The sequence below is a fragment of the Myxococcus sp. CA051A genome (genome assembly GCF_013336705.1).
In the GTDB taxonomy this organism is placed as follows: domain Bacteria; phylum Myxococcota; class Myxococcia; order Myxococcales; family Myxococcaceae; genus Myxococcus; species Myxococcus llanfairpwllgwyngyllgogerychwyrndrobwllllantysiliogogogochensis.
The window spans coordinates 484461-528315 of record NZ_JABUMS010000008.1 but is presented as its reverse complement, the minus strand read 5'-3'; the positions used below and the strand labels follow the sequence as shown (position 1 = coordinate 528315).

Genomic DNA, 43855 nt, shown 5'->3' with positions numbered 1-43855 from the left:
ATCGTCCACGGCGGGAACTCCTCGGCTCCCCTGCCAGGGGGAGACCGTCTCGGTTGGTTTCACCGAGGAGCTTCCCTCTTTCACGCTCATCCCTGCTCGCCGACTACACACTTATAGGGACACGACCGGGCCGCCGGGGACGAAGCGCAGGAGTGCCCAGGCCGGCCTCCGGCAGGAGCCCCGTAACCGCCTTGCGACTCCCTTCGGAAGCCTGCAAAGCATGTAGGGGACGAAACCGGAAAGCAGAGAGAGCGGCCGTCCTGGAAACCCTAGAGCGGAGAACTAGGGGTCTCGGGGAATTGTGTTAACCGCTGCCCCAACGGTTAACAGCGCCTGTTAACCGCTCTCGGTTCCTCTCTCCCCAGATTGGGCGCAAGAGAGCCCCAGACAGCCCAATCTGCGGCCGAATGGATGGGCAATCGCGTTCTGAGTCGCAGAGCGTAGAGAGTGTCCTCTGAAACGCCGTGGGGCAAAATCCCTTGTAATTCAGGGGCTTAAGCACGAGTGACTGATGCAGTCCATCGAGCGACTCGTGTTAACCGAAAAGGCCCTGCCAGTTTGCAGGCCCTTTCAATCAGCTCCCCAGGAGGGACTCGAACCCTCAACTTCGCGGTTAACAGCCGCGCGCTCTGCCATTGAGCTACCGGGGAATGTGCTGCGTGAAGAGAGAACCGGAGGCAGGAATTGCACCTGCACCTGCGGAGTCAGAATCCGCCATCCTCGCTCATTAGACGACTCCGGTATGAAAGTGACACATGTGAAGCGGGCGACGGGATTCGAACCCGTGTCGACGGTATGGGAAACCGCCATCCTACCGCTGGACGACACCCGCGTTGTTATCGCTGCTTCGAGTACCTCCGGAGGGATTCGAACCCTCGCCGTCCGCTTAAGAGGCGGATGCTCTTCCAATGAGCTACGGAGGCATATTGCCGCCACCCCCATGCGAGCAGGCGGCGTGCATTCACCACGACGATTCAGTTGTCAGGGAGCTGGAACTGTCAGGTTGACCGGAGGGATTCGAACCCTCTTCCCCGGGGTCACATCCCGGTGGCTCACCATTCGCCTTCGGCCAACATGGAGTCGGGGTACCCGGAGTCGAACCGGGATCACCCGCTTATCAAGCGAGTGCTCTGCCTTTGAGCTATACCCCTGAAAGATGTCTGGGTTTGGGTGAGGCGGACCCTGCTCGTGTGGCGCATGGGGACGCTGGGAGTTGAACCCAGCAGGCCCTGTCGGGCTCGGGCTCTACAGGCCCGCGCGTCTGCCGTAACGCTCTACGTCCCCTGGAGGAGCGGAGGCCCGAAAGCCGAAAGGCCGGGTCCCCTGGATGGGAGCCCGGCCTCTGCGTGGCTTGGCGCGTCGATGACGAAGCGCGAGCGTCAGCAGGGTACGGGCGGATGGCCGTGAAGGTGGCCGAATCCCACGTTGCGAATCGAGCCGGTGCTCGAGAAGGAGCAGGAGGCGGCGTCGAACTGGGGCCAGGGGTTGTTTCGATAGCTGTGCTTCGCCTTGCTCGACTGCATCGTCACCGTCTTCATGGTCACCGCTCCTTTCTGGGGGAATCTACGGCGGTTGATTTTCATCTCTGACAAGCGCCGCGATTGTTTCTTGTCGCGGCGTCGATTCCCACGAACGTCTGGAAGAAGCGCTCGGAGTCCAGGGCCACCGAGATGAACGTCTGCGTACCCTGCGCAAGCTCGGCTCCCCACTCTCCGCGCTGGCGCACCATCTCCACTTCCGCCCAGGTGATGATTTCGGGGTCGATGGCCGCGCATGCGGCGATGGGGTCGTGCAGGAGTTTGCCTTCGGGGCGCTGCGCCAGGTAGCGCTCCATGGCCTCGAAGATGAGCCCGAGCCCCGGTGTCGTCGAGGCATAAGGCCGCATGCGCTCGTGAAAGGGGCCGTCGTAGGCCAGGCCATGGGTGACGTTCTTGGACACGAGTTCGCGTCGGCCCACGCGGTCCGAGGACAGGGCCAGCAGTGCGCCCTTGGGGTCTCCGTTGAAGTTGAAGGTCGGACAGGTTCGCCGGCCCTCGAACTTGGGCAGCCGGTGCTCGGGTGGAACCACGTTGTCGCCAGCGAAGCCGCCCTGCGCCACCCACCGGTGCAGCTTGATGTCCGGGTGAAGCTCCAGCAGCAATCGCAGATTCTGGAGCGGCGCACCCGTGAGCAGTGTTGCCTCGGGGAACCGCCCGAGCACGAGCGCCAGCACCTCGTGCGCCAGGGCATCCGGAGTGGAGGGAGGTAGTTGCCCCAGCCATTGGGTGTGGAAGGCCGAAAGGCTCTCCTTCTCCGCCGCCGGATTGCGCGCGCCCACGGGCACATCACTCCTGCCGGCACGTGCGAGCAGGTGTCGCACCATCCCCACCTGTGCCAGCGTGCCGGGTGTCACGGTCACCGCGCGCAGCGCGACGGCGGGATGTGTGGCCAACAGGCAGAGCGTGAGCGCGTCGTCCGGATCGCTCGTTTCCATGTCGAAGAGAATGTCCTGGGCCATTGGCGTCCCTGAGTAGAGAGAGGCGGGGTGTCCCCGTCAAATCGGGGTCAGTGGTGGGTGGTGGGGACGACGGAGGAGAGATTCACCAACGCGTCCCGCTTCACTCCTTGCTTGATGAAGTCCTGCACGGAGCGGGCGAGCGTGGCGGCCAGCAAGCCCAGGAGGGGCAGGTGCGCGCCCCCCTCGCAGGTGGCCTGGCCCGCGGTGTCCTCCGCGTCCGGGACGAAGCGCTCGTCCCAGCGGACCAGACCGAACGTCCCGTCAGCGCTCACCGCGCCGTGCACCAGGGGCTTGCCTGCTCCTCGGGCGAAGTCGCTGAGGAGCTGGCGGCTGTCCTGGTTGTCGAAGCAGTCCACCAGCAGGTCCGCGCCACCACACAACGCCGCCACGTTGTCGCGGGTGACGCGCACGCCGAAGGACTCCGTCTTCACGCCGTGCAGGTTGAGGAGTTGGAGCTTGAGGGCCTCGGCCTTGTTCTTTCCCAGGGAGGGCTTCACGTGGGCCTGGGCGAGCAGGTTCTTGGACTCCACGCGGTCGAAGTCGACGAAGACCAGGGTGGCCTCCAGGTTGCGGCACAGGAGGGCCGCCTGGGAGCCGATGGCGCCCACGCCGCAGAAGAGGATGCGCATGGCGGCTCCTCAGCGGGCCCCGAAGGGCACCTTGGGGCGCAGGTAGATGCGCTCGTCGCCGCGCGCACCCCGGAACCGGTCCACGACGAAGTGCTGGAACGCGTCGTCGCGCAGGTGGGCCAGATGGAGGCCCGGCACTCCGCCCGCGCGAATCAGCTCCGCGGCGATGCGGCGCACGTCGGAGTCCGACACCGGCCGGTCCAGCTCCACCGGCACATCCGCGGACATGCCGTCATAGGTGATGTTCAGGGTCGCCATGGTCGTCTCGCGCCTCCTCGCGCGTGCCAGGGGCCGCGAAAAGGGCGGCCGGCCAGGCACCTCGCGGGACGGAGGCGCGCCAGGCGTCCTGACTCGGGACAGGCGCTGCGTGAAAAGACGAGGGCCGGGCTCCGTCGTGATGACGGAGTCCGGCCCTCGGGGGCCGCGAGGGGGAGGGGTCCTCGCGGCCGGACGCTTACTTCGAGGTTTCGCCGCTCACGGGTGCCGGCGTCGTCGCGGGCTCCGTGCTCACGGTGGGCAGCACCGGCACGGCGCCGATGAAGCCCGAGTAGGCCATGCGGTTGGGCGTGCACTCGCCGGGGCTACGCACCTTGTCGAGCGTGGCGTTGTCGAACAGCGCGCTGGCGACGGTATCGGGCGTGGCATTGGGGTTCAGCTCCAGCCAGAGCGCGGCCACCCCCGTCACGTGGGGTGCGGACATGGAGGTGCCGCTCATCTCTCGCGACTCCCTGTCGCCGTAGTGCCAGGCGGAGGTGATTTTGTTGCCGGGGGCGAAGACGTCCACGCAGTCGCCGTAGTTGGAGAAGGACGTGCGCTTGTCGCTGGTGTCGGTGGCGGCGACGGTGATGGCCTCCGCCGTCCGCGCCGGGGAGTGCTTGCAGGCATCGCCGGACTCATTGCCCGCGGCGAGCACGTAGGTGACGCCCGAGGCGATGGAGCGGCGGACCGCTTCGTCGATGGCCGGGTCCGAGTCTCCGCCCAGGCTCATGTTCGCCACGGCCGGGGCCTGGTGGTTCTTCGTCACCCAGTCAATGCCCGCGATGACCTGGGCCGTGGAGCCCGAGCCGTTGCACGCGAGCACCCGGACGGAGTGCACGGTGGCGTTCTTGGCGAGCCCATACGTGCTGCCCGCCGCCGTGCCCGCTACGTGGGTTCCGTGGCCATGACAATCATTGCCCTTCATGCTGTCGCCAATGGCGTCGAACCCGACAGACGCCCTGCCACCGAACTCGCGGTGCGAGAACCGCACGCCGGTGTCGAGGATGTACACGTGCACCCCCAGCCCCGTGGCGTTGTACATGTAGAGCTTGTCCAGCGGCAGCGTGCGCTGGTCCACGCGGTCGATGCCCCAGGTGGGGCTCGGCTGGCTCTCCCGGATGGACAGCACCCCGTTCTCCTGGACGTAGGCGACCGAGGGGTCCTCGGCGAGGGCGCGCGCCTGGTCCTCGCTCATCCGGCTGGCGAAGCCGCGCAGCGCGTGCTCGTACACCGCGAAAGCGGTGCCGCCGTACTTCTGCGTGAGGTTCAGAGTGGCCTGGGTGACGGCGAGCGCCTGCAGTCCCGGCTCGGGCGCCTTGAGCACCACCACGTACTCACCCGGCACGTTCTTGCGAACCGTGAGGAACTTCTCCGTCGGTGGCGCGAGGAGCGCGGCGGTGGCCGACGGGTCCTTGCATGCCGGCCGGCTGCTCGAGCAGGCGCCCAGCAGCGCCAGTCCACCCATGGCCAGGGTCAGCTTCGTCATCCGTCGATTCATGTCTCATCCCCCTGCAATGGGTTACGCGGAATGATACGGATGGACTTTAAATTCGGCTTAATCCTGATTTAGCCCTCTGGGATGAGACAGCGGTTCGTCATTGAACGTCCTGGGTGTTCGCCGACATGCGGGCGCATTGCCTACCAGGGACGAGCGTTGGCTCCCCACCAATACAGCGCCGTCTCCAGCGGGTGTTTGTGTGGCTTTTCGAGCATGGGTCGGATGCCCATTTCTCGCGCGGTATTGAGCAGGTCCTGGTGCCAGGCGCGGTGTTCCGGGGAGAGGCGGGTGGCGGCGATGGCCAGGGCGCTGGCGCCCACGGAGTAGCCGCCGTGCAGGAGCGGTCCGCTCGCGGCGTCCTCGCGGCCCTTCACGCCCCGGGGCCATTCCCGGCAGGCGGCGAAGGGGAGCAGGTCTCCTCCGGGACGGTCGCAGTAGCCCTTCACCAGGGTGGTGGTGAAGGTGGACGCGGCGGGGTGTGAGCCCATGGCAAGGAAGGCGCCCGTCCATGCCAGCGCGGTGCCGCGCGGCGTGGACTCGACGAGCTTCCCCTTGGCGTTCACCCGGGTGGGAAACCCCGAGGGCAGGGCGGCGAGCTCCACCAGTCGGGCCGTGAGCCGCTCGCCCATGGCGAGAGACGCGGCGTTGCCGCGCAGTCGCCCATGCAGCAACAGGCCCGCGGCGGCGGGGGCGCTGTCACAAGGCCAGATGGACTTGCCGAACGAGGGCAGCAGGAGCTGCCGCGAGAGTGCCTCCACGAGCTTTTCGGCCAGGGTGTCGAAGAGTGCCGTCGACGCCGGGTCGGCCAGCCCCGCGCGCTCCATTCCCGCGAGCATCAACAGCACATAACCTCGGTAGAGCACGCTGTGGGGCAGGAGGTGTTCCTCCACGCGTGCGCTGCCGTCGGAGAGGAAGGGCCCACGTCCTTTCGTCAGGGCATCGTCGAGCAGGGCCTTCACGCGTCGAGGTGTCTCTGGCAGGTGGGCGCCATCCAGCGACAGTTGGACGAGGATGAAGGACAGGTGCGCGGCACACAGGAGCTGGGCCTCGGAGAAGCGGCGGTTCGCATCGCCCAGCAGCTTGGGCTTGCAGCCGAGCCCGAGGATTCGCTGCTCGAGGACTTCGAGTGCCTGGACCGAGGGGACGTCCAGGTCAGGTGAGGAAGGCGTCGTCGTGGCCGGTGGCGCGGCGGCGGAGTTGAGGGTGCCGGTGCTCCACATCAGCAGGACCAGCAGCGGAGACAGGGTGCGGAGGAGGGCGCGAGGCATGGGCCTGGAAGGACATCACGCCCTCCAGGCCCGGGCCCCCGCGTGGCGCTCAGTGGTCGCCAGCCAGGCGGGAGTGGTCGCTCCCGCCCGGTGGATGGAGCGTGCTCACGGTGTGTCGCGTTGGACCTTGAGGTCCTTGAAGCGTCCCTCTCGCTCCAGTCGCCAGAGGTCCTCGTCGGTGACGAAGGGCTGGCCGAGCAGCTCCCGTGCCCGCTTCACCTTCGCCAGCAGCAGCGGGTCCGTCACCGGGGTGCTGTTCTCCCGGGTGGGGCGGGGAGGGGGACGCATCACGGAGAAGGTTCCGCGCGCGGGGTGCCCGTCCGCGGTGGTGCCCTCCAGCAGGTAGGTGACTTGCGTCACGCCCGACTCGGACCGCGTGTCCAGGGAGACGGGGATGTCCACGCCCCGCCCTTCAGGGAGGGTGTCCACATCCAGATTCACCTCCTCGGTGTCCTCGGGCAGGGGCGGGGCATCGGGCTCCGGTGTGCGCGCGCGCAGCGCGGTGACGCGCTCCAGTCGCACGGGTCCCTTCCAGCGGTGGGACAGGCGGAAGCTCTGTCGGACCACGCCGTCCGCATCCTCCACGGGGAATCGTGGGGTCCCCACCGCCAGGATTGTGACGACGCCCTTCTTGTCGAAGTTCTCGAAGGTGCTGTCGAGGAGCTGAAGCGACGAGCGGCCCGTCACCTTCTTGCCCGTGGCATCGAACACGTCCACCCGGACGAGGTGCTGGATGTACATGGCGCGGGGACGCGTGACGTCGGGGCTCAACGTCTGGGTCACCATGGGCGTGCTCGTCGTCACCGTGTGTTGGTCGTCGAAGGTCCAGACGAACCGCACGGGCGTGAAAGAAGCCCGTGCGGCCTTGTCCCTTCGCGGTGGTTCGAGGATGCGCGCGAGGAACTCGAAGTCCTCCTCGGTGTTGGGGGCGCGCCGGGAGAAGACCTCGACCAGTCGCTCGGGCTCGCAGTCCTTCACGGTGTATCGGGGCACCTGCACGGTGGTGGCGACGTTGTCCTTGCCGAACACCGTCACGGTGGGCAGCTCGTACGTCCCATCCGGCTCGCGCCAGACACGCAGGGGAACGCGCATGCCAATGCCCGCGCCAATGGTGGTGTGGAGATAGGCGTCATTGCCGTCCGGCGAGTGCGCCCGGACGTTGATGAGGTTGTCCTCGCCGGAGCAGACCTCCTGCTTCTCCACCGTCACGCTGTCGATGATGGGGGCGGGCGCGGGTTTCGGTGCGGGGCGGACCACGGGTTCCACTTTCGTGGGCAGCACCGGAGCGGCGCTGGTGGGCGTGGGTGGAGGACGGTGGTCCGCCGCGGCGACAGGCGTGGCATCTGGCGGAGCGGGTGGCTCCAGGGAGAGCAACCCGCCGGCCACCAGCGCCGCGATTCCGAGACCGAGCATGAAAGTGAGTCTTCGGCGCCACCAGGGCGGTTCCGAGGGATTCATCCGGGGGCTCCTGTCGATTCAGTGGGGAAGAGCGCTTACTGCCAGCAGCCGTAGACGTTGCCGCCGGAGTTCCACTGGAGCTGGTGGGAGTAGTCGGAGGCCCACAGCGTGGTGGAGACGGGATGCACGCTCCAGCCGCCGATGCGGTCCGGGCTGATGGAGGTGGCGGTGGCGTTGGGGTCGTCGCGCACGCCCTTCCAGATGACGCTGCTGCTCGTGTCGCAGCGATTGGCGGACATGCAGTTGGCCACCTGGTTGCCGGCGTTGGTGCACACGTTCCAGAAGACGGGGCAGATGACGGTCAGCGCGGCGTTCTCGAACCAGCCGAGCGACTCCTTGCACTGGCCATGCACGCCCCAGTGGATGGTATTGGACGCGTTGGCGATGACCTCGTGCGGATAGGTGTGCGTGGTGACGAGGCCCCTGCCCGCGTAGTTGTGGGCGTAGGCGAGAAAACTCGAGCACATCATTCCGTTGTTGGCCGCGCCGCCGGGAATCTGGTGCGCCGACTCCACGTCCCTGTACTGGAACAACGAATACGGCACGCGCGCCCCGTTCCACAGGGGCCGGTCGATGAGCTGGCTGCCGTCGACGCGGGACACATCGCTGGCATACGGGTGGTTGAACCAGAGACTGTCCGCGATGCGCGCCGCGCCCGTTGCGTCTCCCAGTTGCCACGCGGTCCAGTCGGGGCCATGGCCATTCGCGTCGTACAGGTAATGGTAGATGCCGCCCTGGTTGATCTGCTCCAGCCCGGGGTAGCCGTCCCGGAGCTGGTTGATGTTGAGCGGTGTTCCGCAGACGGTGGGCCATGAGTTCTGGTCGGGGTCCCTCATGGTGGCGTGAGTCACGCCTCCCGTGGCGCCATGCGAGAGCATGGAGTGCGTGCGGAACTCGCCAATGGCATCAATCACATTGCGGATGGGACCTTCATCACTGCGACTGAACACCACCGCTCCGTTGGGGGCATTCCAGCCCGCCGCGGTGTAGCCGCACTCAGACGCGGCGGCGGGGAAGGTGGTTCCCAGCGCGGATACGGCCAGACAGCCTGCGAGGACTCGACGCATCAGATACTCCCGGACATGCGACGCTCCCGTGGGCCGGCCCCTCTAGCGACCCAGGCGTGACTCGGGGAGAGGTCCATGGGAGCGGGCTTCACCGATGCCTGGGAGCGAGCAGGGTACGCACGGTGTCTCGGCATTCCAGGCCGGACCCGGAGGGCAGTGTGACAGGGGACACGTGGTCAGCCCGCCGGGGCCGTGTGGACGTTGGATGGTTCACGCCGGAGGTGCTCGCGAGTGCCGTGGCGGGTTGCCGGAGCGGTGCGGGTTCGCAGACTTGGGGCACACGAGGAGGCGGACCCCGCATGGAGCTTCAGCCGGAGATGCATCGTTGGGATGTCACGCCGACGGAGGCGGTGGCGCTTCAGCGTCAGCTCAAGGAGCGCGTGGTGCTCCATCCGCCCGCGGGACTTCGGGTGGCGCGCATCGCGGGCGCCGATGTGTCCACGGAGAAGGGGAATGACACGGGGTTCGGCGGCATCGTCGTGCTGGACGCGGCCACGCTCTCTCCGGTGGCGCAGGCTGGCTCCGCGGTCACCCTCGGGTTTCCGTACGTGCCGGGCCTGTTGTCCTTTCGCGAGCTGCCCGTGGTGGCGGTCGCCTGGGAGCGGCTCACGGTGAAGCCCGACGTGCTCATCTTCGACGGGCACGGCATCGCGCATCCGCGCAGGCTGGGCATCGCGAGCCATGGTGGGTTGCTGTTCGGGATTCCCTCCATCGGCTGTGGCAAGTCCCTGCTGGTGGGGACGCACGGCAAGCTGGGGGAGGCGCGAGGTGCCACGTCACCCATCACCCACAAGGGCGAGGTCGTGGGGATGGCGGTCCGCACGCGCAAGGCGGTGCAGCCCGTCTATGTGTCACCGGGTCACCTGATGGACCTGCCCACGGCAGTGGAGCTGGTGCTGCGGGCCAGCCCGAAGTACCGCGAGCCGGAGACCACGCGCCAGGCACATCGGCTGGTGAATGCGCTGAGGCGCGCGGACGGTGAGGCCGCGGAGCTGGAGTGAGGCGACTCCCATTGATTTGACCGCCGGCCCATCCCCCTCTATGTCCGGAGTCCTCATGACGGGGTCGTGGTCCTGGCGCTGGGCTGCCCGGGCGGACGTCACCCCGGCCGCCTTCGCGGGAAGGAGTGCCAGGGCATTGGCACCGTACCCCGGAGGTGGTGAAGCGAGGGCGGGGGTCGCCATTGGGAGTGTCGATGCGGAGGCTGTCGTCACGGTGGAGTGAGCTGGAGTCCCATTACTCCGTGGTGGTCGTGGGGTCGGGCTATGGGGGTGCCATCACCGCCAGCCGGCTCGCACGCGCAGGTCGCCAGGTGTGTGTGCTGGAGCGCGGGCGCGAACTGCAGCCGGGCGACTACCCGCGCACGGAGGCGGACTTCGCCAAGGAATTCCAAGTCCACCTCGAGGCGGAGAGCGGCGTCGACCTGGGTCGCTCCACGGCCCTGTTCGAGCTGCACCGGGGTGGGGACGTGGCCGTCGTGACGGGCTGCGGTCTGGGCGGCACGTCGCTCATCAACGCCGGAGTCACGCTGCGGCCAGACCCTCGCGTGTTCCAGGATCCGCGCTGGCCCGAGGCGCTTCGCGCGGATGTGCCCGGCCGCCTCGAGGACGGCTTCACCTGGGCCGAGCGCATGTTGCGTCCCACGCCCTATCCCGAGTCCTCGCCGCCCCTGGCCTCGCTGGAGGCCATGGAGCGGGCCGCGCGCCACCTGGGGGGCACCTTCCGGCGTCCACCGCTGGCGGTCTCCTTCGAGGGCGGCGTGAATGAAGCGGGCGTGCGACAGGGCGCCTGCACGCTGTGCGGGGATTGCCTCACCGGGTGCAACCAGGGCTCGAAGAACTCCGTGCTGATGAACTACCTGCCGGATGCGCACCGCCACGGTGCGAAGCTCTTCACCGAGGTGGGGGTGCGCTACCTGGCGCGCGACGGCGGACGCTGGCGCATCTACTACCGGCCGATGAACAGCGGCCGTGAGCGCTTCGAGGCGCCGGACCCGTGGGTGACAGCGGACATGGTCGTGCTCGCCGCGGGGACCATGGGCACAGCGGAAATCCTGCTGCGCTCCCGCGCACTGGGCCTGCCGTTGTCGGGGATGCTGGGCCAACGCTTCAGCGCCAATGGCGATGTGATGGCCTTTGGCTACAACACGGACGTCCCCATCAATGGCGTGGGCCACGGGACGCATCCGGCGGAAGGTCGCGAGCCCGTGGGGCCGACCATCAGCGGCATCATCGACGCGCGTGCGACCTCCCGACAGGAGGACGGCATGGTCATCGAGAATGGCGCCATGCCGGGGGCGTTCGGAAGGCCGATGCTGGGGCTGCTCGCCGCCGCTGCCGCGGTGGGCGGGGAAGACACGGACGAGGGGCTGAAGGACAAGCTGGAGGAGCTTGCGCGCGTGGCGGAGAGCGCGGTGCGCGGGCCGTACCATGGGGCCATGCGGCACACGCAGACCTTCCTCGTCATGTCTCACGACGCGGGTATCGGTGAGCTGCGGCTGGAGGGCGACCGGGTTCGGGTGAACTGGCCGGACGTGGGCACGCAGCCGGAGCTTGCGCGGGTGGACAGTCGACTGCGCGAAGCCACGGCGGCCCTTGGCGGGACGTTCGTGCGCAACCCGCTGTGGAATCGACTCACCGGACATGAGGTCCTCTGCACGCATCCGCTCGGTGGCTGTGTCATGGCCGAGGACGCCAGCGCGGGTGTCGTGGATCATGAAGGGCGTGTCTTCTCCCACGAGGAAGGCACCGAGGTTCATGGCGGGCTCTATGTCAGTGACGGCTCGGTGATTCCGAGGCCGCTGGGGACCAACCCCCTCTTCACCCTCTCCGCCGTGGCCGAGCGTTGCGCCGCGCTGATGGCGAAGCGGTACGGGTGGACCATCGACTACACGCCCGCGACGGAGGAGCCGGACGTGGGAGCGCGGGTGCCAGTGGGCGTGCGCTTCACCGAGACGATGTACGGCTCCATCTCGGGCGCGGTGGAGGAGAACTCGCTCGTCGCCGGAGACCCGAAGCGCATCGACGCGACCCAGCTGCGCTTCATCGTCACGGTGGAGACGCAGGACCTGGAGCGGACGCTGGAAGACCCGCTGCATCCCCTGGGACTCTCTGGCGTGGTGGAGGCCTTGTCGTTGTCTCCTCGGCCCCTGACGGTGGAGCGAGGCGAGCTGCATCTGATGACGAGGGAGGCGGCGCGACCGGGCGGGCGGCGGATGCACTACCAGCTTCCTCTGGTGGCAGAGTCGGGCGAGCGCTTCTTCCTCGACGGCTATAAGGACGTCCACGACGACGCGGGCTTCGACCTCTGGGTGGACACCACACGGCTGCTCGTGTCGGTACACCGGGGGAATGACGCCTCGGGGCCCTGCATCGCGCGGGGGCTCTTGCGGTTGAACGCAAAGGACTTCGCCGTGCAGCTCTCCACGCTGCGCGTGCCGAGTGCCCGAGACACCTCGCGTCGGCTGTCGACGCTGCTGCGCTTCGGGCGGTTCTTCTTCGGCGCGCTCTACGACACCTACGTGCGTAAAGCCGCGTAGCGGGCAGGGAGGCGGCGGCCCGCCTTCCATGCAGGTCGAGTGATGCTCCTCCGGTGGGCCGTGGGCAACCTGATGCCCACGAAGGCACATCGGGAGGACAGGTCATGGCGGACAAGCGGGAGCAAGAGGGCCGGCGGGCTTCACGAGAAGGCGCGCGCGGCGAGCTGCCCATCGAGGCCCGTCGTGCCCGGCGAAGCGCCGCGCACGCGAGCCAGACCTACCGGGCCTTCATCAAGCACCTGTGCGAGCGCGGTGGCATGTCGCCCGCGGTGGCGGAGCAGGCCGCGGTGTCCGTGCTCTGCGCGGTGGAACAGCGCATCAACAGTGAAGAGACAGAGGACCTGGAGGCGCAACTCCCCAGCAAGCTGGCGGAACTGCTCCACCGGTGCGAGCGCCACGAGGACGAGTTGCCGGGGGGCTTCGGGCGTGAGGCGCTGCTCAAGCGCGTAGGGGAGGACCTGGCGCTCAACCCGGACGCGGTGGTGCCCGTGGTGCGCGCGGTCCTCAACGCCGTGAGAGATCAGATCAGCGAAGGGGAAGCCGAGGACGTCATGGACCAGCTCCCCGAGGACCTCAAGGAGCTGTGGCGCCGCCCGAGCTGAGCGGGCATCACGCGCGTGCCATGGGCGCGTGAGTCATGCCCGAGACTTCGCGCAGGGGCTCGGCCCACCAGGGCTCGTCGGAGACCCAGACATCGCGGCCCTCGACGCGGGTGACCATGCCGCCGGGGGCCACGACGGAGAAGCGCGGTGCGCGCCCGAGCGCCTCCGTCAGCGCGGTCATCGTCGTCTCATCCTCGGAGGAGAAGCCGAGCGGCCCCTCGGGATGACTGTGCGCCACCTCCACCAGTTCGTGACGCCAGTACCAGATGGCCTCCCACCGCGTGCGGGAGTCCGGCAGCAGGACGGGACTGTCGGAGGTCTCGCACCACAGCACCTCCTCGTCCTGGCCGATGAGCAGACAGACCTCTTGCGTCGACATGACTCTCCTCCTCTCCGCACGTCACGCGTGCCGGGTGATGACCAGGACATCCGTGTCGATGGCCTCGCGGATGACCGAGGGAAGGCTCTCCAGCGTCACCTCGCTGTCCGCTCCCGCCAGACACACGCCCGCGTCGACCACCTGAAGCGTGTTCGCGTCGACGACGGAGATGAAGCGCTCCCCCATGAAGGCAAACGTCACTTCCAGTTGATGTCCCCCCATCCGTCGATGGTTCAGCAACCGCGCCCCCGCGCCCTGGAGCGCGACCTCCGCGCGCGAGTGGTCGCCCACCGGCGCGCCTCGCCCGTGTCGAGCCCCCGTGAACTCGACCTGCCGCCGAGCCCGCTCCGCCAACTCCATGGCCCGCGCCCGCGCTGCCTCCGCTGTCTGCGCCGCCTGTGCTTGCACGCTCGCCGTGAGCACTCGTGCCGCGAGCGCGCGCCGATGAGCCTCTCGCTCCGCGACGAGGGCCCGCAGACAGGACTCCGCCTCGACCCGGCCCTGCTCGGCCACCCTCAGTACCCGGCCGCGCGTCTCCGCTGGCGCGAAGCGGATGTCGAGCGTCCGCGACGCCGACTCCAGCAGCGCATAGCCATAGGCCGCCCGCAGCGGCGCGCTCACGCCCTTCACGGTGGAGAGCGGCTGGCCCTCCTCCAGGGCTCGACGTGCCTGGTCCTCCGCCTCGCCCTCGAAGTCCACGCCGTCGAACAGCAGCGAACCGTCATGCCAGCGCCGGGCACTCACGGGCGCGAGCACGGCGGGCTCTTCCTCCGGCATCAACTCCAGGGGCTCGGCCACCGCGCCCTCGCGGACCAGCCGAGCGCCCCACATGTGGCCTCGCACGCGCGGCAGCCTGTCCAGACCTTCGGGGCTGGCAGGCTCACGCGCCGTGGCCTCCCGCCCCTTCACCTCGAAGCGCCACCACCCCGGCGCCACGGGGGAGGTGACACGGAGGCGGCGCGAAGCGGTGGTGTCCACGGTGCCGCCGCCCAGATACGGCAGCACCGCCGACTCCACCTTCCCGAGGAACTTCCGGTAGTCCACGCCGCCTCCTTGTCACCACGACTTCGGGTTCACGCCACCTTCAACAGCGGCGTGCGCATCACCCGCTCCACCCAGCCGGACTGGCTGGCACCAGGCTGTGTCGGCGCATCCAGCAGCGCCTTGAGCACCCGGGGGACCTGGTAGGGGTCCGCGAACTGGTCCACGTTCACCTCGCTGAAGGGCACCTTCATGAAGCTCGCGCACGTGCGAACCGTGTTGCCACGGCCCCCCGCCACGCTCACCAGCAACGCCAGCGCCGCCACCGTGTAGCCGCAGTCCCGGAACGCCCGGGCGAACTGGTCTCCCGCCTCGCCCGCCTCGTCGCCCACGACGATGACCACCAACTTCGCCCCCTCCGGCACCTTCACGCCGTCGCGGTGCAGGGCATGCACCCCGGCCGCGTGAGTCGTGCCGCCCGACGCCTTGAGCCGCTCGAGCATGTGCTGCACCGCCGTGCGGTTGGACGCCTTCGGCTTGAGGACGGTGCCCATCGTGTCGAACGCCGCGATGTGCAGCTTCTCCATCGGGAAGCCCGCGAGGATGCGCGCCAGCGCCTCCTTCGAGTTCTCGATGGCGCCCTCCATGGAGCCCGACTTGTCGATGAGGAACATGACCCTCACGTCGGTCTCCGCCGTAGCCTCCGCCACCGCCTGTCGTGCCGCGTTGTCGCTCGCCTCCTCCAGCTTCTGGCGCAGCACCTCGCTGCGCACGTTCTTCGCGATGTTCAGCGCGCGCTGGTCCGTCGCCGTCTGGACGGCCTTCTCCCAGCGCCCGCGCACGGAGGGCTCCGCCAACAGCCCCAGCTCCTCGAGCGTCGGCGTCATCAGCCGCAAGTCCCTGTCCGACAACGAGGGCAGCAGCGCCGCCATGATGGCCGGAGTCATGCCCAGGTCCTTCGGCAGCCGGCCCACCACTTCCTTGTAGGAGAGGCGCTCCAGCTCGATCCACTCGCAGATCTCCGCCTCCGACAACCCGTCGAAGCGCTGGCTCTTCACGAGCGTCAGCCCGTTCAGGCCCACCGTGCGGTGCCCGCCCTCGGACTGCTTCTGCTTCCAGCCGAGCACCTCGAAGAAGCCCTGCGCGCGCGGCTTGTACCCCGCCTTGCGCGCCAGCTTCTTCAGCGTCTCCTTGTAGCCCGCCTTCACCAGGCCCTGGAGCATGGGCAGGTTGGCCTCACGCGCCGCCAGCCACCGGGACGCCACGCGCTTCCAGCGGCCCATGGGCGCCTTGCGGGACGCGGGGTCTCCGAAGCCCGCCTCGCGGTTGAGGCGCGCGATGTCCGGCAGCTCGAGCAGCTCCGCCACCCGCAGCACCGCCTTGGGCGTGAGCATGCGCGTGGACTTGCGCTCGTAGTGCAGCACCATGGCCTCGCCAATGGCGCGCCAGTCGTCGTCGTGGAACGCCACCTTCCCGTCCTCGCCGACCACGGGCTGACCCGCGTGCTCCTGCACCAGCATGAGCGCGCACGTGGCCACCTTCAGGTCACGCCAGTCCGTCTGCGTCAGCGCGTACGACGCGAAGTGCGCCATCAGCTCCGAGTTGAGTCGGTGGATGTCCAGGAGCTGCCGGTAGAGCCGCACCGCCGCGGGCACGAAGAGGCCCGGCTTCACGGGCTTGCCGAGCGTGCGCTGCGCCGGGGTGGCGTGCGCCGCGGCCACCCACGTGCCGTTCACGTCCAGCCCGGGCCGGTTGTGCCACAGGTGCGCGGAGCCGCTGAGCACCAGGTCCAGCAGGCGCTCGGCGGGGCCACGCTGCGTCTCGGGCAGCAGCGGGGTGTTCTGGTTCGCGGTCGTCATGGGGTGCCACCTTTCGGGACGTGCGGCGGGTCAGGCGCGGGGCGGACCCCAGGCGCAAAAGGGCGTGAGGGGAGTGCACCGCGCGTGGAACGCACGGGGGCCTTTCGTGCACCAGGCACGGCCACCCGCGCGAAGCTGGGATGAGAGGGAGAGAGGGTGCGCCCGAGTGACGAGGCCTGTGTTGCTGGATTGAGTGTCCAGTGTTCTGCCAGTTGAACTACGAGGCCTGACGGCCTCGGCGGGACTCGAACCCGCATCTCTCAGGCGTGTCTGGCCCCGTCGGCCGGGCGCGAAGCTGTATGCGCAACCGCCACCGGGTGGCGGTCAGGCGCGGGTGCTCAGGAGTAGACGCACACGTCGCCGTGGATGGGGAACCGCGCGACGTCCTTGCCACCCTTGTAGCTTCTCCGGGCAGGCACCGAGACGAGCTCCCACGTGGGCAACACCACCGCCGTCAGTGAGCGGCCATACACGCAGCCGGTGTCGATACCCACCGCGTGCTCGGTGACGAGCGGCTGGTCGAACACGGTGTGTCCGAAGATGACCCGCTCTGGCCCCGTCCAGTGATGGGTCCAGAACTTCCATCCCGCCGGTGCCTTGGACGGCCAGCAACTCTTCTTGCCGGGCGGCTGGATGCACTGGGCGTGGAGCAGGTGGTAGGGGTCCTGCTTCTCGACAGGCAGGTGGGGCAGCATGCCGGCGTGCACGACGATGGCGTTGTGCTCGGGCAACCGGAGGTAGTGGGGCAGCCCCGCCATCCAGTCGAAGTGCTCGGTGTCGAGCGCCTGGCGCGTCGCCAGGTGGTCCGGCAGCAGCCGGTCATCCTCGCGGTGGCGCTGCTGGAGGTGCTTCTCCTCGTGGTTGCCGAGGATGGCCTCGTGCCGCATCGCCAGCTCCACGCACTCGCGGGGCTTGGGGCCCCGGTCCACCAGGTCCCCGGCGAAGATGACCCGGTCGCTGGACGTGGCCCCCACCTTGGCGAGCAGCTCCAGGGCCTCGTCGTGGCAGCCGTGGAGATCTCCGATGACGATGGTGCGGGGGGACATGACAGGGTTCCTTGAAAGAAGAGTGAGCGCCCGAGTCGAGAGGCCGGTGGGCTGAGTTTGGAGTTCAGTGCCGGACCGCCGGCGTCACCCACCGGGTGGCGGGTGCGTGGAGTCGAACCACTGCGTGTAGGGCCTCTCGGGCCGGGCGCTCGAAAGCGTTGCGGCCAGGGACGCGGCCTTTCCGGGTTCCTGACGAGGAAATTCCCGCTCCCCTCCCCGCATTCTCTTGGGGGATATTTGTCAGGAAACCGGCGCCCCGCGGGTCGGGCCTCCCTGGGTGCTCCGTCTGTCCGGTCGTCCGGGTGGCCGGGGTCCTCTGCTCCACTCGGAGGCTGCCTGCGGATGCCAACGTGGTACCTTGCCGCGCCACATCCCTGTAACCCCATCTCCCGGGGCGGTTCTCCGGGCACAGCCCTCAGGTCCTTCCGGTGTTCGAGCAGCTCACGGATGACGAATTGTTCGCGGAGGTGGTCCGCCGCCGCGCCACGGGCGAGCCCATTGGAGGCCCGCTCGGTACGTTGGTTCAGCGATGGAACCGGCCTGCCCGGTACGTCATCAGCAAGATTCAGGCGAGCTACGGCCGTGGGTCCCCAGCGGACTCGGACGAGCTCTTCCAGGACGCGGTCGGTAAGTTCCTCGACCGCGGGTTGGATCAGTTCCGTGGCATCTCCCAGCAGATGCCGGGCCGGAGCGCGTCTCCCAAGACGTTCTTCCTGCGCATCGTCAAGCACGTGGCCATCGACTTCTACCGGAGGCACCGCGAGGAGCTCGCGGCGCCTTCGTCGGACCCCGATGACGCCATGGAAGAGTCGCCGTCCGAGCGGTCTCGCGCCGTGGAGATGGGCAGGAGGACCGAGGAGCGGGCGGACGCCCAGGAGCTGTACTGGGCCGCGTTCGCACGACTCCAGCAGGAGCACCCCAAGGAAGCCTCGGCATGGGAGCTGTATCACCACGAGGACGTGGAGGATCACGAGGAATGCGCGCGTCGCTTGAACATCACCGTGGTCAATTCCTACAAGCGCGTCAGTCGCGCCCAGGCCTACTTGAAGCTCTACCTGCTGGATCTCCAGCGCGAGTCGCCACGAGGGGAGGAAGCGTGAGCCTCCTTCCCGGTCACACCCCGGGGTATTCAGGAGGAATGAAGTCATGAAGACCGATGCCATGTCTCGCTACGCCGCCCGTCGTTCTGTTCTCACCGCCGGGTCCACCTCACCAGGAGTCGTCCTCGAAGCCGCGGGGGACTTGTTGAGGAGGGCGACCCGGCTGGGGACAGAAGGTGTGGAGGCCGCCCTTCGCGGCCTCGGTCGACCGGGGGTGGAGACCTGGCTCCAAGCGCAGAAACCGCAGGCGCTCCAGCCCGTGCTGTTGAGGGCCGCGGAAGAAGCGATGGAAGTGGCGCTGGACGGCGGGGACGAGGCGGAAGTGTGGCGGGCCTCGGCGCTGGAGGGACTTGCCGCTCGGGACAGGGCCGCCTCCGCCGCATTTGCGCTGGCCGCCTGGGAGGCCCTCCACGGTTCCTTGGACGGTGAGGGCGCTCGAAATCGAGACCGCTATCTGGAGTCGCTCGGGAGCCTGGATTCGTCGCTTCGTCCCAGAGCGCGTTGGTTCATTCCCCTCAACCCGCAGCGTCGGCAGGAGTTCGAACTCCTCGACTCGGCGGAGCAGGACAAGGCCTGGTGGTTCGCTTCCCGGGCCGGCTGCGATGACCTGGTGGCCACCTGGACAGGCGCGCCCCAATCGCCCACCCCCCACATCCAGGGCTGTGCCGAGTGCCGCGCGGACATCGCGGATGCGGCGCCCGTGGACGCGCCCCCGCGTCGCCATCTCACGCAAGATGACCTCTGGCGCTTCGACATGGGGATGATGTCCTCGGACGAGCGCGAGCGGATGGATGCGCACACCGCGCGCTGTGGCGAGTGCGCCCAGGCGGTGCTGGCCTTGGGCGAGGGTGACGACGCGATTGAGGAAGCCCTGGAGATGGAGGAGGGGGACGGGACGATGGCCCGCTCCGCGCGCTCCTCTCGCGAGCCGGTGTCGCAGCGCCCCTCTGCGGCGCGCCACCCGGAGCACCGTGAGATTCTGGAAGAGCGGCGGGAGTTCCGCGTGGTGCTGGTTCGCGAGCGTCAGCGCGTCAAGCTGCTCGTGCAGCCCCTGGCGGGCCGGACGGTGACGGCGGCGGTGTTCCTCAGTCCCGGCCGTCCCTCGCTCAAGCCCACGTCCGGGCCGGAGGGTCTGGCCTTCGACCTGTCCACGGCGTCTTCCACCGGCGCGCGCTCCGCCCACCTCACGGTGCAGGCTGGCGGCGAGACGCTGGAGCGCGACTTCGCCTTCTGACTTCGCGGGACGGGGCCCTCGCGGTGAGCGCGGGGCCCCACTGTTCCCGGGTTGCTACTGATTCGGAGTGCCGGTGCGCTGCGTGTCGAGCGCCTCCCGGCTGAGCACGGGCGGCTGCGGAATGGGGAAGTTGCGAGCCGGCGTGGAGCGGCGGAAGCCGTTGGCCAGGAATGCCGTGACGAGCTGGGCCGGCGGAGGCCGGGTGCCCAGCGCCGCGCCGCACACGTCGATCTGGTCCATGATGCGCGGCCCTTCGTTGACCTGGTAGCGGTTGCAGGTGCTGTCCACCGCGGCATTCTTGTCCCGCTGCAGCTCGCGCGTCAGCCGGCCCCACTTCATGGTGAGGGTGTCCGGAGAGAGCATGATGCTGACGGGCTCTCCGCCCCACGTGCCGTCGATGAGCGTCTTCGAGGTGCCGGCCCGTACCTTCAGGTCGAGCTGACGCTGGCCGAAGGTGCCCGTCACCTCGATGCCGTGCTCGTAGATCTCCTCTGAAAGGATGCTCACCCAGACGCCATCCGTGCGCCGGGTGTACGGCTTGTCCGCCGCGACGCGGCCATGGTTGAACCAGACGTCGCCCACGCGGCCCAGGGGGACCTGGTCGTTCTTCGCCACGGGCGCGACTTCGTCCAGCCCAGCGGGGCCGGTGGATGCGACCACCGGGCGCGCGGCGAGCAGGTCCGTCACGGGCACCGTGTTGTCCACGATGTCGAAGCGCACGCCGTCCAGCCACGCCTGCCCCGTGCCGCTCATGATGAGGCCGGCCATGATGGTGGTGGCCTCCTTGGGGACGTCCAGCACCACCTCGTAGCGCTTGCAGCCACGGGTGCCGACCAGCGCGCGCGACTGCATGTTGTCGAAGGCGAGGGGCTGCTTCGGGTCCGGCCCCTCCACGCGCATCCACAGGCCGGCCCAGCCGTCCACGTCCTTCACGCGCGCGGCGGCGGAGAAGCGCAGCCGCTTGCCGCGGAAGTCCTGCGCGCCAAAGGCCTGCATGAAGGTGCCGTAGCCCGCCTCGTCGAGCGATAGCGAGCGCAGGTACGCGCTGCGAGCGCCCTCGCAGGGCGCGCTGTTGTCCACGCCGGCCTCGTAGCGCTTGGGTGCGCTCTCCGTGACGTACCAGCCGACTGGCAGCTTCGGGGCGCCGCCCGACGGCTGCGCCAGGGCCACCGGAGCGGCCAGGGCGAGCAGCAGGGCGACGAGTTTCTTCCGGAAGTCCATGGCGGGCGTCCTCACAGCGACACGGGCTGGCGCGCGCTCAGCGCGCCTTCGGGGAGGCCGGTGCGGGCCTCGTAGCGGGGGACCTCGGCGGTGCCCCCGGGATTCATGACCAGCAGGCCGCGCTCGGCGGCCTTGCGCGTGCAGAAGTCCTGCGTGGCCAGGTCCGGACAGGCGACGACGTTCGTCTTCGTCGGGGAGTCGCCGTCATCCAGGTCCACGGCCACCATGGGCGGCCGTGGATCGAGGCTGTCGGGCAGCGACGGATGGGGCGCCTTGTCGCCGGTCAGCAGCACCAGTGCGAGCGAAGCGGCGGCAGCGAGGGCCGCGATGGCCGCGCCCGTCACCGCGCGTCGCGCGTGCCACGCCGCGGGGCGGATGACGCGCTCTTCCTGGGGGAAGGTGCTGGCCGCCTCGGTGAGCTGTTCGGACAGGAGGGCCTCTTCCTGCAGCAGCACGGCGCAAGGCTCACACTCCAACGTGTGGGCCTCCAACGCCGCCGCCTTCTCCGGGGCCAACGCGCCCAGGATGTATTGCTCCGCGGAGTCGCGGGTCAGGTGGGGCTTAAGCATGGGTCTCCTCCTCGAGCGCGGTCCGCAGCTTCTTGCGGACCTCGCACAGGATCTGCCGCACGCGCTGGACGGAGAGACCGACCTTCGCGGCGACTTCGGCATGGGGAAGCTCCTGGCCGTCACAGGCCAGGAGAAACACGCTCCGCGCGCTCGGCGACACCTGGGCGAGCGCGGCATGGGCGCGGGACAGCTGCTCTTCGGAAAGCAGGCGACGCTCGGCGGACACGGAGGGGTCCACCGGGTGCTGGCGCTCGGGCAATTCCTCCACCGCCCCGGAGATGGACTCTCGCCGGACGCGGCGGGCATCGTCCGCGGCCAGGAAGGCCGCCTGGGTGAGGGCGAGGTTGGGCAGGCGCAGCTCCGTCAGCAGCCCTCGCTGCTGTTGTTGGATGAGCCGGGCCCACGTCTCCTGGGCCAGCTCGTGCGCCCGGTCCACCCGGACGCCTCGGGCCAGGAGCGATACCACGACGCGGCGGTGGTGGCGCGCAACCAGTGCGTCCCACGCGCCCCTGTCCCCGGCGAGGGCCTTGCGCGACAGGGACTCCTCGTCCGTCCCGCGCGACGCCTCCATCGGCTCCTCGGCTTCCCTCGGTAGTCGAACCGTCGTCATCCGCAGGCCCTGCACGGCTGCACTCATGCCGTCTTCCCGTCGCTCTGAAGCGTCTCCGGGACGTGGCCGCTCCCCGGTGCCCGGGTAACGTGTGTCCGAGGCGGACATATCGTCGGATGCCGGGAGGGTGTGCGGAGGGGTAGTCAAGGGTCAGTTGATGGCGGGGCTTTCCCCTGAGGACCAGGGGAGGTTGGAGAGGCGGACGACGCCCTGGCACCGCCCACACATCCGCCCCTGTTCGTCGTACACGCGGGCGGTGGCGAAGAGGAGGGTGAGGCCCTGGCTGTCGATTTCGGCCTCCACGCGAATGTGGTCGCCGGTGACGGGCCGCTCGAAGCTCATGGAGAGCTGCACGGTGGCGCAGCGGCGGCTGGGGTCCACCAGCGCGCCACAGGTACCGATGGCCAGGTCGAAGAGCGCGGCGAGGATGCCGCCGTTGACGGCGGCGGCGCTGCCCACGCCCCCTCGGTGCTCTGGCCGCAGCTCAAGTAGGGAGACGACGACCTTGCGGCCTTCGGGGAAGGACACGATGGCGCCGAAGTGACGCATCGTCAGGCTCTGGTTGAAGAGCTCTGCGTAGCGGTCCAGCGCGGCCTGGGTGGGCCGCGACGGAGGACCTGAGGGGGAGTCGGACATGGTGTTTCGCCCTTTATAGCCGAGGGCGAAAAGCCAGGGGACCGGCCGGGCGTCCGGGTGTGGTGGAAGGCCGCCCACCGGACGGAGAAAGACGTTAGAAGCACAGGCCCCCTCTTGAGTCCCACCGTGAACGCCCACGAATCCGCCCTCCTCGAAGACCTGAACCCTCCCCAGCGCGAGGCCGTGCTCCACCAGACGGGCCCTCTCCTAGTCCTGTCGGGCGCCGGCAGTGGCAAGACGCGCGTCATCACCCGCCGGGTGGCGCACCTGGTGAAGGTTCAAGAGGTCTTCCCGTGGCGCATCCTCGCCGTCACCTTCACCAACAAGGCGGCGCGGGAGATGCGCGAGCGCCTGGTGCAGTTGCTGGGGCGTCAGGCGAACGACCTGGTGGTGAGCACGTTCCACTCGGCCGCAGCGATGATTCTGCGGCGCGAGGCGGAGCACGTGGGGCTCACCCGCTCGTTCGTCATCTACGACGATGGGGATCAGCTCAACGTCGTGAAGCGGGCCATGCGGGAGGCGGGGCTGGAGCAGTCCATGCAACCGCGCGAAATCCTGAGCCGCATCGACCAGGAGAAGAACGCGGCCCGGCTGCCCGAGGACATGGAGGTGGCGCCCGGTGACGAGCGCGGCCAGCTGGTCCACAAGGTGTACCGCGCCTATCAGGACCGCCTGCGCGCGGCCAACGCCGTGGACTTCGGCGACCTGCTGCTCCTGCTGGTGACGCTGTTCCGCAAGCGGCCGGAGGTGCTGGAGAACTACCGGCGCCGCTTCCACCACGTGCTGGTGGACGAGTTCCAGGACACCAACCCCGTGCAGTACGCGCTCCTGCAGCAGTTGGCGCCGCCGCCGTCGGCGAACCTGGTGGTGGTGGGGGACGACGACCAGTCCATCTACCGCTGGCGCGGCGCGGACGTGGACAACATCCTCAACTTCCCCCGCGAGTACCCGGGCGCGAAGGTGGTGAAGCTGGAGCAGAACTACCGCTCGGACCGGAACATCCTGGACGCGGCCTACGAGGTCATCCGGAAGAACACGCGACGGATGGAGAAGAAGCTGTGGTCCGACCGGCCCGCGGGCCAGACGCTCCAGCTCATGCTCAACCGCGACGAGCGGATGGAAGCGCAGGAGGTCGCTCGCCAGATTCTGGCGCTCCAGCGCGAGGGCTTCATCAAGTACTCCAGCATGGCGGTCTTCTACCGCGTCAATGCGCAGAGCCGCGTGCTGGAAGAGGGACTGCGCCTGGCGCGCGTGCCGTACACGCTGGTGAGCGGACGCAGCTTCTATGACCGCGCGGAAGTGCGGGACGCCTCCGCGTATCTGCGGTTGATGGTGAACCCGCGCTCGGACGCGGACCTGCTGCGCATCATCAACACCCCGGCGCGCGGAATCGGTGACACCACGGTCGAACGGGTGACGGACCACGCCAACACCCAGGGGCAGAGCCTCTTCGAGGTCCTCGCCGAGCCGGAGCGCATCCCCGCGCTGAACTCCACGGCGGTGAAGCGGTTGCGCACGTTCCACGCGCTGCTGAAGTCGCTGAACGTCTATGCGCAGGGAACCACGGACGCGGCGAGCGCCGTGGACGAGATGCTGCGCGAGACGAAGCTGGTGGAGACGCTCGTCGCGGAGGGCAGCGACGAGGCGACGACACGCGCGGAGAACCTTCGCGAGTTCCTGGGCGCCGCGCAGGAGTTCGACCTGAACCGCGCGGCTGCCGCCGTGGCCGCCGCGGCCCATCCTCCTCCAGAGGTGCCGCCCGAGGTGGATGCCGCGCCCCTGTCGGCGGACACTCCGCCGCTCCAGGCGTTCCTCGAGCAGATTTCGCTGGTGGGTGACGCGGACGCGGAGGTCGGCGAGGGCCGGGTGGCGCTGATGACGCTGCACGCGGCGAAGGGCCTGGAGTTCGACGCGGTGTTCCTCACGGGTCTGGAAGACGGCGTCTTCCCGCACTCACGCGCGCTGAAGGGTGAGGACCCGGACAACGGGGAGGAGATGGCCGAGGAACGGCGCCTCTGCTACGTGGGTTTCACCCGAGCGCGCAAGCGGCTCTTCGTGAGCCTGGCGCAGTGCCGCTCGCTGTTCGGTGAGCTGCGCTACAACCCGCCCAGCCGCTTCCTGCGAGACGTGCCGCCCAAGTTGTTCGGCATCAGCGAGCAGGATGTGCCGGAGCCGCCTCGGCCCGCTCCCGTGGCCCCGCGCAAGCGGAGCTGGGACGAGGACGACGGGCCGCGCATCGACCGTTCCTATTCGCAGGCGTCGGACATGGACGCGGTGAGCGGAGACGTGCGCGGCATGCGCGTGCGACACGAGCAGTTCGGCGTGGGCCGCATCGTCGCCACGGATGGCTCGGGGCCGAACGCCAAGGTGACGGTGGAGTTCGGTGGCGCCGTGGGGCTCAAGCGCGTCATCGCCCGCTTCCTGATGCCAGGCTAGCGAGGGACGCGCGGGGTTTCTTCCGCGCCCGAGTGAGGAAGCCGTGAGGATGAACCGCCAGATGGAAATCTGGTGCCTTTGACCGCTTGGCTATCCCTCCTGTGACGGAGGGAGCTGGATTCGAACCAGCGAAGTCCGAGAGCGTGTAGGGCCTCTTCTGCCGGGCGCGGGAAGAGGACGCCCGTCCGCGGGGCCTCCTGACAACGTCGCGTCGGGAAGCTTCATGGCCGGCGCTCAGGCTCCGGTGGGCGCAGCTTCCACGACAGCACCCGCCCATCCTGGCCGAGTACGAAGACCTGCTCACCCAGGACCACCGGCCGCGAGCGCAGCGCGGTGTCCGTGCGGAGGGAGAACGCGCGCTCCCACGTGGGTTGCTTCAAGGCCAGGAGCCGTCCCTGTCTTCCGTGCGTGGGCACCAGCAGCACGTCGCCAGGGGCCTCCGCTACGTGGGTGGTGAGCACATCCGGCAGTCCCACCCGCGCCACTTCCTTCCCGTCCTCGGGCGACAGCCCCACCAGCACCGGTGCGTCCTCGACGCGCGCCCCCACCCACAGCAGGCCCAGGGCCAGGGAGGGAGGGCTGGTGAGGTCCTTCGCGGGGCTCTGCTCCCATAGCGGCGCGCCGTCCTGGGTCCGCAAGGCCCAGACGCGCTTGTCTCGCGTGCTGGCGAAGAGGGCCTCCCCCCTGACTTCCAGTCCCAAAACGCCCCGGACCTCCTGCCGCCAGACCCGGGCTCCATCCGCGGTGGACAGGGCCACCAGCCCCACGTCGCCGAGCGCCACCACGAGCCGCCCGTCCACGAGAACGGGGGAGGGGAGCCCGCGACCGGCGTCCAGGTGGGCCTCGTCGGGCTTGGGGGCGGGGGTCTTCCACCGGACCTTCCCGGTGTCCACCGCGAGGGAACGCACCGCGCCATCCGGGGCCACCACGTAGACCGACGCCCCGTCAGGGGCGGGGACCAGGGGGGTGAGGACCGGGGGCTCGCCGGTGAGGCGCCAGCGCTCCGCCCCGTCCGCGAGCGCCAGACGCACCAGGTCTCCAGCGACCGTTCCGACAATGACGCTGTCTCCGGCCACGACGGGCCGCGTCGCCACTTCCCGTCCGAGCGCCACCCTCCAGACCAGCGCCCCCGTCCTGTCCAACCGCACCACGGCGCCGGCCTCGTTCCCGGTGAGGACCCCGTCCGGAAGGGGCGTCAGCCCGGCGCGGGAGGATGCATCCGTCGAGTACCGGAAGACCGTTTCCGCGGGCTCCCGGCACCCCATGGCCGTCACCAGTGTCAGGGTGAGGGCGAGGGCGAGGTGCCTGCATGGACACGCGCGGGGCGACATGGTTTGGAGGATGGCGTAAGGAAGGAAATTCGACCATGCCTACGATTCGTGACGACGAGATTCCCAGCGCCACCGGCATCCCTTCTGGAGCCCGGCGGACGGACTTCGTCCCGCCCCCCACGCTGGCGGTGACCGAAGAGCTGCTGCACGCTTTGCCGAAGACGGACCTGCACTGCCACCTGGATGGCTCGATGCGGGTGAAGACCATTCTCGAGCTCGCCGAGCAGCAGAAGGTCAAGCTGCCCTCGGACACCGTGGACGGACTGGCCAAGGCCATCCACATGGGTGAGGTCTGCGAGAGCCTGGAGGAGTACCTCGTCGCGTTCGACGTGACGCTCTCCGTGCTCCAAACGGCGGATGCCCTCTACCGCGCGGCCTATGAGCTGGCGGTGGACGCGGCGGCGGAGAACGTGCGGTGGCTGGAGGTGCGCTATTCGCCCGCGCTGCACCTGCAGAAGGGCCTGAAGATGACCACCGTCATCGACTCGGTGCTCGAGGGCCTGAGGGTGGCCAAGCGCGAGACGGGCATCAAGTGCGGCGTCATCGTCTGCGGCATCCGCCACATCAATCCGCAGACGTCCATGCGCCTGGCGGAGCTGTCGGTGGCCTACAAGAACCGGGGCGTCATCGGCTTCGACCTCGCGGGCGCCGAGGCCAGCTTCCCGGCCAAGGACCACAAGGACGCCTTCCAGCTCATCCTGAAGAACAACGTCAACTGCACCGCCCACGCCGGCGAGGCGTACGGCCCCGAGTCCATCTCCCAGGCCATCCACAACCTGGGTTCGCACCGCATTGGCCACGGCACGCGGCTGCGCGAGGACGGGGACCTGCTCAACTACGTCAACGACCACCGGATTCCACTGGAGGTCTGTCCGACGTCGAACGTGCAGACGGGCGCGGTGTCGAGCCTCGCCGCGCACCCGTTGAAGTTCTACTTCGACTACGGCCTGCGGGTGACCATCAACACCGACAACCGCCTCATCACCGACACAACGGTGACGAAGGAGCTGTGGGTGGCGCACAAGGAACTCGGGCTGTCGCTCGATGACCTGGCCACCATCATCGTCTCCGGCTTCAAGAGCGCCTTCCTCCCGTTCCGCGAGAAGCAGGACATGCTGCGGTTGGTGAACGAGGAAATCGCCACCACGCTGGCCGCCTTCGACAAGAAGCGGCATGTGCCCGTGAAGCAGCCCGCGTGATGGCGTAGCCTCCGCTGTGTGCGCGGCGTCATCGGTCGCGCGCCGGTGTCCATGCCGGAGGCTCTCGCGAGCCTCCGGTGCCGTGGACCGCGAAGGAGGCGCACATGGACCTGGAGCTGGGTGGCAAGGTGGTGTTGGTGACGGGCGGCTCGGACGGGCTGGGGGCGGCGGTGGCCCGACGGCTCGTTCGGGAAGGGGCGCGAGTGGCCTTGTGTGCCCGGGGCGCGGAGCGACTGGAGGCCACGGCCACGGCCCTGCGTGCGGAGGGCGGTGATGTCCTCGCGGTGCAGGCGGACGTGTCCAAGGCGTGGGAGGTCGAGCACTTCGTGGACGCGGCCCATGCGCGGTGGGGGCGGGTGGACGCGCTGGTGAACAACGCCGGCACTGCCTCGGCCCGTCCGTTCTCCTCGGTGACGGACGCGGAGTGGGAAACGGACCTCCAGCTCAAGTTGTTCGCGGCGGTGCGGGCGTCGCGGCACGTGCTGCCTCACCTGAGCGAGTCCGGGGGAGGGTCCATCGTCAACGTGCTTTCGATTGGCGCGAAGTCTCCGGGGGCGCAGTCCACGCCGTCCTCGGTTTCGCGCGCGGCGGGCATGGCGCTCACGAAGGCGCTGTCGAAGGAGCTGGGGGCGAAGAACATCCGCGTGAACGCGGTACTCGTGGGCATCATCGAGAGTGGCCAGTGGGTGCGCCGGGCGCAGGAGCTGGGCAAGTCGGTGGAGTCGTTCCAGGCGGAGATGGCGCGCAACGCGGGCATTCCCCTGGGGCGGGTGGGCCGCGCGGAGGAGTTCGCGGACGTCGTCGCCTTCCTGCTGTCGCCTCGGGGCGGCTACATCAGTGGCGCGGCCATCAACGTCGACGGTGGCCTGTCCGGGGCGGTGTAGTCCCGACGGAGTGACGGCGACGTGCTGCTCGCGGCCGCATGGCTCTTCGTCGAGCGGGCAAAGCCGTCCTGTGTATAGAGCCGTGACCTTGGACGAGGTGTGGCCGCTCCGGTGGACTGTTTCGTCAGTCCCCGGGGCGCCCTGCGTCCCTGCGCGGTGAGGATGGCTTTCGAGCCGTCCGGCGACCGCGGCTGCTGACCCAAGGTCCACCATCTCTCTTCGCCACGTCTCCCCGAGCCGCTCGCACGCGAGCACCGGGGCATTCCCTGAGTTGGGTCATGCAGCCGAAACTGAATCGGCTCCTGCGGGCGCTTGCCCGCGAGGGGCTCGAGGTGACCTATGACGGTCACCTCTACACCGTGCGCCTCCACGGTGACGCGAACGCGCCACCCGCCGAGGTGCTTCTTCCCCCGGACCTGCCCGTCGAGGGCAAGGCCTTCCAACAACTCGCACAGCTCGCGGCCCTGAAGCACCCGGGCGGTGGCGAGGTGCTGCGCGTGCGCGCCACTCCTGATTTCCACCCGGGCGACTCCGGTGTGGCCATCGGCTCGGTGCTGCACACGCGGGGTCTCGTCGTCCCGGGCGCCGTGGGCACCGACATCAACTGCGGCATGCGCTTGCACGTCGCGGACCTCTCCGTGGAGGACTTCCTGGCTCGACGCGACGACTTCGTCGAGCGCATGAAGGGCCACTACTTCTTCGGCACGAGGGACGTGGCGATGTCCTCGCGTGCGTCCACGGCCCTGCTGCGCGACGGCATCCCAGGCTGGCTCCTGGAGACGCTGGACGCACCGTTGGGCTGCGCGCGAACGGCGGACCTGGGGCAGCTCGACGCGGAGGTGGGCCGCATCCATCTGGGCGGCGCGCTGAGAGGAAACCCGAGCTGGGCACCGGACGCACTCACCCGTGAGGGCGTGGTGCGCGACGCGGGCCTGGGCACCATTGGCGGAGGCAACCACTTCGTCGAGGTGCAGCGCGTGGAGGCCGTCGAGGACCGGGCCCGAGCCTGGGAGTGGGGCGTGCGAGAGGGGCAGCTCGCGTTCATGATTCACACCGGCAGCCGCGACGTGGGCAAACACGTCGGGGTCGCCTGGCGTGAGCGCACCCGCAAGGCGTGGCCACAAGGGGCTCCCTTTCCGGAGAGCGGCATCCTCCCCCTGGCCGACGAGGCGCTCGTCTCCGGCTACCTGGAGGCGGAGGCCACGGCCGCCAACTACGCCTTCCTCAACCGCCTGCTGCTCGCGGAGCTTCTGCGACAGACGCTGCGCGAGCTGTTCGGAGACGTGGAGGCACCGCTCGTCTACGACGTTCCGCACAACCTCACCCTCCCGTACGAGGGGGGCTGGTTGGCGCGCAAGGGGGCCTGCCCCGCGGGCGCCGAACAGCCCGTCATCATTCCCGGCTCCATGGGCGCCACGTCCTTCCTCATGGTGGGGTGTGGCGATGCGCGGGCGCTGGAGTCCGCGTCACATGGGGCGGGGCGGGCGCGCTCGCGCTTCTCCCTGTCTCGCGGCGGGGCGGACCAGAGCGAGGCGGCGCTGGGGCTCAAGGGCGTGGACTGCATCACCCTGCGCTCGGAGCGGCGGGTGGAGGAGGCCCCGGCCGCCTACAAGCCCATCCGTCCGGTGGTGGACTCGCAGGTGAAGGCGGGCATCGTCCGCGAGGTGGCGCGGCTGGCGCCCCTGCTCACCTTCAAGGCGTGAGCATGACGACTGGGGGACGGTGCGGCGCCATTTCGCTTGGTGCCCGCACCGCCTCCTGGTTGGAATGCGCGCCGTCCCGGGCCGTGGGCCCGCGCACCCTTCACGTGTCATGGGAGCTGGAAACATGGAGAACGTATACGGAGCCCCCGCGGGAGACGGCTTCCCTGGCACGAACCCGAAAGAGGCCGTGTCCCTGCCGGCCATCCTCCTGATGGTCACCTCCGCGGTGACGTTCCTGTGGGCGCTCACCAACATGGCGACGCCCGTGGGCCCGGAGCAACTGGACCAGATCTACAACGACCCGAACCTGGCGCGTTACCGGGACGCGATTGATCAGAACAGGGAGACCATTGAATGGTTCGTCTCCATGGGCGGCAGGTTGGCGACGTTCGGCCCCGTCGTCCTCCTCAATGCGCTCACCTTCTTCGGTGCGTTCAAGATGCGGCAGCTCCAGAGCCGTGGACTGGCCATGGCGGGTGCCATCGCGTCGCTCGTGCCATGCTGTGGCACCTGCGGCTGTCTCGCCCTGCCCATCAGCATCTGGGCGCTGGTGGTGCTGGCCAAGCCCGAGGTCAAGGCCGCCTTCAGGTAGACGTCATCGCCCCGGCGCTTGGCTCGCGTCGCGAGGAGAGCATGGGCCTGCGCTTCTGCATCCGCACGCAGGCCAGCTGCACCCGTTGCGTCAACGGCCGTTTGGCCGGGTGCAGAGATACGTAGCCGCGGTGCCTGTAGAAGTCCTCCGCGTTGAGGCTGGCATCCAGGCCCAACAGCGGCGTGCCGCCCCCCCAGGCCACCGACTCCAGCGCGGCGAGCAGACGGGAGCCGACGCCGTGGCCCACCTCGTCTGGCACCACGTAGAGGGCCTCCAACTCTCCGGCGCGGGAATCGAGCTGGCCAAAGCCCACCAGCCGTCGGCCTCGCTCCGCCACCAGCACCGTGCGAGGCCGGTCCGGCCGGAGGTAACCCTCTGGCCGCAGCAGGCTCACCCAGGTATTCAGCTCATCGGGGGCATAGACACCCTGGCACAGCGTCTCCACCGCCTCGGTGTGGACACGCCACAGCGCGCGACGGTCCGAGTCGCGCGCTGGCCGCAGGTGAAGGCCCCCCGATGAGCCCATGGTCGCCTCACACCACTTTCATGCCCTTGGGAATCACGACGACGCCATCCGGTGTGACGTGGAAGCGCCGCTTGTCCTCCACCGGGTCGTAGCCAATGGTCGTCCCCGGCGGAATCTCCACGTTCTTGTCGATGATGGCCTTCCGGATGCGGCTGCGGCGGCCGATGGTGACGTTCTCGAAGAGGATGGACGCCGCCACTTCCGAGTACGAGTTGACGCGCACCTTCGGGGACAGCACGGAGCGATTCACGTGCCCGCCGGAGATGATGCAGCCCTCGGCCACCAGCGAGTCCGTGGCGTGGCCGACCCGCTGGTTGTCCTTGTCCGCGAAGACGAACTTGGCCGGCGGGTAGTTGTTGGACTGCGTGTGGATGGGCCAGCGGTCGTTGTACAGGTTGAAGACGGGGTCCACCTCCACCAGCTCCATGTTGGACTGGTAGTACACGTCGATGTTCCCCACGTCCCGCCAGTAGCCGCGCTCCTTGCCCTCCTGCCCGGCAATCTCGTTCTGCGCGAAGTCGTACACGTACACCGGCGCCGTCTTGTACATCTGGCTGATGATGGACTTGCCGAAGTCGTGAGCGCTGGTCTCGTTGGCCGCGTCGCGCACCACCTCCTGCACCAGCACCTCGGTGGTGAAGAGGTAGTTGCCCATGGAGGCCAGGCACATCTTCGGGTTGCCCGGCATGGGCGGCGGGTCCTTGGGCTTCTCCAGGAACGCGCGCATGCGCCCGTCGGGGCCCACGTCGATGATGCCGAACTCGCGCCCCTGCTCAATCGGGACGGGGATGGCCGCCACGGTGCACGCGGCCCGCTTGGACACGTGGAAGTCGAGCATCTGCCGCGTGTCCATCCGGTACACGTGGTCCGCGCCGAAGACGAAGATGAAGTCCGGCTCCTCGTCGGTGATGATGTTGAGGTTCTGGTAGATGGCGTCGGCGCTGCCTTTGTACCAGTCCACGCCGGTGCGCATCTGCGCGGGCACCGCCTCCACGTAGTGACCCAGGAAGGCGGACATCCGCCAGGCGCGGGACAGGTGGTTGTTGAGCGAATCGCTCTTGTATTGGGTGAGCACCTTGACCCGGTAGACACCCGAGTTGGTGAAGTTGGAGAGGGCGAAATCGATGATGCGGTAGCGTCCCCCGAAGGGGACGGCGGGCTTGGCCCGCTCACGGGTGAGGGGCTCCAGACGCGTACCCGCGCCGCCCGCCAGAATCATCGCCAGGACTTTGGACATAGTTGGGCCGGACGTTAGTCCGCCCCCCTCGGGCGACAAGGCCGCCGAGGCCTGCTCGGTTGCCTTCGTTGAGTGCCCAACCGCCCGCCCACGTCCTCCCCTCCAGGCCGGACTCCCCAGATGTGGGACATGGTCGCCGTCGGGGTCTTCCTGGGAGCGACGGGAAGCACGGTTCCCGCAGGGGTTACTTGGCTTCCGAAAAGGGGGTCGTGCTAGCCTTGGCGGCGATGTCAGGCGACGAAACGCGCGTCACCAAGATTTCCTCCCTGGATCTGCGCTCTGAGCGCAGCACCGAGTGCTGCCTCGTCCAGATTCACGGCCCGGAGCTCGGCAAGAAGTACCTTGTCGACTCCGAGCTGACCATTGGCAGGGACCAGCACAACCACATCGTGGTGGACCTGGACAACGTCTCCCGTCGGCACGCCCGCGTGCTGGGGCGGGGCGGGAAGATGCTGGTGGAGGATTTGGGTTCCACCAACGGCACCTACCTGAACGACCAGGAAGTGCTCCAGGCCCAGCCGCTTCGCAGCGGCGACCTCATCAAGGTGGGGGGCTCCATCTTCAAGTTCCTCGATGGCGACAACATCGAGACCCAGTACCACGAGACCATCTACACGCTGACCATCGCCGACGGCCTCACCGGCGTGAACAACAAGCGCTTCTTCCTGGAGTACCTCGAGCGGGAGATGGGCCGCTCCAGCAGGTACCAGCGCACGTTGTCGCTGATGATGTTCGACATCGACCACTTCAAGCAGATCAACGACGTCCACGGGCACCTGGCCGGGGACTACGTGCTGCGGGAGTTGGCTCAGTCCGTCAAGCGGCTGGTGCGCCGTGAGCAGTGCTTCGCGCGCTACGGCGGCGAGGAGTTCGCCGTGGTCATGCCCGAGGACGGGCCGGACAAGGCGCTCCTGTTCGCGGAGAAGATTCGCAAGCTCATCGCGGAGAAGTCCTTCGTCTACGACGAGAAGGAGATTCCGGTGACCATCTCCATCGGCGTGGCGGAGATGGCGGTGGACATGACGGAGCCCACCCACTTCATCAAGGTGGCGGACGCCAACCTGTACAAGGCCAAGAAGACGGGCCGCAACCGGGTGGTGGGCTAGTCATGGCGCAGGGCGAACAGGGGCCTTCCAAGCTGGCGCGGCTGGTGCTCGTGCTGCTCGGGCTGAGCTTCCTGGGCGCCGCGTGGGTGTGGAGTCACCGCTCGGAGCCCTGGGCGGGGAAGATGGTGGACCGCGCCCGCGAGTCGGTGGGTCGGCGCTAGGGCCACCTCGAGCGGGTGACGCGGCTCCGTTTGCTCCCGATTCCCTGCTGACTGCTCGGAGCCCCGGCCGCTGCGCGAGGCTTGGAGTGTGCCCTGGTTCGCCGTCACGGTGTGCTCGGGCCCGTCCAGGTGTCAGGCGCGCTAGAGAGCGCTGAGGTCGAGACGGCACTCCAGTGGACGTGACGTGCAGTGGCCGGTGCGTCACGCAGGCGTGCGCCTTGTGCGCGGCGACGACGCTCCAGGCAGACAGCCCCCTGTGCCTGGCAGGCCACCCTGGTGTCATGGACGCACGTTCATGGCGTCTGGGCTCCACGCGTTGGAATCGACGATAGGGAAGCGTGAGTCCCCTGGATGGAAGCACTGAAAGTGGGAGAGGGTGACGTGATGATGAAGTCCCAGGATGCGGTGGGCGGAGCGCCTCCCCTGGCGGGACGCAAGGAGTGGATTGGCCTGGTGGTGCTCGCGCTCCCCACGCTGCTCATCTCCGTGGATGTCAGCGTGCTCTATCTGGCGTTGCCGCACCTGAGCGCGGAGCTGGGGGCGAGCAGCGTGCAGCAGCTGTGGATCATGGACATCTACGGCTTCATGCTCTCCGGCCTGCTCGTGACGATGGGCACGCTGGGGGACCGCATCGGCCGGCGCAAGCTGCTGCTGATAGGAGCCTCGGCCTTCTGTCTCGCGTCGGTGGCGGCGGCGTACTCCCGCACCCCGGAGATGCTCATCGCCTCGCGTGCCGCGCTGGGCATGGCTGGCGCGACGCTGATGCCCTCCACGCTGGCGCTCATCAGCAACATGTTCCAGGTGCCACGGCAGCGCTCGCTGGCCATCGCCGTGTGGCTCAACTGCTTCCTCCTGGGCATGGTCGTCGCGCCGCTGCTCGGCGGGCTGCTGTTGCAACACTTCTGGTGGGGCGCCGCGTTCCTGATGGGCGTCCCGGTGATGGGGGTGTTGCTGGTGGCGGCGCCGCTGTTGCTCCCCGAGTACAAGGACCCCGCGGGAGGCCGCGTGGAGCTGACCAGCGTGGTGTTGTCGCTGGCCGCGATTCTCCCCACCGTCTATGGCCTCAAGCAGCTGGCCCGATATGGCTGGCATCCGCTGCCCGCCGCGGTGCTGCTGGGAGGACTCGCCCTGGGCGTGGTGTTCGTCCGGCGTCAGGGGCGGCTGGCCCATCCCCTGTTGGACCCCCGGCTGTTCGCGAACCGTGCGTTCAGCGCGACGCTGGTCATCATGCTGTTCATGGCCATCTGCTCGGGCGGGATGGCCTTGCTCGTCCCCATGTACTTCCAGTTGGTGGCGGGGCTGTCGCCCCTGGACGCCGGGCTGCGGATGGTGCCGCAGATGGTGGGGATGATGGCGAGCTCGCTCTTGGGGCCCTTCATCATCCGGCGGATGCGCCCGGGCTTCATCATGGCCGCGGGGCTGATGTTGTCGAGCCTGGGCTATGCGGTGATGACCCAGGCGGACAGCGTGGGTGGAGGCCTGTTGCTGGTGGTCGGCACCGTCGTGGCGGCCATCGGCTTCGCGCCCATGGCCGTCCTGGGCACGGACCTGGTGGTGGGCTCGGCGCCCCCGGAGAAGGCAGGCTCCGCGGCCTCGGCCTCGGAGACCGCCAATGAGCTGGGCTTCGCCCTGGGCGTCGCGCTGATGGGCAGCCTGGGCACCTTCATCTACCGGAAGCGGATGGACACGGTGGTGATGCCCGACATCCCGATGGAGGTCGCCGACCGAGTCCGAGAGAGCCTCATCGGCACGGCGGCCGTGGTGCCCTCGCTCCCACCGTTGCTCCAGGCTTCCCTGCTGGGGGCCGCGCGGGAGTCCTTCACCGTGGGACTCAACACCGCCGCGGCGATTGGCGCGGGGGTCTTCCTCGCGCTCTCGGTGCTCGCGGCCGTGACGTTGCGGAACGTCCGTCCGGGGCACCACACCGGAGATGGGTGAAGCGCCGCCCTTCGTGTGGGGCGGCGCTCCTCACCGTGCACGAAACGCTCAGGTGCCTTCGCGCAGGTCGCCGAGCCGGCCCTTGGTGCCGGGCAGGCTCCCGGGCGGCAGCTTCCCGTAGATGTGCTTCACGGTGTCGACCAGCGTCTCCTGCACGTCGCGCGCGCGGAAGCCCAGCTCGGCCTCCGCCTTGCCGGCGTCCAGCCAGAAGTAGTGCTCGCCAATCTCCACTTCCTGCGGATCCAACGGCGCGGGCGTGCCGCGCAGCTTCGCCCAGCGCTCCAGCAACTGGCCGCCCAGGATGTTCATCTGCGCGGGCAGCCGCAGCCGGGGCGCGGGCACGCCGGTGAGGCGCTCCAGCCGCTGGAAGAACTCCCGGGTCGTCATGTTCACGCCCATCAGGTGGCGGCTGTACAGCTCGCCCCGGGTGAGCGCCTGGTGGAACGCCTCCGCGGCGTCGCGCACGTCCACGAAGGAGATGCCGCCACCCGGCATCGCCGGAATCTCCCGGTTGAGGAACTTCACCACCGTCCACGTCGACGACAGCCGGTCATCCCCCGGCCCCATCAACAGGCTGGGGTTGAGCACCACGAGCGGAATGGCGTGCTTGCGGCAGTACTCCAGCGCCAGCTTCTCCTCGTAGATTTTGGAGATGTAGTACGGCCACCGCGCTACCACGGTAATCGGATAGTCAGCGGACTCGTCGAAGACCGCCTCTTCCTTCGAGACCGCCGTGGTGCCGGACGTGGACGCGAGGACGACGCGCTTCACGCCCGCCTCGCGCACGTCGCGCAAGAGCTCTCGCGTGCTGTCCACGTGCAGCTCGAACATCTTCCGAGCGTCCTTCGGCTGGAAGGAGACGAGCCCGGCGAGGTGATAGACGCCCTCCACGCCGTCCAGCGCGCGGCGCACCGCGTCCCGGTCCTTCAAGTCACCCGCGACGTACTCCGTGCCCGCATACGCCGGCCCCGTCGGACGCGAGCGCCCGATGAGGCGCACCGTGTGGCCCGCCGCCACCAGCTTGGGCACCAGATGCGTGCCCAGGAATCCCGTGCCTCCAGTGACGAGCAGCTTCACGAGTTCTTCCCTCCCGAGGGGAGCGCGGGCAGGACGTCCACGTCCGTCGAGGGCGGTCCGCCCAGGTTGAGGACGCGTCCGTCACGCAGCTCGCGCACCGCGTCCTCGGCGATGCGGGTGGCGTAGCGGTAGCTCTCCGAGCGCGCCATGCCCTGCGTGCGAGCACGCAGCGCCTCGTGTCCCAGCGCGGGGCCGATGCTCACCTTGAGGTCCTTGGACTTGGGGAAGACGCTCCCCTTGGGCAGCGCGTCGAAGGCGCCGTGGATGTAGAGCGGCAGCACGTCCACCCGGTACGTCAACGCCAGATAGCCCAGCGTGGACTTGAACTCCTGCAGCTCTCCGGTGGGCGAGCGGGTGCCCTCCGGGAAGATGAGGACGTTGAAGCCCTGACGCAGCGCCTCGCCCGCCTGACGCAGCGACTGGCGCAGCGAGCCGTGCCGTTCGATGGGGACCAGGTTGGTGAAGTTCTCGAACCACGCGCGCTTGAGCGGCGTGTCGAAGAAGTAGTCGCGCGCGGCCAGCGAGACGAGCCGGTCTCCCTGCTCCGCCAGCACCACGCGCACCAGCCCCGCGTCCAGGTGGCTGGCGTGGTTGGCGATGACCAGGAAGTTGCGGTTCATCGGGATGAAGGGACGGCCCGTCACCTTCACGTCGAAGACGCCGCCGTAGAGGACCTTCTGCCCGAAGGACAGCAGCTGCCGGCCCACGTCCGCGACGACGTCCGGCACCGGAATCTCCACCTCTTCCGCCTTCGCGTTCTCCTTGGAGATCTCCTTCGCCCGGGTCTCCGCGGACGGCCTGCGACCCGACGCCACCACCACCTTGCGCAGGTCCTCCACCGTCTGCACCTGCGTCAAATCCTCAATCGCCGGCAGCGGCACACCCGCGCCTTCCAGCGCGGAGGACAGCTCCGTGAGCATCAGCGAGTCGAAGCCCAAATCCCCCGTGAGGTGCGTCTCCGGACGCACGTCCGTGAGCGGCTTGTGACAGACCTCGGCGATGAGCGGGTAGAGCCACTCGGACGCGCCGCCGGTGCCCGCCACCGTGGCGGCGACCTTCTCGCGCGCCTTGGTGGCGCTGGCCGCCACGCGCTCCAGCCGCTGCAGCTCCTCCACCACCTGCTTGCGCTTCACCTTGCGCGTGGAGGTGCGCGGCAGCTCGCCGTCCCAGAAGCGCAGCACCTTCATGCGCCGGTAGAAGGGCATGCCCGCGCCCACCTTGCGGAAGTGCTCCTCCAGGTCGCGGCGCACCTCCTCGCGGGGGCGGTCGCCGTAGTCCGGCACGCACAGACACGCCACCTTCTCGCCACCCGCGTCGTCCGGCAGCCCGACGATGGACAGCTCCTTGACGTGCGGGTGCTCCTGGTAAAGCTCCTCCAACTCGTCCGGGTAGATGTTCTTCCCGTTGTGGTCGATGATGACGTCCTTGGCTCGACCCACCAGGTACAGCCGACCCTCCGCGTCCACGCGGCCCAGGTCGCCGGTGTGCAGCCAGCCTTCCTTCAGCACCGCCTCCGTCGCCTCGCGGTCTCCGAAGTAGCCCGCCATGACGTTGGGGCCCTTGGCCAGCACCTCGCCAATGCCGTCGTTGTCCGGATGGAGGATGCGCACTTCGATGCCCGTGAGCGGCTTGCCCACCGAGCCGGGCGTGCGCTTGTTGCCAGGCGACGCGACGGCGAGCACCGGCGCGGCCTCCGTCAGGCCGTAGCCCTCCGTGATGTTGAAGCCCAGCTCGTGGAAGGCCTTGTGCACTTCCTCGGGCAGCGCCGAGCCACCGGACACCAGCACCTTGATGCGCCCGCCGAACTTGCGGTGCACGGGCCAGAACAGCAGCTTGCCCAGGTTGACGTTGGCGCGGTTTCGCAGCTCGCCGTGCGTGGCCATCATCGCCTTGATGGCCTGCTCCACCAGCGGCGGACGGCTGGCGAACTCCTGCGTCATCTTCCGGTGCAGCAGCTGCCACAGCGCCGGCACGCCAATCATCGCGGTGATGCGGCCCGTCTCGAAGACCTCGCCCAGCCGGTCCGACGTCAGCTCGTCGATGTACGTGATTTCAGCGCCCCGTGAGAACGGGGTGAGGAAACCCGCGGAGAACTCGAACGTGTGGTGCAGGGGCAGCACGGACAACACGCCGTCGCCCACGCCCACGTTGAACACGCCGGCCAGCTTCGCCACCAGCGAGGAGAAGTTGCGGTGGGTGAGCATCACGCCCTTGGGCGTGCCCGTCGTGCCCGACGTGAAGATGAGGCTCGCCAGGTCATCCGCCGACGCGGACTTGCGCACCGGCCCGATGCGGTCCTCCGGGTACGCCGGGTCGCCCGTCATCGCCTCCGCGAGGCTGGCGATGATGACGTTGTCACCCAGCGCGCCGAGCAGGCCGGAGAAGTCCCGCGTCGCGTCCTCGGACATCAGGCAGACCTTCGCCTCCGCCCGCTTCGCGATGTTGATGACCTCCGCCTCGCTCAGCCCCGGGTCCACCGGCACCATTGTCGCGCCCGCGCGCAGGATGCCGAAGAAACACGTGCCCCACTCGGGCCGGTTCTCCGACACCAGCAGCACCCGGTCTCCAGGCTTCACGCCCGAGCGCACCAGGAAGCTGCCCACGCGCGCCGCGTAGCGGTGCACCTCGCCGAAGGTGAAGCGCTCCTCCTTCTCGCCCGCCACCATCCGGAAGGCCACCCGGTGCCGGTACGCATGCACCGTCGCCTCGAACAGCTCCAGCAAGTCGCGGTGCGCGGGGATGACGGTGCGCTTCTCGCGCTCCTCCTCCAGGCCGGGGAACACCCACTTCTCCAGGCCCGGCAGGTGCGTCTCCATGAAGTACGCGCGCCAGTCGATGTGCTCCGGGTCCCACGGAATCTTCAGCCGGTCCGAGTGCACCATGCGCGTGTAGACCGAGCGCGTGTTGTCACAGCGGAAGACGTACCGGTTCTCGTAGAGGAAGGGGAGGAACAGGTCCGTCATCGCGATGAGGCCCGCGTTGCTTGTCTCCACTTCCTCGAGCGAGACCTTGGCCTTGTCCAGCATCGCCTGCACGGCGGGCGCGCCCCACGCGGGCCGCACCTCGTCGATGGCCTTCCTCAGGAACTTGGCGCCCCGGACGAGCATGGGCGCGCTCATCCACTCGAACTCGAGCTTGCTGACCGGCTGCGGCTCCAGCCGCGAGCGCAGCGAGTTGAGCACCTTGTTGCCCGACTCCTTGTTCCGGTAGTAGCGCCGCCGGTACAGGCCCACCAGCTCCACGGAGCGGCTGGCGTAGAACGGATTCACGTCGCCGGAAGCGAGCTGGTAGACGCGCCGCTCCTCCACGTCGATGGACTGCGCGGTGATGCCAATCGTCGCGCCCGCCACCTGGTCCACCGGGATGATGTCCAGGATGGTGTTCTCGCCCGCGGGGATGCCACCCGGGCCCTTGATGCCGGCGAACGCCAGCGGGGCGGACGTGGTGAAGCCCTCGTTCCAACCCGGGAACGGGAAGTGCCGCGCGCTCTCCACAATCGAGGGCCGCACAATCGCGTAGCGCAGCCCCGGCGTGCCGGCGATGACCTGCTCGCCCAGGGACTTCGTGTACGTGTACGTGTTGGGCCAGCCCCAGTGCGCCGCGCGCTCCATGCCCGCGCGCACCAATTCGCCGCTCAGCCACAGCTTGCGCTCACGGCCGACCGCCAGCCGCAGCGTCTTCTCGTCGTTGACGTCGCGGCCTTCCTCGGCCAGCCGGTCCAACGCCTTCTTGCGGAAGGTGGACGTCAGCGCCCGGTCATCGGCCTGCTCGCGCAGCCGCGCCACGATGCGCTCCGCGTCCTTCAGCTCCTGCTCCAGGCTGAAGTCGCGCCCGTCCAGCTCCTCCTTCTTCGGGAAGTAGCCTCGGACCTCCTCGTCCTCGAACACGAGCCCGCTGCGGTTGCCCGCGACGAAGGACGTGGACATGTGGATGAGGGGCACCGCCCAGCGCAGCGCCAGCTCCACCGCGTACTTCACGCCGTGGGTGTTGACGTTGAGGCCCACTTCCAGCGACGGGTTGAAGGACACCAGGCCCGCGCAGTTGACGAAGGCGTGCACCTTGCCCGTCAGCTCCGCCACCTGGGCTTCTTCCAGGCCCACCCACGGGTCGGTGATGTCGCCGTCGAGGACGTGGCACTTCTTGCGCAGGAACTCGAGCGCGCCTTCTTCCCCATACGTGTCGCGCAGGGGCTGGAAGGGCTCGCTGGTGGCGACCTTGTCGAAGAAGCGACGCTCGGCGGAGGCCGCGCTGCCCTTGCGGACGAGCACGTACACCCGCTCCAGCTCCTGCCCGTAGCGGTGCAGCAGCATGGACAGCGTCACCTTGCCCACGAAGCCCGTGGCGCCCGCGAACAAGAGGCGCTTGCCGGTGAAGACCTGGGAGACGTTCAGCTCGGGTTGCGGTGACATGTCCGGCCTCACTTCACGTCCACCATCACCGTGGGGGCAATGCGCAACAGGCTGATGGTGGCCGAGCGGCCCATGAAGCCGCGCGCTTCCTCGATGGCCTCGGTGAGCGTGTCGGTGCGGTCCCACCCGAGCAGCGCGGGGACGTGGTTGTTCTCCGCGCCCGCGACGATGACCTTGCCCACGTGCTGACGACCGTTCTCGCCCCAGTACCACATGTAGAAGGGGTGAACGCCGTGGTACGCGTTGTTCTTGCGGTACAGGTGCACGTAGCTGGGGTTCTCCGCGAACTCCTTCTCGTACTTGTGCTCCAGCTTCATGGAGTCACGCGTTTCGGGAAGCAGCCGGTGGAAGAACTCGATGTAGCTGGGGTGGTGCTCCGGGTCGAACTCGTCGTAGGCCGGGTGCAGCAGGATGAGCACGCCGCCCTTCTTCACCAGCGGCACGCCGCGGTTCAGGTTGAAGAAGTAGCCCAGCCCCATCACCTGCACGAGCAGCGGGTTGAGGATGGAGTTGACGCTGTACGGAGACACGAAGGGGATGGGGAAGATGACGATGTCGCTCTGCCCCTCCACCGGCACCACGTACTGCTTCCAGCTGGTCTCCAGCGTCTTGGCGTGCGCGGGCTCGGTGGCCCCGGCGTACACGCCCGTGACGTCGTAGGGCGCGGGGACGGCGTTGAGAATCTTGCGCGCCGCCGCGCGCGGCAGCTTGGACAACGCGTAGCGCATGGCCTGGAACTTCAGCCGGTCGCCCTCGGTGTAGTCCTCCTCGCGCTTGGCGAGGAAGTCCGTGGGCGCGCCGAACATGCGGTTGTTCAGCGTGGTCTCGATGTGGAAGACCTTCAGGTGCTTGTCGATGTTGCGGCCGATGCGCTCGTTGCTGCGGTACAGCGCGCTCGCCTTCGGCTCCATGTAGCTGTCCGACTCGCGGATGGTCTTCGGATTGTGGTGGTGGCGCAGCGACGCGTAGTTGGACACGCCGGTGCCCATGGACTTGTGCCCGCCATTCATGGGCACGAAGTTCACATTCACATAGACGATGAGGTCGCTCTCCGCGACGCGGCGGTTGACGGAGACTTCCTCGCCGTGGGACGTGCGCTCCAGCGCGACGATGCCATCCGGGTCTTCCGCGTCGTGGTTGTAGTAGCGGTCCGGGTAGTAGGCGTCGTAGATCTTCTCGCCCACCATCCGCTTCATCTCCGCTTCCGTCATGCGACGGTGCAGCGCGTTGGCGATGACCAGGTGCACGTCATCCACGCCGCTGTCGGCGGCCAGCTCCAGCACCACCTCCAGGATGGACTGGCGCACGTCCGGCGTCACCATGGGCGGCAGGGGCACGCTGATGTCGTCGATGACGCACGTCAGTCGCATGCCCGGCTTGAGCAGCGCGTGCAGCGGGTCCATCCCGTCCGGGTGGTTGATGGCCCAGCGGATGGCGGCCTTGACGTTGGGCACGCCGGCCATGGGGGGGCGGGGGAAGATGACCCGGGTACCCACGGGCAGGTCTTCCTGGAGGAAGCCCTCACCGTAGAAGAGGGCGCGCGGAGGGCTGCCCTTCTCGGTGATGACGACCTGGCTTTCCTCGTCGTACAGCTTCTGGAGCGTCTTGAACGGGCGCATGGCGGGCAAGGGGACTACTTGAGGTCGAGGATGGGCCAGTTGTAGGCGCGCGCGATGGAGCGCAGCCGCAGGTCCGGGTTCACCGCGGTGGGACGACCCACCACCGCGAGCATGGCGTAGTCGGAGGCGCTGTCGGAGTAGCCGTGGCACTTGTCCAGCGTCAGGCCCTCCTTGGCGCAATAGGCACGGATGGAGTTGGCCTTGTTCGCGCCTTCGATGATGGGCGGAATCACCTTGCCGGTGGCCTTGCCGCCCACGAACTGCATCTTGTTGGCGATCAGGTCATCGGCGCCCAGGTGCCGGGCGAGCGGACGCATGGTGAAGTCCAGCGCCCCCGTCACCAGCACGACCTTGCACCCGCTGCGGCGGGCCTGGTCGATGAGGTCCTGGGACTGCTCGAAGAGCGCGGGCTGCAGCACGTCCTCGAACATGTCCTCGGCGATGGTGACGAGGCGGTCCTCGGTCAACCCCGCGTAATAACGGTAGAAGAACTCGTTGAACGTCTTGCGGTCCAGCGTGTCCATGGCACCGAAGAGGGGCACGCTGAGGGCGGTGCTCAAGGTCCGTCCCGCGATGCCCAGCACGGAGCCCCGGTTCATCGCGTAGTACGCGTAGACGTGGACGACGTTCGTCTTCACGAGCGTCCCGTCGACATCGAAAAAGGCGGCTTTCGAGGGCATGTGGCAGCGGGCTTCCTGACACTCCAAGGGGGGTGAGGTCAACGACGCTGGGACGGGGGAAGGCTCCCCCACCCCTGCTAGCATGGCTAGAGCCAGCCTTGCTCGCGGTACCACTCGGCGCTGCGGCGGATGGAGTCCTCCAAATCCCTCCGAGGGTGAAACCCCAGGAGGCGCTCGGCCTTCGCGCTGGAGCAGGTCCAGGCGGGCGCGAGGAGCTGTCGGGCCAGCTTCCGATTCAGGGGGAGCATCTTGCCCGTCACCCGCGACACGCCGTCCGCCGCCGAGGCGAGGGTGCTCAGCACCCAGGGACTCACGCGCACCGTGCGGGGTTGAAGCCCCAGTGCCTTCGCTCCCAGGTCCTGCACGGCTTCCAGGGAAAGAGGAGCGCCCGGGCCCGCGCAGAAGAAGGCATGGCCCACGGCGTTGGGGTGCTCGGCCTGGAGAATCAGCGCGTCCACCACGTCCTCCACGTCCACCATGGTGAGGGGCCGGGGGCCGCCCACCAGC

37 protein-coding genes and 7 tRNA genes (1 of these 44 running past the window's edge) are annotated in these 43855 nt (G+C 68.6%); 13 read left to right on the top strand and 31 right to left on the bottom strand.

Features of this window, described 5'->3' with window-relative positions; genetic code table 11:
• Window positions 1-578: 578 nt before the first annotated feature.
• From HUA74_RS25070 to HUA74_RS25000, 15 genes are all read right to left on the bottom strand, one after another.
• Window positions 579-650, bottom strand: a tRNA-Asn gene (locus HUA74_RS25070).
• A 19-nt stretch (window positions 651-669) separates the two neighbouring features.
• Window positions 670-742: transfer RNA gene (locus HUA74_RS25065), tRNA-Gln, on the bottom strand.
• A gap of 19 nt (window positions 743-761) precedes the next feature.
• Window positions 762-832: transfer RNA gene (locus tag HUA74_RS25060), tRNA-Gly, on the bottom strand.
• 20 nt (window positions 833-852) lie between these two features.
• Window positions 853-923, bottom strand: a tRNA-Lys gene (locus tag HUA74_RS25055).
• A gap of 79 nt (window positions 924-1002) precedes the next feature.
• A tRNA-His gene (locus HUA74_RS25050) sits at window positions 1003-1073 on the bottom strand.
• Between the two features lie 7 nt (window positions 1074-1080).
• Window positions 1081-1151 (bottom strand) — tRNA-Ile (locus HUA74_RS25045).
• Window positions 1152-1198: 47 nt separating this feature from the next.
• Window positions 1199-1284 (bottom strand) — tRNA-Tyr (locus tag HUA74_RS25040).
• 95 nt (window positions 1285-1379) lie between these two features.
• A complete protein-coding gene (locus HUA74_RS25035) occupies window positions 1380-1538 on the bottom strand; it encodes a hypothetical protein (RefSeq protein WP_174456557.1) in 159 nt (52 codons plus the stop codon).
• 41 nt (window positions 1539-1579) lie between these two features.
• Window positions 1580-2473, bottom strand: coding sequence for a nucleoside hydrolase (locus tag HUA74_RS25030; RefSeq protein WP_254625220.1), 894 nt, complete (start codon window positions 2471-2473; stop codon window positions 1580-1582).
• 71 nt (window positions 2474-2544) lie between these two features.
• Complete coding sequence (locus HUA74_RS25025; RefSeq protein WP_174456555.1) at window positions 2545-3126, bottom strand: ThiF family adenylyltransferase; 582 nt, start codon at window positions 3124-3126, stop codon at window positions 2545-2547.
• A 9-nt stretch (window positions 3127-3135) separates the two neighbouring features.
• Window positions 3136-3384 (bottom strand): hypothetical protein, encoded by a 249-nt coding sequence (locus HUA74_RS25020; protein WP_141642248.1) that lies wholly within the window; start codon window positions 3382-3384, stop codon window positions 3136-3138.
• A gap of 196 nt (window positions 3385-3580) precedes the next feature.
• Window positions 3581-4870: a S8 family peptidase gene (locus HUA74_RS25015; RefSeq protein ID WP_246137131.1), complete on the bottom strand. Its 1290-nt coding sequence runs from the start codon at window positions 4868-4870 to the stop codon at window positions 3581-3583.
• A 152-nt stretch (window positions 4871-5022) separates the two neighbouring features.
• Window positions 5023-6150, bottom strand: coding sequence for a hypothetical protein (locus HUA74_RS25010; protein WP_174456554.1), 1128 nt, complete (start codon window positions 6148-6150; stop codon window positions 5023-5025).
• 105 nt (window positions 6151-6255) lie between these two features.
• A complete protein-coding gene (locus HUA74_RS25005; protein ID WP_254614577.1) occupies window positions 6256-7563 on the bottom strand; it encodes a hypothetical protein in 1308 nt (435 codons plus the stop codon).
• Between the two features lie 80 nt (window positions 7564-7643).
• Entirely contained in the window at window positions 7644-8675 is a 1032-nt protein-coding gene (locus HUA74_RS25000; protein WP_141642251.1) for a hypothetical protein, read from the bottom strand.
• A 299-nt stretch (window positions 8676-8974) separates the two neighbouring features.
• Between HUA74_RS25000 and nfi the strand changes: the two genes are divergently transcribed.
• The 3 genes from nfi (at window position 8975) to HUA74_RS24985 (ending at window position 12815) form a co-directional block, all read left to right on the top strand.
• Window positions 8975-9676: a deoxyribonuclease V gene (nfi, locus tag HUA74_RS24995; protein WP_174456552.1), complete on the top strand. Its 702-nt coding sequence runs from the start codon at window positions 8975-8977 to the stop codon at window positions 9674-9676.
• Window positions 9677-9870: 194 nt separating this feature from the next.
• On the top strand, window positions 9871-12213 hold the full coding sequence (locus HUA74_RS24990; RefSeq protein ID WP_174456551.1) for a GMC family oxidoreductase N-terminal domain-containing protein: 2343 nt from the start codon (window positions 9871-9873) through the stop codon (window positions 12211-12213).
• A gap of 104 nt (window positions 12214-12317) precedes the next feature.
• Window positions 12318-12815: a DUF2267 domain-containing protein gene (locus tag HUA74_RS24985; protein ID WP_174456550.1), complete on the top strand. Its 498-nt coding sequence runs from the start codon at window positions 12318-12320 to the stop codon at window positions 12813-12815.
• 7 nt (window positions 12816-12822) lie between these two features.
• Here the strand turns inward: HUA74_RS24985 and HUA74_RS24980 are convergent, their stop codons facing one another.
• From HUA74_RS24980 to HUA74_RS24965, 4 genes are all read right to left on the bottom strand, one after another.
• Complete coding sequence (locus HUA74_RS24980; RefSeq protein WP_174456549.1) at window positions 12823-13194, bottom strand: hypothetical protein; 372 nt, start codon at window positions 13192-13194, stop codon at window positions 12823-12825.
• A gap of 21 nt (window positions 13195-13215) precedes the next feature.
• Window positions 13216-14238 (bottom strand): hypothetical protein, encoded by a 1023-nt coding sequence (locus tag HUA74_RS24975; RefSeq protein ID WP_174456548.1) that lies wholly within the window; start codon window positions 14236-14238, stop codon window positions 13216-13218.
• Window positions 14239-14267: 29 nt separating this feature from the next.
• Window positions 14268-16034, bottom strand: coding sequence for a VWA domain-containing protein (locus HUA74_RS24970; protein ID WP_174456547.1), 1767 nt, complete (start codon window positions 16032-16034; stop codon window positions 14268-14270).
• A 338-nt stretch (window positions 16035-16372) separates the two neighbouring features.
• The gene (locus tag HUA74_RS24965) at window positions 16373-17080 is read right to left on the bottom strand and encodes a metallophosphoesterase (protein ID WP_174456546.1); all 708 of its coding nucleotides are present in this window, start codon (window positions 17078-17080) and stop codon (window positions 16373-16375) included.
• Window positions 17081-17508: 428 nt separating this feature from the next.
• Between HUA74_RS24965 and HUA74_RS24960 the strand changes: the two genes are divergently transcribed.
• Together HUA74_RS24960 and HUA74_RS24955 are read left to right on the top strand one after the other, a co-directional pair.
• Entirely contained in the window at window positions 17509-18180 is a 672-nt protein-coding gene (locus HUA74_RS24960; protein ID WP_141642259.1) for an RNA polymerase sigma factor, read from the top strand.
• 46 nt (window positions 18181-18226) lie between these two features.
• Window positions 18227-19414, top strand: a complete 1188-nt coding sequence (locus HUA74_RS24955; protein WP_174456545.1) for a hypothetical protein — start codon at window positions 18227-18229, stop codon at window positions 19412-19414.
• Between the two features lie 54 nt (window positions 19415-19468).
• On the opposite strand, the gene HUA74_RS24950 is transcribed toward HUA74_RS24955, so the two are convergent.
• From HUA74_RS24950 to HUA74_RS24935, 4 genes are all read right to left on the bottom strand, one after another.
• Window positions 19469-20635 (bottom strand): AraC family transcriptional regulator, encoded by a 1167-nt coding sequence (locus HUA74_RS24950; protein WP_174456544.1) that lies wholly within the window; start codon window positions 20633-20635, stop codon window positions 19469-19471.
• Window positions 20636-20646: 11 nt separating this feature from the next.
• The gene (locus tag HUA74_RS24945; RefSeq protein WP_174456543.1) at window positions 20647-21204 is read right to left on the bottom strand and encodes a zf-HC2 domain-containing protein; all 558 of its coding nucleotides are present in this window, start codon (window positions 21202-21204) and stop codon (window positions 20647-20649) included.
• Window positions 21197-21841 (bottom strand): RNA polymerase sigma factor, encoded by a 645-nt coding sequence (locus tag HUA74_RS24940; protein ID WP_246137134.1) that lies wholly within the window; start codon window positions 21839-21841, stop codon window positions 21197-21199. Before HUA74_RS24940 ends, HUA74_RS24945 begins: the two co-directional genes overlap by 8 nt.
• A 123-nt stretch (window positions 21842-21964) precedes the next feature.
• A complete protein-coding gene (locus HUA74_RS24935; protein ID WP_174456542.1) occupies window positions 21965-22450 on the bottom strand; it encodes a PaaI family thioesterase in 486 nt (161 codons plus the stop codon).
• A gap of 114 nt (window positions 22451-22564) precedes the next feature.
• Between HUA74_RS24935 and HUA74_RS24930 the strand changes: the two genes are divergently transcribed.
• Window positions 22565-24886 (top strand): ATP-dependent helicase, encoded by a 2322-nt coding sequence (locus HUA74_RS24930; RefSeq protein ID WP_141642265.1) that lies wholly within the window; start codon window positions 22565-22567, stop codon window positions 24884-24886.
• Window positions 24887-25107: 221 nt separating this feature from the next.
• On the opposite strand, the gene HUA74_RS24925 is transcribed toward HUA74_RS24930, so the two are convergent.
• Window positions 25108-26151, bottom strand: a complete 1044-nt coding sequence (locus HUA74_RS24925; protein WP_254625219.1) for a PQQ-binding-like beta-propeller repeat protein — start codon at window positions 26149-26151, stop codon at window positions 25108-25110.
• Between the two features lie 101 nt (window positions 26152-26252).
• Here HUA74_RS24925 and add point away from each other — a divergent pair, with 101 nt between their 5' ends.
• From add to HUA74_RS24905, 4 genes are all read left to right on the top strand, one after another.
• Window positions 26253-27416 carry an adenosine deaminase gene (add, locus tag HUA74_RS24920; RefSeq protein ID WP_141642267.1) on the top strand — a complete coding sequence of 388 codons (1164 nt, stop codon included), beginning with the start codon at window positions 26253-26255 and terminating at the stop codon, window positions 27414-27416.
• Window positions 27417-27520: 104 nt separating this feature from the next.
• Window positions 27521-28300 (top strand): SDR family NAD(P)-dependent oxidoreductase, encoded by a 780-nt coding sequence (locus tag HUA74_RS24915; protein WP_141642268.1) that lies wholly within the window; start codon window positions 27521-27523, stop codon window positions 28298-28300.
• 278 nt (window positions 28301-28578) lie between these two features.
• Entirely contained in the window at window positions 28579-30003 is a 1425-nt protein-coding gene (locus HUA74_RS24910; RefSeq protein ID WP_174456540.1) for an RtcB family protein, read from the top strand.
• 124 nt (window positions 30004-30127) lie between these two features.
• Window positions 30128-30595, top strand: a complete 468-nt coding sequence (locus HUA74_RS24905; RefSeq protein WP_141642270.1) for a hypothetical protein — start codon at window positions 30128-30130, stop codon at window positions 30593-30595.
• On the opposite strand, the gene HUA74_RS24900 is transcribed toward HUA74_RS24905, so the two are convergent.
• Window positions 30588-31121, bottom strand: coding sequence for a GNAT family N-acetyltransferase (locus tag HUA74_RS24900; RefSeq protein ID WP_141642271.1), 534 nt, complete (start codon window positions 31119-31121; stop codon window positions 30588-30590). The genes HUA74_RS24905 and HUA74_RS24900 overlap by 8 nt on opposite strands.
• A gap of 7 nt (window positions 31122-31128) precedes the next feature.
• The gene (glgC, locus tag HUA74_RS24895) at window positions 31129-32358 is read right to left on the bottom strand and encodes a glucose-1-phosphate adenylyltransferase (RefSeq protein ID WP_174456539.1); all 1230 of its coding nucleotides are present in this window, start codon (window positions 32356-32358) and stop codon (window positions 31129-31131) included.
• A 227-nt stretch (window positions 32359-32585) separates the two neighbouring features.
• Between glgC and HUA74_RS24890 the strand changes: the two genes are divergently transcribed.
• The 3 genes from HUA74_RS24890 (at window position 32586) to HUA74_RS24880 (ending at window position 35563) form a co-directional block, all read left to right on the top strand.
• Entirely contained in the window at window positions 32586-33464 is an 879-nt protein-coding gene (locus tag HUA74_RS24890) for a GGDEF domain-containing protein (RefSeq protein WP_141642273.1), read from the top strand.
• 2 nt (window positions 33465-33466) lie between these two features.
• Window positions 33467-33625, top strand: coding sequence for a hypothetical protein (locus tag HUA74_RS24885; RefSeq protein WP_174456538.1), 159 nt, complete (start codon window positions 33467-33469; stop codon window positions 33623-33625).
• A gap of 351 nt (window positions 33626-33976) precedes the next feature.
• Window positions 33977-35563, top strand: a complete 1587-nt coding sequence (locus HUA74_RS24880; RefSeq protein WP_217440421.1) for an MFS transporter — start codon at window positions 33977-33979, stop codon at window positions 35561-35563.
• Between the two features lie 48 nt (window positions 35564-35611).
• Here the strand turns inward: HUA74_RS24880 and HUA74_RS24875 are convergent, their stop codons facing one another.
• The 5 genes from HUA74_RS24875 to HUA74_RS24855 all read right to left on the bottom strand — a co-directional run.
• On the bottom strand, window positions 35612-36640 hold the full coding sequence (locus tag HUA74_RS24875) for an NAD-dependent epimerase/dehydratase family protein (protein WP_174456537.1): 1029 nt from the start codon (window positions 36638-36640) through the stop codon (window positions 35612-35614).
• The gene (locus HUA74_RS24870) at window positions 36637-41049 is read right to left on the bottom strand and encodes an AMP-binding protein (RefSeq protein WP_174456536.1); all 4413 of its coding nucleotides are present in this window, start codon (window positions 41047-41049) and stop codon (window positions 36637-36639) included. Before HUA74_RS24870 ends, HUA74_RS24875 begins: the two co-directional genes overlap by 4 nt.
• Before the next feature lie 8 nt (window positions 41050-41057).
• Window positions 41058-42668: a lactate racemase domain-containing protein gene (locus tag HUA74_RS24865; RefSeq protein ID WP_174456535.1), complete on the bottom strand. Its 1611-nt coding sequence runs from the start codon at window positions 42666-42668 to the stop codon at window positions 41058-41060.
• A gap of 14 nt (window positions 42669-42682) precedes the next feature.
• Window positions 42683-43348: an HAD family phosphatase gene (locus HUA74_RS24860; RefSeq protein ID WP_141642277.1), complete on the bottom strand. Its 666-nt coding sequence runs from the start codon at window positions 43346-43348 to the stop codon at window positions 42683-42685.
• Between the two features lie 86 nt (window positions 43349-43434).
• A protein-coding gene (locus tag HUA74_RS24855) for an NAD(P)-dependent oxidoreductase (protein WP_174456534.1) crosses the window boundary here: on the bottom strand, window positions 43435-43855 show its 3' end. 560 nt of this gene lie beyond the right edge of the window; the window shows 421 of its 981 coding nt (coding positions 561-981); its start codon lies off the right edge, out of view — the gene reads right to left on this strand; it ends in the stop codon at window positions 43435-43437.

Excerpts from the sequence above, each read along its gene's own strand:
- HUA74_RS25035 (WP_174456557.1), bottom strand. The coding sequence starts at position 1,538 with ATGAAGACGGTGACGATGCAGTCGAGCAAGGCGAAGCACAGCTATCGA.
- HUA74_RS25030 (WP_254625220.1), bottom strand. The coding sequence starts at position 2,473 with ATGGAAACGAGCGATCCGGACGACGCGCTCACGCTCTGCCTGTTGGCC.
- HUA74_RS25025 (WP_174456555.1), bottom strand. The coding sequence starts at position 3,126 with ATGCGCATCCTCTTCTGCGGCGTGGGCGCCATCGGCTCCCAGGCGGCC.
- HUA74_RS25020 (WP_141642248.1), bottom strand. The coding sequence starts at position 3,384 with ATGGCGACCCTGAACATCACCTATGACGGCATGTCCGCGGATGTGCCG.
- HUA74_RS25015 (WP_246137131.1), bottom strand. The coding sequence starts at position 4,870 with ATGACGAAGCTGACCCTGGCCATGGGTGGACTGGCGCTGCTGGGCGCC.
- HUA74_RS25010 (WP_174456554.1), bottom strand. The coding sequence starts at position 6,150 with ATGCCTCGCGCCCTCCTCCGCACCCTGTCTCCGCTGCTGGTCCTGCTG.
- HUA74_RS25005 (WP_254614577.1), bottom strand. The coding sequence starts at position 7,563 with ATGCTCGGTCTCGGAATCGCGGCGCTGGTGGCCGGCGGGTTGCTCTCC.
- HUA74_RS25000 (WP_141642251.1), bottom strand. The coding sequence starts at position 8,675 with ATGCGTCGAGTCCTCGCAGGCTGTCTGGCCGTATCCGCGCTGGGAACC.
- nfi (WP_174456552.1), top strand. The coding sequence starts at position 8,975 with ATGGAGCTTCAGCCGGAGATGCATCGTTGGGATGTCACGCCGACGGAG.
- HUA74_RS24990 (WP_174456551.1), top strand. The coding sequence starts at position 9,871 with ATGCGGAGGCTGTCGTCACGGTGGAGTGAGCTGGAGTCCCATTACTCC.
- HUA74_RS24985 (WP_174456550.1), top strand. The coding sequence starts at position 12,318 with ATGGCGGACAAGCGGGAGCAAGAGGGCCGGCGGGCTTCACGAGAAGGC.
- HUA74_RS24980 (WP_174456549.1), bottom strand. The coding sequence starts at position 13,194 with ATGTCGACGCAAGAGGTCTGTCTGCTCATCGGCCAGGACGAGGAGGTG.
- HUA74_RS24970 (WP_174456547.1), bottom strand. The coding sequence starts at position 16,034 with ATGACGACCGCGAACCAGAACACCCCGCTGCTGCCCGAGACGCAGCGT.
- HUA74_RS24965 (WP_174456546.1), bottom strand. The coding sequence starts at position 17,080 with ATGTCCCCCCGCACCATCGTCATCGGAGATCTCCACGGCTGCCACGAC.
- HUA74_RS24955 (WP_174456545.1), top strand. The coding sequence starts at position 18,227 with ATGAAGACCGATGCCATGTCTCGCTACGCCGCCCGTCGTTCTGTTCTC.
- HUA74_RS24950 (WP_174456544.1), bottom strand. The coding sequence starts at position 20,635 with ATGGACTTCCGGAAGAAACTCGTCGCCCTGCTGCTCGCCCTGGCCGCT.
- HUA74_RS24945 (WP_174456543.1), bottom strand. The coding sequence starts at position 21,204 with ATGCTTAAGCCCCACCTGACCCGCGACTCCGCGGAGCAATACATCCTG.
- HUA74_RS24940 (WP_246137134.1), bottom strand. The coding sequence starts at position 21,841 with ATGAGTGCAGCCGTGCAGGGCCTGCGGATGACGACGGTTCGACTACCG.
- HUA74_RS24935 (WP_174456542.1), bottom strand. The coding sequence starts at position 22,450 with ATGTCCGACTCCCCCTCAGGTCCTCCGTCGCGGCCCACCCAGGCCGCG.
- HUA74_RS24925 (WP_254625219.1), bottom strand. The coding sequence starts at position 26,151 with ATGGGGTGCCGGGAGCCCGCGGAAACGGTCTTCCGGTACTCGACGGAT.
- add (WP_141642267.1), top strand. The coding sequence starts at position 26,253 with ATGCCTACGATTCGTGACGACGAGATTCCCAGCGCCACCGGCATCCCT.
- HUA74_RS24915 (WP_141642268.1), top strand. The coding sequence starts at position 27,521 with ATGGACCTGGAGCTGGGTGGCAAGGTGGTGTTGGTGACGGGCGGCTCG.
- HUA74_RS24910 (WP_174456540.1), top strand. The coding sequence starts at position 28,579 with ATGCAGCCGAAACTGAATCGGCTCCTGCGGGCGCTTGCCCGCGAGGGG.
- HUA74_RS24905 (WP_141642270.1), top strand. The coding sequence starts at position 30,128 with ATGGAGAACGTATACGGAGCCCCCGCGGGAGACGGCTTCCCTGGCACG.
- HUA74_RS24900 (WP_141642271.1), bottom strand. The coding sequence starts at position 31,121 with ATGGGCTCATCGGGGGGCCTTCACCTGCGGCCAGCGCGCGACTCGGAC.
- glgC (WP_174456539.1), bottom strand. The coding sequence starts at position 32,358 with ATGTCCAAAGTCCTGGCGATGATTCTGGCGGGCGGCGCGGGTACGCGT.
- HUA74_RS24890 (WP_141642273.1), top strand. The coding sequence starts at position 32,586 with ATGTCAGGCGACGAAACGCGCGTCACCAAGATTTCCTCCCTGGATCTG.
- HUA74_RS24885 (WP_174456538.1), top strand. The coding sequence starts at position 33,467 with ATGGCGCAGGGCGAACAGGGGCCTTCCAAGCTGGCGCGGCTGGTGCTC.
- HUA74_RS24880 (WP_217440421.1), top strand. The coding sequence starts at position 33,977 with ATGGAAGCACTGAAAGTGGGAGAGGGTGACGTGATGATGAAGTCCCAG.
- HUA74_RS24870 (WP_174456536.1), bottom strand. The coding sequence starts at position 41,049 with ATGTCACCGCAACCCGAGCTGAACGTCTCCCAGGTCTTCACCGGCAAG.
- HUA74_RS24865 (WP_174456535.1), bottom strand. The coding sequence starts at position 42,668 with ATGCGCCCGTTCAAGACGCTCCAGAAGCTGTACGACGAGGAAAGCCAG.
- HUA74_RS24860 (WP_141642277.1), bottom strand. The coding sequence starts at position 43,348 with ATGCCCTCGAAAGCCGCCTTTTTCGATGTCGACGGGACGCTCGTGAAG.